Origin of the sequence: Rhizobium sp. BR 314, from assembly GCF_047445805.1 — a bacterium.
In the GTDB taxonomy this organism is placed as follows: domain Bacteria; phylum Pseudomonadota; class Alphaproteobacteria; order Rhizobiales; family Rhizobiaceae; genus Rhizobium; species Rhizobium lusitanum_B.
The window spans coordinates 1-56,949 of the sequence record NZ_JARWLA010000013.1 but is presented as its reverse complement, the minus strand read 5'-3'; the positions used below and the strand labels follow the sequence as shown (position 1 = coordinate 56,949).

Genomic DNA, 56,949 nt, shown 5'->3' with positions numbered 1-56,949 from the left:
TTGTGCCATCCCGAAATGTGAACTGTCCAAGCCCTGAAAGCGAGGTGCGAATTTGCTCGTCGCGATGGATGGGATCATCGACCGCAAGCGGGCCGCCCGCGCCCTTGACCTCTGTTTTAATCAACACCGCCTGGCCGACCGTCTCGGAAGCTTTCAAAGGCAATGGTGTGAGCAGAACGACGCTCAGCACAACGGTCGCGGCGTTACGTAGACACCACATCCCACCACCCTCCAAGATGACCTATGTTTTACCATAGGATACTCTTGAATGTCGCATCATCCATATTGAGTATAAACGGAACGGGTGGGTTGTTGCCGCGTTGCGACTGTGCGAGGATCTGATCTGTTCAACCTGGTATCGCCAAGCTTGGCAGGTGGTTACTCCTGCCTGCGAAGCAGGCCCGACCCACCGCAACCTATCGCCGATCCCTTAGTTCGGCTATTCTATGCCCCGCGTGACACACACTTCGTTCTCCCCGGCCAGACTGACCAAAGCCGAGGGACCTTCCATGCATACGACCGCGCAGCTAGATCGCCCCAAAAGTTGCAGAGGCCGTTGTCGACCGGCTTCATCTGGACGTGACCGAAGGGTCGGCGCCCTGTAGTGGCTCTGCTTGGTCTCATCCGGCCGTAGGCTTCCAAGCGGTGGGTATCGACTAGGCGTTTGTACCCGGCAGGCCGAAACTCTGCTGAAAGTAGCGCCTGAACGCGTGCATCGGACGGCTAAACTCGACGTTGGCACGCCAGGCCAAGCCAACATCCATTGGCGGAACCGGATCCTGAATATTCACGGTTTCGATCCGTCGTCCCTCCAGTGACCACGGGCGATGCACCATGTCCGAGAGGATGGCGACGCCAAGTCCGTTAGCGACCATGGACCTGACCGCTTCGATCGAACTGGTCCGCAATAGCACCCTTGGTTGATGAGGGCTTTGGCTCCAGTATCTCAGAGCGGAATGCGCCGCCTCATCTACCGTCAGCATGATATAGGGCTCTTCAGCGATTTCACGCAGGCCTATGCCATCGTGGCGTCGAAGCTCGTGCCCCGCTGGCAGCCAGAGGCGCCTGATCGAACTCAGGAGCGTCTCTGTTGTCAGCATTGGATTGAGGATGTTCGATGTCAGCAACACCGCTATATCATAGCGGTTGGTAAGAAGCCCCTCCTCGATTGCCTCGCGATTGACTTCGTAGAGCTGAATTTTCAGTTTCGGATAGAGCCGGCGGATGCGCTCTATATGCATCGGCAGGAAGTAGCCGATGACAGTATAGGTCGCGGCGACAACCAGTTCTCCCTCGATATCGCTGCTGACGAGATCGAGATGCGTCGCTTCGTCGACTTTTGCCAGAATTTCGTATGCATGTGACAGGAATTGGCGACCTGCGGTTGTCAGCTCCATCCCCTGGGGCGTGCGATTGAACAGCGATGCACCAACGGTCAACTCAAGGTCCTTGATCGCCGCTGTGATTGCCGATTGCGAGATCGAGAGGCTGACGGCCGCATGCGAAATCTGTCCGTATTCGGCTGTCGCGACGAAGTAGCGAAGCTGGCGCAGGCTCAGGCTCATATCATTCCTCCATCTGCTTATCGGGAAAACAGCGGTACCAAATCTGAATGCATGGATTGTAAACGCGTTGCTTCCCGATGTTTCCTTGCGCAGTTCTCTTATCTATTTGATTTTATGAAAGAGTTTTTGGCGTTTTTCTATGCGCTGGTATCAATTTATCAGATAATGACGCTTTGAAAATTGTATTTTTCAAATGCGAACTTTGCCTTTAGCGTTTTCCTATCGGTCCTCGGGAGGGACGTAACTGCGAGGGAAGGCATTTGAAGGAAGCTGTCGATATCAATTGCGACATGGGCGAGGCCTTCGGTCGATGGCGGATCGGCGATGCCCGGGACGAGGAGCTGATCCCGCTCATCAGTTCGGCCAACATTGCGGCAGGCTTTCACGCTGGCGATCCCAATCTCATGGATGAAACGGTCCGGATTGCCGCCGCTCATGGTGTCGCCGTCGGAGCCCATCCCGGCTACAACGATCTCCAGGGTTTCGGGCGGCGCAAAATCAACGGCACCAGCCGTGAGATCATCAATGATCTGATCTATCAGGTCGGTGCATTGCGCGAATTTGCCCGACGTTATGGCGTTCCGGTTCAGCATGTGAAGCCGCACGGCGCTCTCTATATGGAGCTTGCGGCGAACGCGGAGCTTTCACGGATTTTCATGCAGTACATGCGCACGGCAGCACCGAACACATTCGTCTTCTGCATGGATGGTTCGGCAACATGTCTTGCAGCGCAAGAGGCCGGCCAACCTGTCGTACGTGAATTCTACGCCGATAGGGATTATGGTGACACGGGCTGGATTGTCTTTACCCGAGACGTCGGGCGTCCCGATCCCAAAGCGATTGCCCGCAAGGTCGTAAGAGCCTGCACGGAGGGCGTCGTGCGAACCGCCAACGGCGTAGATATTCCGATCGCGTTCGATTCCATCTGTCTTCATTCCGATACTTTGGGCGCTCTCGATATCGTGCGTCACATGCGCGACGCTCTGGTTGCCGAGGGCATCAGAATTGCGCCAGTTTCTCAGACTTTGAACCACGATGCCGTGCGGAGGCCCCATGAGCAAACTTGAAATCAGATCACCCCTTCCGGGAACATTCTACCGGGCATCCTCTCCGGACACGCCGCCTTTCAAGGCTGACGGAGACGACGTCGCCGTAAGCGATACCATTGGCCTTATCGAGGTCATGAAGACCTTCCAGCAGATACCGGCTGGGCTCGCCGGCAGGAACATCACCTTCCTCGTTGACAATGAAGAGCCCGTCATGGCTGGTCAGATCATTGCGGAGGTGGACCCATGACGATCCGTTCGGTTCTCATTGCCAATCGCGGTGAAATTGCCGTCAGGATCATAAAAGCCGCCAAGGCGCTCGGCATCCGTACCGTGCAGGTCCATAGTGCAGCCGATGCCGATATGCTTGCAGTGAAGCTGGCGGACGAGGCGATCAATATCGGTTCTCCGGCGCCGAAGAAATCCTACCTGAACATAGAAGCGATCATCGCTGCTGCCCGTTCGGCCGGCGTCGACGCTGTCCATCCGGGCTATGGGTTTCTGTCCGAGAACGGAGATTTTGCCGACGCCGTCGAGGCGGCAGGCATGATCTTCATCGGGCCGAGCGGTGAGGCTATCCGGCTGCTCGGAGACAAGGTGGCGGCGCGCGCGATCGCCGCACGCGCCGGCGTGCCGACTGTGCCGGGAAGCGATGGCCGCATTGCCGGTATCGCCGCTGCCGAGGTGATTGCCGAGCGCACTGGTTTTCCTGCCATGATCAAGGCCGCAGCCGGTGGTGGTGGACGTGGAATTCGCATCGTGCAATCGCTGGCCGAACTCAGGGAGCAGTTTCTGCTCGCCTCGGCCGAGGCGGCGGCTGCTTTTGGCGATGGCGGCCTCTACATGGAGAAAGTCATCACCCGCGCCCGCCACATCGAGGTGCAGATCTTTGGCGATGGGCAGAATTTCGTACATTGCTTCGAGCGCGAATGCTCGCTCCAGCGCCGCCGTCAGAAGGTCTGGGAGGAGGCGCAGGCCTTCCTTCTGCCGGCTGACCTGCGTCAGCGGCTTTGCGCCAGCGCTGTCGCGCTTGCAGCCGAGGTCGGGTATCGTGGCGCGGGCACGGTCGAGTATCTCTACGATGAGGATAACGGCCAGTTCTACTTCATCGAAGTCAACACCCGCATACAGGTGGAACATCCGGTGACCGAAATGATCACCGGTATCGATCTGGTGCAAGAGATGTTCAAGGTGGCAGGCGGCGCTCCCCTGTCGCTGTCGCAGTCCGATATCCGGGTGAAGGGCCACGCCATCGAATGCCGGATCAATGCCGAGGACCCGGCCGAGGGCTTTTTGCCGGCGCCAGGCACAGTCACGTGGCTCTCCATTCCAGACGGCGAGGGCGTTCGGTTCGATACGATGCTGTATGCTGGCTATACCGTGCCGCCCTTTTACGATTCCCTCCTCGGCAAGCTGATCGTCTGGGCCGAGGATCGCATTACCTGCCTCGACAGGTTAGCTGCAGCTCTTTCCAATCTGACGATTGAAGGCTTGCCGACAACGATCCCGCTGCATCTGGCTCTCGCCCGCGACCCGTCGGTACGTAAGGGCGCGTTCCACACACGTTTTCTCGAACACTGGCTGGAGACCGAATTCACAGCGGTCGATGGCATTGCCTCGGAGGTTGCCTGATGCCAGCTCGCTTTACGTTCGGAGGGGACGAGCATCTCTTCGTCGAATGCAGTGACGAGATGTCGCTCGAAGCTTTCTTCAAGAGCCTATCGATGACCAAAGGCGTGCGCGAGAGCGTGATTAAGGGCATCACAGAAATCTGCCCTGCCAACGCCTCCTTCCAGATCAAGTTCGATCCGGATCTGATCAAGCCGGACGATCTCTTGCGCGAGATCAAGGCAATCGAGGGGGCAGCCGAAACGGCAGAGCCGGTCATTACGACCCGCATTGTCGAAATCCCGGTATTCTATAACGATCCATGGACACATGAGACTCTGATGCGTTTCCGCGAGCGGCATCAGGAGCCGACAGGCACCGATCTCGATTATGCGGCCAGGGTCAACGGCTATGGCACGGTTGAGGATTTCATATCGGCCCACTCCGGATCGCCGTGGTTCGTCTCCATGGTCGGCTTTGTCGCCGGGCTGCCGTTCATGTATCAGATGGTCGAGAGACAGCGACAGATCGAGGTACCGAAATATCTGCGCCCGCGAACGGACACGCCGCGGCTGACTGTGGGACATGGCGGCTGCTTCGGCTGCATCTATTCGGTGCGCGGCGCAGGCGGCTATCAGATGTTCGGCATCACCCCGATGCCGATCTTCGATCCCACGCAATCGACGAGTTACCTGCGTGAGTTCATGGTGTTCTTTCGCCCCGGCGACATCGTAAAATTCCGGCCGATCGACCGCGACGGTTACGACCAGGCGGTCGAGGATGTCGACAAGGGTCGTTTCGCACCGCCGATCCGTGAGGTCAGCTTTGATCTCACAAAATACCAGGCCGATATCGACGGCTACAACGCCAAGCTGGAGGCTGCCCTATATGGCCATTAAGGTTCTTCATCACGGCCTTTCCACCACGATTCAGGATCTCGGACGGCCCGGCTATTTCCATCTCGGCATCCCGGCCGGCGGCGCCATGGACAGATATGCCCTGCGGGCGGCAAATCTACTTGTCGGCAATGACGAGGGCGCCGCCGGGCTCGAAGCCGTCTTCATGGGGCCCCAGCTCGAATTTCAGCGTGATGCGTTGATCGCGGTGACCGGCGCCGACATGCCCGTCAAGATCGACGGTCAGCCCCAGCCGGGATGGACGGCACTCAGGGTCAAGGTGGGGCAGGTCGTAAGCTTTGACTTTCTCAAATCCGGGGCGCGGATTTGCATTGCCGTATCGGGCGGCATCGACGTCCCCGAAGCTCTGGGCAGCCGCTCTACCTATGTGATTGGCACGCTTGGCGGACTGAGCGGCAGGGCGGTCGCTGCCGGAGATGAGCTTCCTGTCGGTTCCGGTTCGATGGCAAGGGCAGGTCGGTCGGTTTCAGAAGAGCTGCGTCGCAAACCCGGGACGCCGGCCGAGCTCAGGGTGTTGCCGGGGCTCTATTGGGATCGGTTGACGGACGTCGCGAAGGCCAACTTTTTCGACGATCAATGGAAGGTGGCACCGGAAGCCGATCGCATGGGATATCGGTTCCGAGGCGGCCGCAAGCTTGAATTTGTTGACCGCAAACAGCCTTTCGGCGCAGGCTCCGACCCCTCTAATATCGTCGACAGCTGCTATCCCTATGGTTCGATCCAGGTGCCGGGTGGAACCGAGCCGATCATCCTGCATCGTGATGCTGTCTCCGGTGGCGGCTATTTCACGCTCGGAGCGGTGATCTCGGCCGATATGGATCTGATAGCGCAGTTGCAGCCACATACGCCAACACAGTTCGTGAAGGTCACGATGGATGAGGCGCTGGCGGCGCGCGCTGACAGGCAGGCGTTGCTTGCGCGCCTTCGTGCGGCCCTGGCTTAGAAGGGGCGGCAGATGATCGCCACCTCGAATCGAGGTTTCCTCGACGGATGGAACACGGTCGAGCCTGCCYAGGCCTCACTCAAGGACGCGGGTGAGATAGGCGGCCGTCGCCCCAGGCCCGGGAATGATGGCGACGATCTTCATTTGCGCGATTGTACGGTTGACGGAGGCCTCCAGATGGGTCTCCATCATCGCCGCGGCAGCCTTCACGGCACCCCGCAACAGCAGTTCGACGATCAGGCGCAACTCGGTGATGATAGCAAGGTCACCAGGCAGGCCGAGCCGCCTGAGCAGTCGTCCGGTCGCCGACACCGGCAGCAGGTTGTTACGGATGGATTCCCTCAGCCGTTCGTTCGGCGTCGCCAGAATGCAGATGTCGATGAAGTCCGCATGAATGGTTTCCTGCAGCGAAAGATCGTCGGCCGCTTCGCGGCGCTCCAGGTCGCAAAGGCGCAGAAACAGATCGTTCAGCCGTTCTCGATCGACCCGGCCGGCACCGGCAACCAGGGCCTGAGGTTCCAGCATTCCGCGCAGCCCGTAATGATCCTTGATCATCTGCGCCGTCAGCGGACCGGCGATCCAATGGGACGACTGGTTCTTGCGTACGAGACCGCGTTCGCGCAGGCGAGTCAATACGTCGCGCACGACGGTGCGGCTGACGTTGAAATGATCGGCAAGCTCGATCTCGATAATGCGATATTGGCCGAAGACGACACAGCCGGCGACATCTGCCTCGACGGTATTGTAGATGCGCTCCCAGGAGGAGCGGCTCTGCAGGGCCTCGTCGGCGTGGCGTGGAATGGTCAGGCCGAGCGTCTTGATATCGGTGCGGTTCGGTTCGATACCCCGGCCTGCAGGGCCGACAAGATAGCCGCGTCCGTCGAAACGATGGACCAAGCCTTCGCTTTCCAGCGTCTGCAGCGCCCTTTGCACGGGCGCGCGCGAAATCTGAAGGATATCGGCGATCGGCCCCTCGAGCAGCACCACGCCTTGCGGCAGCGTGTTGTCTTCGATGTTGCTGCGCAGAACATCCTCGGCGATCTCGTAGCGCTTTTGCGCATTGGGGCGCGCTCGGTCTTCGGTCATCTGATGCAATGGACTCACGTCGTTCTGATGCCTCACTCTTACGCGATTTGCCGCGCCAACAAAGCGCAAAAATAAATGACTATTGAATACAAAATATGTTTTAATTCGAAATTCTGATCGGTGATTTTGCGGAGCCCGTCAGCAATTGGATTGGGTCGGCGCCTGCTGCCGGGCTATCTACCAGCGGACATATCGCGGCTTTATCGCCTGCGAAACGCCATATTCGCGCCTATTTCGCACTCCCGACGCCCGCTGCCGGGACCCTCCTTGCCGCTAGTTCGAGTTTGGCTGATTGAAAGATTTCAGCTTTCAGAAAAAGTCTATTGAATACAAAAATCGTTTATGCAATGCTCTTTATATCAAGGCGCTCGTCAGAAGCGCCGTAGGTGGAACTCTTTGAAACGCCAGGGAACATCTCTTTGACGCGCATGTGATCATGTGCGAGCGCAGACCGACGGCTGATGTCTGGACCGATACGGTCCCGGCGATGACGGTGCTTTGCCTGGAGGATGGTCCTTGCCTGGAAACTGGTAGGAAATCGGTGTCGACCGTTCTTCAGCTCAGCCAAGTCACCAAGTCCTATGGCGCGTCAGCCGCGCTGGACAGGGTGGATTTCTCCTTGCCCAACAATGCCTATATCTCGCTGCTCGGGCCGAGCGGCTCCGGCAAGACGACGCTGCTGCGCGTTATTGCCGGCTTCGAAGAGCCGGATGCCGGGTCGATCCTCTTTCACGGCAAACGGCTCGATGGTGTGGAACCACATGATCGCGGTATCGGCTTCGTCTTTCAGAACTTCGCTCTGTTCCCGCATCTTTCCGTCGCCGAAAACGTTGCCTTTGGCCTGTGCAACCGCAAGGTCGATCCGGTGACGGATGCGCGTGTCCTGGCAAAGAGGGTTCAGGATATGCTGTCGCTGGTCGGCCTAAAGGGATTTGACGATCGCGCCGTCACGCAAATTTCCGGCGGTCAGCGCCAGCGCGTCGCCCTGGCACGTACGCTGGTCACTGAACCGAAAATGGTGTTGCTGGACGAGCCGCTCGGTGCGCTCGATGCCAATCTGCGCGGCCGTATGCGCAGCGAACTCAAGATCATCCGCGAGCGCTGCGGCGTGACGTTCCTGCATGTCACGGGCAGCGAAAGCGAAGCCTTGGCGATGGGAGATCTGGTGCTCGTGCTCGATCATGGCCGCATCGCACAGGCAGCCGCGTCCGATGTCATCTACAATCGGCCGGCGACGGCAGCGGTTGCCCGCTTTCTCAATTGCTACAACCTTTTCGCCGGCGATGTCGTCGAGGACGCTTTCGTCGGGCCATCCGGCCGTTTTCCCCTAAATGGATCGCGCAGGAATGCACCGCGCCCGGGCTATGCCATCCGCTACGATCGCGTTTCGATCCGTCCCCGCGACGCAGAGTTCACGGATGATGAGGTGCGCATCGAGGCTGATTTCATCGCTAGTGAATATTCCGGAGCGGCGGTCAATTCCTTCTTTGCGCTCGATGGTGGCCACGTCTTCGAAGTCGAATCCCATCTCAGCCACGCCCGTCCGCCGGCTTTTGTCGAGAAGGACCGCTATGCGCTGGTCTGGAAGAAGGAGGACGCCCTTGTCTTCGGTTGATGCAAGCCCCTCGAAACCGCGCGGACCGTCCAAGGAGAGCGAGATATGACCATGATCGCGACAAGTGAGGAAGCCGTGCAGGAAAGCCCAACGGTGCGCCGGAAGTCGAGCAAGACGCTCTGGCTGCTAGCGCCAGGCATGATCTGGATGGTGGCCTTCCTCGTCCTGCCGATCTTGATGATGGTCTATGTTTCCTTCTGGACGCAGACGACCTTCAAGATCGAGCCGACGCTGACATTGCAGAGCTGGATCACCTTCCTGACAAGCGCTACCTATCTCGGGGCGCTCTGGACGACCATCCGCATCTGGCTGCTGGTGCTGCTATCGACGCTCCTTGTCGGCTATCCGGCGGCGCTCTTCGTCGGGCTCCTTATCAAGAACAAGACGCTTCAGACCGTGCTGCTGGTGCTCTGTGTCATTCCGTTCTGGACGTCCTTCCTGATCCGTGTCCTTGCCTGGCGGCCGATGCTCGGCACCGAGGGTGCGATCAACATGATCCTGATGAAGTTCGGCATCGTGCATCACCCGATAGAAGTGCTGCTGTTTTCGGAGCTGTCCGTCATCATCGGCATGACGCAGATCTACTGCGTGTTCATGGTGGGGCCGATCGCCTTTATGATGGGCCGCATCGACGCTTCGGTGATCGAGGCGGCGCAGGATCTCGGTGCAGGTTTCTGGCGCATCTTCCGCACAATCATCCTGCCGCTTTCCATGCCGGGCGTGGTGGTGGGTGCCATCTTCGTCTCGGTTATGGTTCTCGGTGAGTTCGCAACGTCCGCCGCCCTGTCCGGCCGCAAGGTCAATCTGCTGGGCAATATCATCGTCACCCAGGTCGGTTCTCTGAAATGGGCCTTTGCCGCCGTCGCCGGCGTTGTCCTGACGATCATCATGGGCGCTGTTGTCGCCGCCCTGCTCAAGGTCGTCGACCTCAGAAAGGAGCTCTGATCATGAATGCTGGAGGCATCAAGCTCGGCCTGGGCGTCTATACGACCCTCTTTCTCATCTTTCTCTACGGACCGCTTGTCGTCCTGGCGATCCTGTCGTTCCAGACCGGCCCGGAGGGCGGTCCGCAATTTCCGATCATCGAATGGTCGACCTACTGGTACAGGCATCTCTTCGGCCTGACGCCGCCCTCGCGCATCGCGCCCCTACCGATCGACCAGGCGCTGATCCGCTCGCTTTTTCTGGCGCTGATGACCATGATCGTCTCGACCGTGCTCGGCGTCATGTCCGCGCAGGCCTTTCGCCGGAAGTTCCGTGGCTCTGGCGTGGCCTTCTATCTGATCGTTCTCGGCATGATGGTGCCGGGCGTGCTCGTCGGTCTCGGCATGGCCCTTGTCGCCAATACCTTCGGCATCGACCGCCATTGGTGGAGCACTGCCTTTGTCCTGCACGTCGTCTACACCTTCCCCTTCGCCTTCCTTGTCATGCTTGCGATCTTCAACCGGTTCGATCCGAGCATGGAGGAAGCCTCCTGGTCGCTCGGCGTTACCCCGGCACGTACCTTCCGCAAGGTCACGTTCCCGCTGATCTTTCCGGGCGTGCTTTCGGCCATGCTGTTTGCCTTCACGCTCTCCTATGACGAGTTTTCGCGCACCCTGTTTGCCTCAGGCCGCGAGCTGACTTTGCCGCTTGCGATTTACGGCACCTTCTCGGTCGAGGTGCATCCGAACGTCTTCGCCTTCGGAGTACTGACGACGCTGTTTTCCTTCGCGCTCCTCGGCACCTACGCGATCCTGATGGGTCTTTCGGTTCGCCGTGCCAAGCGTGTCCGCATCCAGGAGGACGCATGATGCCGCAGAGGCTTTCCGCCATCGTCACTGGCTCCGGCTCCGGTATCGGCCGCGCCATCGCGCTGCGCCTTGCGGCAGACGGCTATGCGGTTCTGGTCAACGATCTCTGCGGGCAACGGGCTGAGGCGGTTGCCTCCGATATCATCAAGGCGGGCGGTGCGGCGACCGCGATCGCCGGCGACGTCGCGCGGCCCGAGGACGTGGCGGTTATTCATGCCGCCGCGAAGACCTTGCACGGCGACGTCGCCCTTCTCGTCAACAATGCCGGCATCGCCCATCAGGCGGCATTCGAAAACCTTGAACTTGAGGATTTTGACCGGATGTTTGCCGTGCATGTCCGCGGCACCTTCCTGATGACCAAGGCCGTCATACCGTCGATGCTGGCGCTCGGCGAGGGCATCATCGTCAACGTCGCCTCCCAGCTCGGACAGATCGGCGGCATCGAGCTGGTTCATTACTCCGGTGCCAAGGCCGCGATCATCGGCATGACGAAGGCACTGGCTCGCGAGGTTTCGAGCCGCGGCGTGCGGGTCAATGCCGTGGCGCCGGGGCCGATCAATACGCCGCTGGTGCTCGGTCTTTCAGAAGAATGGCGCGAACGCAAGAAGCGCGAACTGCCGCTCGGCCGCTTCGGCGAGCCCGAAGAGGTGGCCGCAACCGTGGCTTTCCTGGCGTCGCCGGCAGCGAGCCTCTTCGTTGGCCAGACGCTCGGGCCGAATTCCGGCGATGTGATGCTCTGAAGGAGACACGCAAATGGACAGTTTAGAAAAGCGGGTGGTCATCGTCACGGGCGCAGGCATCGGTATCGGCCAGGCGACCGCGAGGGCTTTTGCAGCACTCGGCGACCATGTCGTCGTCACCGACATCCTCGAAAAAGAAGGCGAGCAGATCGTCCGCGACATTCTCATCGCCGGGGGCTCCGCGGAGTTTCGTCTCTACGACGTTCGCTCGACGGATGCCGCGAACAAGCTCGTTGCCAATGTCGAGGCGCGCCTCGGCAAGATTGACGTCATCGTCGCCAACGCCGGCATCGCCCATCGTACGCCGCTCAGTGAGCTTACTGACGACAAATGGGACCTGACAATGGATGTCGATCTGAAGGGTATCTTCAAGCTGGTGCGCGCCGCTGTGCCTGGCATGCGTGCCCGCAGATCGGGAAGCGTCGTCGCCCTCTCCTCGATCATGGGTGTCGCCTATGGATGGGACGAGCATGTCCATTACTCGGCGGCGAAATCCGGTGTCGTCGGGCTGGTGCGCGGGCTCGCCGTTGAGCTGGCGAAGGACGGAATCAGGGTCAACGCCATTGCGCCGGGCTATATCCGCACCGCCCAGCTTCTTTCGGAAGAAAATTCGCTCGGTCCTGCAGGCGCGGAAATGGCAGCCGAATTCATCCCGATGGGCCGGCTCGGCGAGCCGGAAGACATCGCCGACGTGATCGCATTCCTCGCGTCGAACAGCGCGAGATACATGACCGGTCAGGTTCTGGTCGTGGATGGTGGCCTCCTCGTGGGGCGGTACTGATCGGCAGCGGCTAGATAGCCGCGCGATGCAAGCAATGAAGCAGGCCCAACAAGGGCACAGGGAACAGCAATCAGCACTGGAGAACATGAGATGTCCAAAATGGAAATGAACAGACGCTCTCTCTTGAAGCACTCCGCCGGCGTCATGGCGCTCGCGATCGGCGGCGGCACGCCGTTCCTGTCGTCGCGCTCGGCATACGCGCAGGCCGCCGGTCTCGCCAAGGAACAGCTGCGCACGATCGGCCTTTCGGTCACGGTTCAGGAGCGTATCCTGGATGAATTCCGTAAGGCAAGCGGCGTCGGCCAGACTTCTGGTACCGCGGCGACCTTTCCGGATGCGCAGACCAAGATCCTTTCCGGTTCCAAGGACTATGATTGCTGGGAGATCATTGCCGAGCGGCTGCCGTCGATCGTCATGACCAACAATGTCGAGCCGATCCCGGCCGCCTCTCTGAAGAACTGGGCCAATATCCGCGATACGTTCACGACACCCTCCGCCAAATGGGACGCGAAGCAGCAGATCGTCGGCCAGATCTGGGCCGATGAGGCCAAGACGACGCTGAACATGGTGCCTGCGGTCTATAACTACGACTCCATCGGCTACAATCCCGATGTCCTGTCGGCCGAGGAAGCCAATACCTGGGCGGCCATCTTCGATCCGAAGTTCAAGGGCAAGTCCGGCCTCAATACCGATCCGCTGATCGCCTTCGGTCAGGCGATCATGGCGATGAATACGCTGGGACTTTCGAAGGTTAAGAACCCGGCCAACCCGACGACGGTCGAAATCGACGAGGCGGCAAAATTCCTCGTGTCGAAAAAGAAGGATGGGCAATTCCGCGCCCTGTGGGGCGATTTCGGCGAACTGGTCAACCTGATGGCGTCGGGCGAGATGGTCGTCTGCGATGCCTGGCAGCCGGCCGTCATGGCAGTCAAAGCGCAGGGCAAGGCCTGCAAATACGCCGTGCCGAAGGAGGGTTATCGCGGTTGGGCGATCGGCCCGTCGATGATCGCAGGCACGCAGAACAAGGAAGCCGTTATCGCCTATGCCGACTATTGGCTCTCCGGCGAGCCCGGCATCACTGTTTCCGAGCAGGGTTATTACTCACCCTCGACCAATATCGAAAAGGTCATGGCGCCACACAAATATGCTTTCTGGTACGAGGGTAAGCCGTGGGTCGGTGCCTCCGAGCGCGGCATCAAGGAAGGCGATCTGCGTGATGGTGGCTCGCTGGCGGAACGTGCCAAGAACGTCGCCTACTGGCATCAGTGGCCGGATGAATACGACCATCTCGTTCAGAAGTGGGATGAATTCCTCAATGCGTGATCTGGTGGCGTCCGCCACCCATTCCCAGCAATGCGGGGAGGCGATGTCCGCCTCCTCCTACACGCCCGGAGATCTCTCGTGACGTATGATTTGGAACTCATCAATGTCGGCAAGGTCTATGACAATGGCACGCCAGCCGTCATCGACTTCAATCTTTCGATCAGGAAGGGCGAGTTCATCGCCTTCCTCGGCCCATCGGGCTGCGGCAAGACGACGACGCTTCGCATGATCGCTGGCTTCGAAAGCATCTCCTCCGGCGATATGATGATCAAGGGTGCGCGCATGAACGATGTCAGGCCGCAGAGGCGGCCGACGTCCATGATTTTCCAGAATTATGCGCTGTTTCCTCATATGACCGTCCGACGGAATGTCGGATACGGTCTCGAGGTCAAGGGCATGGCAAAGGTCGAACGGGATGCGCGGGTCGACCGTATTCTGGCGACCCTTGGGTTGGAAGATATAGCCGAGCGCAAGCCGGACAAGCTCTCTGGCGGCCAGCGCCAGCGCATCGCGCTTGCCCGCGGCCTCGTGGTCGAGCCAGATTTGCTGCTTCTCGACGAGCCGCTGGGCGCGCTCGATGCCAATCTGCGCAAGGCGATCCAGAACGAGCTAAAGCTCCTTCAGAAGAGCCTCGGCGTGACCTTCGTCTTTGTCACTCATGCCCAGTCGGAGGCACTGGCGCTATCCGATCGGATTGTAGTGATGAACCAGGGCAGGGTAGAGCAGATCAGCCCGCCGCATCAACTCTACACACGCCCGAACACGCCATTCGTGGCGCAGTTCATCGGCCGCAACACTATCTTCGAAGGCGAAGTTGCCGGCACGAAGGCCGACAGCACATTCGTCTCCACATCCTTCGGCACTTTGTCGGGCTGCGCTAATGGTGGCCTTTCCAGCAGGGTCAACATCGTCATTCCTTCGGAGGCGATCGAGGTTCATCCGACAGGCGGCACGACGCGCGAAAATCTGACCGGAGCTTTCGGTGGCAACGTGGTCGGCGCCCGTGTCGAGCGTTTCGACGTGGTCGGACATATCTCGCAGATCGGCATCAGCCTGCCCGACGGCCGCGGCCTGGCACTGGAAGCGCACGTCGACAAATACCGGCCCGGCGCCTTTCCCGTGGGCGCCGAGGTCATGCTTACCTGGGATCCGGCCGACGCGACCGTCATCCCAGCTCACTGATCATAGAAAACGCGATTAGAGGAGGTCATCCCATGGCAAAGGAAATCTTGTGCAGTTTTGGCGTCGACGTCGATGCCGTCGCCGGCTGGCTCGGCTCATATGGCGGCGAGGATTCGCCCGACGATATTTCGAGAGGGCTCTTTGCCGGCGAAGTCGGTAGCCCGCGTCTGGTGAAGCTCTTCGAACGCTTCGGCATCAAGACGACTTGGTTCATTCCCGGCCACTCGATCGAGACCTTTCCCGAGCAGATGCAGGCGGTGGCCGATGCCGGCCATGAAATCGGCATCCATGGCTACAGCCACGAAAATCCGATCGCCATGACGCGCGAGCAAGAAACCGAGATTCTTGACAAATGCATTGCGCTGGTCACCAAGCTTTCCGGCAAGCGCCCGACCGGCTATGTCGCTCCGTGGTGGGAATTCTCCAATGTGACAAACGAGCTGCTTCTGGAGCGCGGTATCAAGTACGACCATTCGCTGATGCATAATGATTTCACGCCCTATTATGTGCGTGTCGGCGACAGTTGGACGAAGATCGACTATTCCCGCAGGCCGTCAGATTGGATGGTGCCGTTGAAGCGCGGCCAGGAAACCGATCTGATCGAAATTCCGGCATCCTGGTATCTCGACGATCTGCCGCCGATGATGTTCATCAAGAAATCCCCAAACAGCCACGGCTTCGTTAACCCGCACCATATCGAGCAGATGTGGCGTGACCAGTTCGATTGGGTCTATCGTGAAATGGACTACGCCGTCTTCCCGATCACCATCCATCCCGACGTCGCCGGCCGTCCTCAGGTGCTGATGATGCTGGAGCGGCTTTATGCACACATGATCAAGCATCCCGGCGTGAAGTTCGCCACCATGAATGAGATCGCCGACGATTTCGCTGCCCGCTTTCCGAGACAGAAATAGCGGGCTAGCTTGAAAGATCGGGAGCATCAATTCTTAAGGAGGCGGATGGCGATGTGTTCACTGTGCGGCGTGCTCGGCGGCAATGAGCATTGGACGGACGCTGTGGCGCGGCCAGGCGTGTTCACGCGCAACCACGCCAGCGTAGATCGGCGGCGTGAACGCGCCGAGCGGGTGCGCGCCGCTAATGAGATGCTCTCGGGCTTCGGTCTCGTCCTCAGCGACTGGCAAGGCGCGTCCTTCGTGCTATCGACACGCACGGGCAGGAGCGAGATCATCGAGGATCTCGGTCACCTCTGGCCTGCGGCCGAAGGTCTCGTTGGCCGGCCTTGCGATCCGCTCGACGATATCTTCATCGCCAGGATGGAGGCACGACATGTCGATTGAGACCAGCGGCTTTTTGCCGATCAACTTGCTGACAGGCTTCCTCGGCTCCGGCAAGACGACGCTACTCAAGCGCATTCTTGACGATCCCGCATTTGCCGATACCGCAGTGCTCATCAACGAATTCGGCGAGATCGGGCTTGACCACGATCTCGTCGAAAGTGTCGATGGCGAGATGGTGCTGCTACGTTCCGGATGCGTTTGCTGTACGGTGCGCGGGGAGCTTGCAGCAGCACTTAAAGAGCTTTATTCCCGACGCGAGTGCGGGTTGGTGCCGCCGTTCCGGCGTGTCGTCATCGAAAGCACGGGCCTTGCCGACCCATTTCCGGTTCTGTCGACCATCAAGGCGGATCCCGTGCTTCGGCATCATTTCTGCGCCGGCAATGTGATCACGACAGTCGACGCCGTGAACGGATCGCGCCAGCTCGACACCTATATCGAATCCAACAGGCAGGTAGCAGTCGCTGATCGGCTGATCATCACCAAGACCGATCTTGGCGCGGGCGCCGAGGAAGAGGCCCTTCGAGCTCGCCTTCGCGGATTGAATCCCGATGCCCCGATCCTGACTGCGGTCGATCTCGATCTCTCCTCGCTTGTCGCCGTTCGAGGCAGTCCCTTATTACGTGGCAGCCTGTCGCCAAGCGGCTTTTACTGCGAGGAGCCGATGCAACTCGTCTCGTCGGACGGAGCGCCGCACCATGCGGCCATTTCCTCGATTTCGCTTAGCATCGACAGGCCCGTCGACTGGACGGCGTTCGGGCTTTGGTTAACCATGCTGCTCAATCGGCATGGGGAGCGTCTGCTGCGGGTGAAGGGTATCCTCAACCTCAGGGGCGAGGAATGCCCCGTTGCCGTTCATGGTGTCCAGCATCTAGTGCATACACCTGTGCATATGGACCGCTGGCCTTCTGAGGACCGCAGCTCGCGCCTGGTCTTCATCCTGGATGGGCTCGACGGCGCATGCTTGAAACGTTCCTTCGAAGCTTTCACACTGGCGCACATGTCGCAGGTGCCGCCCGCTGCATACTTCCCGATCGTCGCTGCGCGTTGAAACAACCGGTATCCCCATGAACAAGCATCAACCCGTGACAAAAAACCTGGCTGTTCCCGCCTTGCATCTGGCCGGCCGGCCGCGGCTGCGCATTCTCGGCACGGCGATCTCGTTGCTGGAGGAGCTGCGCTTGCGAGCGCAGGAAGACCTCGACATCGACGTGACATTCGACAACAACGATTTCCTGACCACGCAGTATAAGGCTGCTCGCGAGCCTGAAACCTACGACGTCTACGATCAGTGCTTCCACAATCTCGATATCGTCTGGCATTGGCGTGCGATTCAGCCCATCGACACGCACCGCATCGTGCTTTGGGATGAGGTCAACGATCTGACGAAGACCGGCCATATCGGCCCCAATCCGCGAATGGGGCTTGGTGATGTTCCCGCGCGCAAGCTGTTTGTTCAGCCCAATCTAGCACTTGGCGATACACCGTCGCGCTTCATCTCGATGCTGCCGACCACGCATAACTTCGACAGTTTCGCCTATCGGACCGATTTGGCGCCGAACGGTGCCGGCATGCATACATGGGGCGCGCTTCTCGATGAGCGCTGGGCGGGCAGGGTAGCACTGGTGGACGAGCCGGCGATCGGCATCTTCGATGCGGCGCTTGCGGCTCAGGCCACAGGCCTCATGTCGTTCGATGATATTGGCAATATGTCGACCCAGGAAATCGATCAGTTGATCGATATTCTGGAAGAGCGCAAGAAGGCCGGCTTCTTCCGAGACTTCTGGAAAACCGCGGAGGACGCGGCGCGGCTGATGATCGCCGGCGAGACGAGCGTTCAGAGCATGTGGTCGCCTGGTATCGGTATCCTGAACTCGAGGGGTTCTCCCGTCGAGCAGGCCGTTCCAGCGGAAGGTTATCGTGCTTGGCATGGCGGCCTGTGCCTTTCGAAACACCTGAGCGGTCGACTGCTCGATGTTGCCTACGACTATTTGAACTGGTGGATTTCCGGTTGGCCAGGCGCCATGGTGGCAAGGCAGGGTTATTACATTTCGACGCCGCAACGCTCCCGCCAGTTCATGACTGAGCCCGAATGGGACTATTGGTATGAAGGTGTCGCAGCAAAGGAGGACCTGCCTGGCCCGGATGGCCAGGTCAGAATTACAAAGGGATCGACGCGCAGTGGTGGATCCTATTGGCAGCGCGCCAATTGCATTGCCGTTTGGAATACGACCATGGATGAGCACAATTATCTGGTTCGCCGCTGGATGCAACTTGTCGGTGGCAGGGGAGAGCAGGGCTAATGATCCAGAAATATCTTGGGAATTCCATCGCGCAGCTGTCTGTTCTCATTCAGTCAGGCAACCTCGACCCAATTGCATTGGTGGAGGAGAGCCTGGATGCAATCTTGTCTCACAAGGATCAGGCGATCTTTACGCGGGTCCTTGAGCAGCGTGCGAGGCAGGAAGCGGCGGCGTCCTCCAGGCGGCTTCGGGAGGGACGCTCGCGCGGGCTGTTGGATGGCATCCCCGTGGCCTGGAAGGATCTATTCGCCATCGCCGGCCTGCCGACGACAGCCGGATCGATCGTCCTTGCAGATGCTCAACCCGCTCAAGAGGACGCCGATGTCATCAAGGCGCTGAGCGCGGCCGGTATGATTTCTCTCGGGCGCGTCAATATGAGCGAATTTGCGTTTTCCGGGCTTGGTCTGAACCCACATTACGGGACGCCGCTCAATCCCCTGACTTGCGATGCCGCCCGCATTCCAGGCGGTTCGTCTTCCGGTTCTGCCGTTGCTGTCGCGGCAGGCCTAGTGCCCGTATCGATCGGCACGGATACTGGTGGCTCGGTGCGGATACCGTCGGCCTTCAATGGCCTTGTTGGATACAAGGCGAGCCGGGGACGGTATAGCATGCAAGGTGTGTTTCCCTTGGCGACGAGCCTCGACTCCCTTGGTCCGCTCTGCCGCAGCGTCCAAGATGCCATCTGGGTTGACGCCGCGATGCGTGGGCGCTTCACAGCCAACGTCCAACGTGCCGAACTTGCGGCGCTCTCCATCGTCGTGCCGACCAACATCGTCATGGACAATGCGGAGGATGGGGTGGTTGACGCTTTCGAAGCCGCGCTGGCCCGGTTGAGTGTCGCGGGCGTCAAGGTTCGACGGGCTTCTTTCCCGTCGTTCGAAAGGATCTTTCAGCTCATGGCCGAATACGGGGCGCTGGCAACGGCCGAAGCGTTTGCGCTGCATCACCGCCGTTTGGCCGGCCCAGAAGCCGAAGCCATGGATCGGCGTGTTGTCGCCCGGACCCGCCTTGGCGAGAAGATCACTTTGGTCGGCTACTTAGAAACGCTTAAAGCGCGTGAGCAATTGATCAAGGAGGCCGCTGAGTTGCTCGGACCGAACGAGTTTATTGCCTATCCGACAGTTGCCCATGTCGCACCCTTGCTTGCTCCGCTGGAGGCCGACGACGAGCTATTTGTAAAGATCAATGGCAGAACCCTGCGCAATACCCTGATCGGCAATTTTCTCGATTGGTGCGGTGTATCCCTACCTTGCGGCACGGGCGAGAGCGGTATGCCCGTCGGCTTCTTGCTGTCGGCATTAAAGAATGACGATGAGCGGCTGCTCGGGGGAGCGTCCGCGCTAGAGGAGATCGTCGCGGGTAGCACCTAGCGTCGCCGTGTCCCGGCCCGTTCCTTTCCACTTGTTTGACTGGATTTCCACCTTTCGATCCGTTTGGCGGTTTACGAGGGTGTCTGCTGGATCATTCGCGCTGATGGCCTCTTATGGAGGGAACGACGAAAAGATAGATGTTTCGAGGGAAGATGGGCCATGCAGCGCACAATCTGTGCAGTTTGGAGCCGTGAAATTAAGGTGACGTCCGCTCATGAGAGGCGGTCTAATGCACTTTTTTATTTCTTCGCTTCGGGCATGTTCAATCTGTATCGCGTATGGCTCCGCTCTCCGCCCCGGCTCATTGCTCCCTTCTCCACCATATTCCCGAGGTCGCATGTCGCAGTCGCGCGGGAGGTTCCTGTGATCGAAATATAGTTTTCGGCGCTCAACCCACCCTTGAAGTCTTCGATCCCTTCTCTGAGCATACAAGAGGCAACCTTGTGCTGGCGCTCATTGAACTCGCCTCGGAAACGGCCATAGAATTTTCCTTAGCCAATATAGAACGCGATGCGGGCAAAGGGTGGTTTGCTGCGCGTCCAATATGGTCGGGGAGAAATCGACAAGCCATCCAGCTTTCGTCATCAAGCCAAGCTTCAGCGTATGCAAAGCCGATATCGCCATGCTTACCTTGGGTGAATTGCCCGACAATGCGGCCACCCCACCAGACATTGAGAACCCTAACTGTCATTTTCTACGTTCACCAGGGGCCAGAATATCAATCGAACAACCCAGCGTTTGCAGAACCTGCAAAACCTTTCCTATCTGAGCTGTCGGCTTGCCGGCTTCGAGGTCCACAATGAACCTGAGGCCAACTCCAGAGACCCCGGCAAGCTCGTCCTGTCGCAAGTTTTGCTCCTTGCGTGCGCTGCGTACTAGGGCGCCGATATCGGCTGGACTTCTGATTTGTTTTGCCATCTTTATTTCCCGATCGGGAAAATCACCGGCGCCGAATCATCTGTGTCTGGAAAACTTCCGATCGGGAAATTCAAATAAAGTCGATGCGGTGCCGGGAAACCTCGGCCGATTGGGAGTTATGGCCCGCAAATTGGGAATGGCAGCGGTTTCTATCCTGCTGAGAGCCTTGCAGACTAAATCACAACATCGGAGTCCGATCCAGCTTCCCCCGATACGCTGGATGCCGGTGCGACACTATCGCGTCCACCATGGCCGACGGTTTTGATCCCGCCAGCAATAGCATCTTAGCCCTCTTCATTTCCAGGGTCTGATCGGCGGTCATCGGCTTCTGGCGCTGTTCGGTGGTCGAAGTCATGCGGATCTCGCCGAATTTCGCGGGCGATTGTTTGGTGTGGGTCAGCATCGCCTGATCGCCAAGCGCAAACCCGAAAAACATGACCAAGATGGCGACGCGCGCGCGTTTTGGTAGATGGGTGGCCAGAACGACGGCGCGGTTTCCATCAGCAGGAAGCCTGCCGCAATGACGGCAATTGAAAGGGCATAGCGATTGGGCTGAATGATAAAATTCATGAATCGAAACTCCAGACGGAAACGAAAATCAGTTCCGGTCGCGACCGCCTCCAGCATCGCTTCTGCCTGCTCGACCAGGTCGAACGCTTCCGCCAGCTCGGTCGAGGCCGTGCCGCTGGAATAATTGCCGGAGGCGGCACAATCGCTCGACGGTTCCGATTGGGAGATTTTCCGCAAGGTAATATTGCCGCTTCTCATGCCGGCGCTCCTCGCCGGCCTATCGCTGTTTTTCTCCCGCTGCCTCAGAGAGTTCGGCGGGATCATCTTCATTGCTGGCAACCGCCGGATGTCGACGGAGATCACCTCGCTGCTGATTTTCATTCGGCTGGAGGAATATGACTACGTGGCCGCTGCCGCTATTGCTTCCGTGCTGCTTTTCGCCGCTTTCGTTATGCTCGCGGCGACCAACCGGTCTATCAGCGCGGCCTGATTGCCATCGTGCCAATCCTGGCGGGGCTCCTCATTCTGGCACCGCTTGTTGTTATCGCTGTCGACGCATTTTCGAAGGATTTACAAGTATAAGCTGTTGCCATCTTTCATCCCGATACCGTTACCACCGTCATACTGACGGTGGTAACCGCGCTTATCGCCGTTCCAGTCAACACGGTCTTTGGCATCGCTGCGGTATGGGCGATCACCAAGTTCGATTTCTGGGGCAAGCGGCTTCTGCTTGTGGTGATCGAAGCACCATTCTCGGTGTCGCCGATCGTCGCGGGTGTTGCCGATCTTTTCGTGTATGGCCTGCAAGGCGTATTGGGTCCAATGCTCGAAGATCATGGGATCAAGATCCCCTTCGCCGTTCCGGGCATCATCCTTGCCGCGCTGTTTGTCACAGCGCCCTTTGTCGCGCGTGAATCGATCCCGTTGATGCAGGCACAGGGTCGCGATCTTGAAGAGGCTGCGCTTGAATCGACGAATGCGCGGCTCGCTTGGCAACAAGCCGAGTAACAGCACCGCAGCAGTCAGTGATCGCGCAGATCCGAGTTTTTCATCAGGATCCAGCCAACCTTCCCTTTCGCATGTGAATTTTTGATTTCCTATGGAACACCATTGCGGAAATCTCCGGTTAGTTGTTTCCGGCGGTCTACCAGAAAATCACTAAGCGCTCGCATCGTGCCCGGCATCTGGTCGTACGAGGGTACATAGAGGTAGAAACCTGGAAATGGTGGCACCAGGGCGTGGGCACTCTCACCGACCGTCCATCCGCCAAGTGCTTGCTATGGGCGCCATACCTACTGAAGCCCGCGAGATGACCTCAGTCTGAAGGACTATCCGCCGGGTTGATGTGACTGATCCATCCAATCGCTCGATCAGCAACTTCGCGACCGCTTCCCCAAGGGGATACACTGGTTGACTGACAACAGTAACCGGCGGGGAGGTCACTGCTGTCCAGTCGGCATCGTGGAAAGATATCAGAGACAAATCGCCCGGAATTGAAATACCCATCATCCGCGCGATCTTGAAGACTTCCAAACCAATCAGGCTGTCGGACGCGATGATAGCTGTCGGACGATCCGTCGCGCCAAGCATTTGCGCGGAAATCTGACGTGCTCGCTCAGGCGTCGAGGCTCCCATGTGGACCCATTGCTCCATTGGAGGAAGACCAGCTCTGCGACAGACCTCCAAGTAGCCTTCAATTCGCCTACGCACTGACCCTGTGTTGATGTCGCTGAGCTGCCGAAAGCGGTGGTCATTCGTGTCGCATGCCGTCAGATAGGCGATGTGGCGATGCCCAAGTTCGATCAACTGACGAGTGACACCTTCTGCGGCATGCCGATCGTCGACAATTGCTGTATCGACATCGAAACCGTCAATACCGCGGTCGAGGAGCGCCAGCGGCCGCCCGGAACGTGCAACATCGCGAAGATGCTCCACGTCGCTTTCCTTTGCGGGCGAAACGATCAACCCGTCGACGCGCTTAGCTAGCAGTGTTTTCACCGCTGCCTTCTCCGCCGACACGTCTTCTCCCGAGTTGGTGAGGATCACCGTGAAACCCGCTTGTCTTGCGACGTCCGTGATGCCCCGGACCGCAAGACTAAAAAATGGGTTTTCAATATCACCAACCACGACTCCAATGGTTCCAGAGCGGCCGGTTGTCATGCTGCGAGCTAGCTCGTTTGGTCGGTAATCCAAGGTCCGAGCAGCAGCAGTGACGGCCTCTCTTACTCGGTCGCTGACAGTTCCGTATCCGCCCAAAACCCGTGCCGCCGTGGCTTTGGAGACGCCGGCCTCGCGAGCGACGTCAGCAACGGTTGCAGAGGTTTTCCGGCGTGTCGTTGGGTCCATGAAAGCAGCTTTACAAGAGATATTGACGAGTTGCAAATGCGAAGATATCAATTGGTAAAACTACAAGAGACCGGTCTCATTTTAAAAAGAGACCGGTCTCGCAAAGAAAATGCGCTTGATACCAGCATGCGACTGCAGGGGCCGGACGCGCGCTTGCGCGACAGTCCGGATGGGACCACTGCGACTGAAAATCGCGAACGAAACCGCCAGAGGAGAATGATAAAATGAACCTACCCAGCCTGATTGATTTTCAACTTAATCGAATTCGCGCTGCCGTGATCGGCGTTGCGATAGGCCTCGCCACAGGTGCCGTATCTGCTCTAGCGGCCGAAAACCCATATAACCTCGTTGATCCGACCGTTATCAGCGTCGGGACGATGGGCGATTCCAAGCCCTACACCTTCACCACTGCAGACGGGAAGTTTACCGGCTTCGATATCGAGCTTTTCCTGAACGTTGCCTCGCGGATTGGTTTCCCCAAGGACAAGGTTACGTTTACCGGCCAAGAGTTCTCGGCGCTGTTGCCGTCGGTTGCAAACCAGCGATTTGATGTCGCCGTCGCTGCTATTGGAACCACCGAGGCACGTAAGAAGACAGTCGACTTCTCGGATGGCTATCTCGCCGGCTATCTTTCGGTTCTGACCTCGGATGCTTCTATCAAGGACGCGAATGGTCTGAAGGGAAAGCGTCTGGGCGTTGTTCAGGGCACGCTTCAGGAGGTTTATGCCACCAAGAATTTTGCCGGCACGGATCTCGTCAAGTTCCCCGACAATAATTCGGCCGTCGCGGCATTGAACAACGGTACTATCGATGCGCATTTCCTCGACTACGAAGCCGCAAAACAATACGGCGAGCGATATAAGTCTCTGAAAATTGCGGTCAACATTCCCTCGTTTGACGCCCCTGCGGGTTTCGTCGTCCACAAGGGCAACGACGCCTTTCGACTGGCGCTGAACAAGGCGCTCAACGAAGCGATGCAGGACGGCACCTGGAAGACGCTTTATGAGAAGTGGTTCCCCGGTTCGCCGATGCCCGATCAATATCTTCCCAAGAAGTAAGGCAACGCCGCCGCCCGGCGTGCCGGACGGCGGCAATAGACCGCCTGAGAGTTTCAAGGGGAATTGAATGGACTGGCTTGAGAACCTCCGTCGCAGCTTTCTTGACTGGGATGCGATGGCTGAAGTCTTGCCGAGCATGATCTCGGTCGGACTGAAAAATACATTGATCCTGGCAGCGGCTTCCACTGTGCTCGGCGTCATCATCGGGATGATACTGGCCGTGATGGGCATCTCGCAGTCTCGTTGGCTGCGTCTGCCGGCGCGTATGTATACCGACATCTTTCGCGGTTTGCCGGCGATTGTGACAATTCTCATCATTGGCCAAGGCTTTGCGCGCGTTGGACGCGAACTATTCGGTCCATCACCTTTTCCACTTGGGATCATCGCACTCAGCTTGATCGCAGGTGCTTATATCGGCGAAATCTTTCGGTCCGGCATTCAGAGTGTCGAGCGAGGCCAACTGGAAGCCTGCCGGGCGCTCAGCATGAGTTATGGGCAGGGGATGCGATTGATCATCATCCCGCAGGGGGTCCGGCGCGTTCTTCCAGCGCTCGTGAATCAGTTCATCGGCAACGTCAAGGATTCGAGCCTTGTCTATTTCCTTGGCCTTCTGGCGTCCGAGCGCGAAATCTTCCGTGTCGGCCAGGACCAGGCCGTCGTCACCGGAAACCTCTCGCCGCTCCTGTTGGCTGGCATTTTCTATCTGGTGATCACCGTTCCGCTGACGCACCTCGTCAATTACATCGATGCGCGTCTGCGCCTCGGCCGTCAGGGCCGTAGCAGCGGCACGACCAGCGGCCTTGTCGAGGTCGGCGAACTCGCCGCTGCATCTATCGATCCGGCAACCGGTGAGACCAAGGCTGTGCGCTTCAAGGGAGGCGCCGTGAAAATCCGCGATCTCAGTATGGCCTATGGCGACCTCGAAGTCCTGAAGGGCATCGACCTGGATATCGGGCGCGGTACGGTAACCTGCATCATCGGCCCTTCCGGCTCGGGCAAGTCGACATTGCTGCGTTGCCTCAACCGTCTTGTGGAGCCGAAGCGGGGCGACATCGCGCTCGATGGCGAAAGCATCCTGTTGATGAAGCCGGAGAGCCTTCGCCGTCGCGTCGGCATGGTGTTCCAGCACTTCAACCTGTTTCCAGATCATACCGCGCTGGAAAACGTCATGCTCTCACTGACGAAGATCAAAAGGATGCCAAAGCGCGAAGCCCGCCGCATCGCCGAGGCTCGCCTGGCGGAGGTGGGCCTTGCCGGACGCCAGGATCACCGCCCCGCCGGTCTCTCTGGCGGCCAGCAGCAGCGTGTCGCTATCGCCCGCGCCCTCGCCATGGACCCAGAAGTTGTCCTCTTCGACGAGGTGACAAGCGCGCTCGATCCGGAACTGGTCAAGGGCGTACTTGATCTGATGGCCAATCTCGGGCGCCAAGGCATGACCATGGCGGTGGTAACCCACGAGATGGGCTTTGCCCGCAAGGTTGCCGACCAGGTCGTCTTCATGGACGAGGGCCGCATTGTCGAGGTCGGCCCACCGGATCAGATCTTCGACAATCCGCAAAGTGATCGGCTGAAGCGCTTCCTCGCGGAGGTCCTGTGATTGGAGAGAACCGCGACATGACACGAACAATTAGATGGGGCGTGCTTGGCTGCGCCGGGATCGCTATCAATGCGGTGATCCCCGCAATCCAGTCAAGCAAGCTCGGTCGTGTTACGGCCATCGCCTCCCGCGACCTCAACAAGGCTAAGGAAACCGCAGCCGCATCGCATATCCCCATGGCCTATGGAAGCTATGAGGAGCTGCTCGCAGATCCGAACATCGATGCGATCTACAATCCGCTGCCGAACCACCTCCATGTGCCGCTGACATGTCTAGCCCTGGAGCATGGCAAACCGGTTCTCTGCGAAAAGCCGATCGCGCTGAATTCGCAGGAGGCTGAGGAGCTTTCGGTGGTTGAGAAAAGAACCGGCTTACCCGTTGCCGAAGCCTTCATGGTTCGCCACCATCCTCAGTGGAAGATGGCACGCTCGCTCGTCGAGACGGGGCATCTCGGCGAGGTCCGGGTGATTCAGACTATATTTTCCTATTACCTTGATGACCCGAATAATGTGCGCAATCAGGCGTCGATCGGTGGCGGGGCGCTTCTCGATGTCGGCTGCTACACGGTCAACATCGCCCGTTTTCTGTTCGGTGCGGAGCCTTTGAGGGCCATCGCCGCGATCGAACGCGACCCGGCCTTTGAGACCGATCGGCTGACGAGCGGCCTCATGGAGTTTCCCGGTGGTCGGCAGCTCATCTTTACATGTGCGACGCAGCTTGCGCTGACACAGAAGCTTACCATTCTCGGCACGCGGGGCCGCATGGAGCTCGAGATTCCATTCAACGCGCCTTCGGACGCACAAACGACCATCATCATCGACAATGGCGAGGATCTCGCAGGCAGCGGGCGTGAGGAAATCGTCATCGACGCGGTTGACCAATACCGTGAGCAGGTGGATGCGTTTGCCGCGACCATTCTAACCGGAGCACCGCTCGTTGCAGACCTTAACGATGCGATCGCCAACATGAGAGCGCTCGATGCTCTCTTGCGCTCAACGACGACCGGCCGTTGGGAAGCTCCTTGAACGATCATCTTCGACAAACTGGAAAGGCACGTTCATGAACGACAACATCATCACCTCGGCCGTCATTCTCGGCGCAGGCATTTTCGGGGTTTCGACCGGCGTGCAACTGGCCCGGCGCGGCGTCCAGGTCACGATTATCAACGATGGCCCGCCCGCAAATGGCGCTTCCGGCCGGTCGTTGTCCTGGCTTAACTCGGCGCGCATGCGGTCGAAACCCTATCATCTCCTGCGCGTCGCAGGCATTGACCGGTATCGGACGCTGGCGGCACGCAACCCCGACGTGGAATGGTTGCGCTTCGATGGCGGCTTGACCTGGGACGCCGAGGACGAGGGCAACGACATAGCACGCGTCTTCGATTACGAGGTCTCGATTGGCTATGATGCTCAGCATATCGAGCCCGGCAAGGTTGCGGTCACGACGCCAGGCGTCGATGCCGATGCCGTGACCTCGTCCGGAGCGATCTTCAATCCAGGTGAGGGATGGGTCGATCTGCCTAGGCTCATTGGCCATCTGCTGCAGGAATTTGCCGAACTCGGCGGCCGGATGGTCACGGATGAGGGCAAGGGGAGAATTCTTGTCGAAGGTGGTCGCGCCGTCGGGATCGAGACCGCGAAGGGCAAGCGCTATGAGGCCGATGCCGTGCTCCTCGCCACCGGTCCTGAAGTGCCGAAAATGGCGGCCGAGGTCGGCCAGACGATCGGCGATGACACGCCGATCGCGCTTTTGGTGCAGACCAAGCCTCTTGGCCACCCTTTGACCGCCGTGCTGAACACGCCGCGTGTTGCTGTTCGCCCAGCACCAGGGGGGGCTTTATCAATCGACGCCGATTGGGCCGCCGACCAGGGTGTGAAGGTCAAGCCGGATGGGACATATCAGGTCGACCGCTCGGTAGTCGAGGCGCTGCTGGACGAGGCCTCGAAAGTGCTAGACGGCAATCCTAAGATTGACGTTGCCTCGATCGGTATTGGCGGAAAGCCGATTCCGGGCGACGGCGAGCCTGTGCTTGGTGCGCTGAAAGCGATCCCGAGCTATTACGTCGCCTTCAGCCATAGCGGCGCGACACTCGGTCTGATTGTCGGTGAGTTGCTTGCCTACGAGATCGCGACCGGAAAAGAGCATCCGATGCTTGCAACATTCCGCCCAGAGCGATTCACTCAGGGACGTTGATCGAGGCCACGATCACCGGCGGAACCCGCTGGGCTCGGGCCTTGTGCGGCGACCTCTAAACCCAACGGTTCGCCGCATTTATCGCACCGGCTAACATCGCGCGCTTGCGATAAGCGCCTGCTCTTCATGTTGATGGACACAGGGCAACTAGCCGGGTCGGACACTAGGCAGGGCTGCTTTCGGGCCAAAACCGAACACGACCAGCACGCGACGGAAACGGAAGCGGTTTCCTAGCGTCCAACAATGGGGCGAAAGCCTGGCCGCAGGTGCGCCAGATGATCGCGTAACGCCAGTTAGCGGACGGTCCACAGGATCATACGGTCGAACGTGCGATCGCCGAGCCATTTGCGAATGTTGATCAGCATACTGGCGAATTTGCCGGCCACGTACCGGGTCTTGGGTTGGCTGGCCTTTACGGCCTTGGAAACCACGTCTGCGATGACCCGAGGGGAGGAGCCGCCGCTGTTCTTGTAACTGTCGCCGGTGGCCTTGGCTATGTTCTTCGCCATGCGGGCGTAAGCGGTATTGCCCGAGAACTTCATCATCGGACCTTCAAGCACATTGCCGAATTCGGTTTGGATGATGCCGGGCTCAACGACCACGACATCTATGCCGAACTGTTGCAACTCAAGGCGAAGGCAGTCCGACAAGCCCTCCAGGGCATGCTTCGAAGCGTGATACCAGGCACCGAGCGGCGTATAGATTTTTCCGCCCATTGACGTAATGTTGATAATCTTGCCGGCGCGCTTTTCGCGCATGTAAGGCACCAGATCCTTGATCAATGCGCCCGCGCCGAACAGGTTCACGTCGAACTGATGGCGGGCCTCGTCCAGAGGCACGTCTTCGACCGCTCCATAAAGTCCGAAACCTGCGTTGTTGATCAGCACGTCGATGCCGACGAACTTCTCGGTGATCTCGGCCAGTGCGGATTTTCGGCTCGCCTCGTCAGCGACATCCAGTGCGACGGGATAAGCACCGAGCGCCTTTAGATCGTTCATCTGTTCTACCCGGCGGGCGGCAACGATGACGGTCAGCCCGTCCTTGATCAATTGCTTTGCGATAACCTTGCCCATGCCTGAGGATGCGCCGGTGACGAGAGCGGTCTTCCGTGCGTTTGCCATGATCTTCTCCAATCGATATGGGCGTCGTGCCCGTTGTTCCTTGGAGATCAATCTGGCGTATTGAGCGAATCATTTCAAAATCGCTTCGTGCCAACAATCTATCAAAGCGCGCCAATCGACTATCTTCCGGCAGAAATACAAATCGGGCGCCAGAACCCGATCCCGGTCCTGAGTGACTTTCTCAGTGCGCCACTATGCGCCGCGCCTCCGCCGGGGTCATGCCTGTCCATGACTGGAAGGCGCGATAGAACGAGTTTGGCTCGCGGTAGGCCAAGAGATAGGAGATTTCCTCAACGTTCAGTCCATCTTCTCTGAGATAATGTTTTGCCAGTTCCGCGCGGGTTGCTGCCAGAACCGTCTGAAAGGTCTCGCCTTCTTCCTTCAACTGTCGTTGCAGGGTGCGCTTCGACATGGCGAGCCGCCGGCACATTGCCTCGATACTAGCCTCACCCGAGGGAAGCATGGCATGCAGAACCCGCTTCGCGCGCAGGACAACGGGCGTATCGGTTTCAAGGGATTCCATGTCCCGGCGCAGTTTCTTTTCAAACTCGGGCCAGGATTCCTCGTTTTCAGTGATCAGCGGGAGATCGGCATCGTCCGTTCGTAAGGAGAGGCGCGCTCCGCCACCAAGCTCCGGGTCGCAACCCAGGAAATCCAAAACGCCCTTATCCAAATTGGTCAACACGGGCAGTTGGGCGTGCGCTGGGGTAATAAATTCAGCGGTGTAACAGCGGGCAGATTCTAAGAGGTAGAGCGCCTCAAACCAAACCAGTTGCGGCGGAGCTGGAACGGCAGGATCCACCGACCCGATCTCTATATGCAGCCCGGTGTCGTCCTCGGAAATGGTCAGTTTCATCGGGCCCATCAGCGGCTTGAACACGGACAGACGTTGGAATCCTGTGCGCACGTCTGGCGAACACGAAAAAGAGAACATTGTCGGTGTGAACGGCGCGTGGGCAAAGAGCCTGCTGAGATAGAGCGGGAGGTCGGAACGGTTTGCTTCAATCTCTATGGCGTTCCAGAGAGCGAACACTTGGTTGGGCGTTAGCCCCTTGCCCTCATTTTGAAGAATATCACGGGGAAGTCCGGCCCGGCGCACGGTCCGGTCGGCGGAGATTTTTAGCAGCTTGGCTACTTGGATTATGGATTTGCCCACGGGATAAAGCCGGCCCGACATGATCGTCCCTCCGATTGGCTGGTAACGCACCTTTACCTGCACATAGACACCGAATTGTGCCAGAGCCCAAGAGCACGTTGGCACATTCTGATAGTGTTTTGGCGCTCAGGGAGAGTGCAAGTGGGAAGTATCGGCATTCAGCCCAGTTTTGTAGTCCGCTGCAGAACGAGGCAGCAGACTGATCAGACCTGCTATCGGCAGAAATTCCATATCCCCACGTCTACTCGCCTCGTGAGCATCGACCAGGCTGTCCACTCGGCGTTGCTGACGCTTGTCTCATTTCGTCGGCCGGGTTCGCGCCGTCAGTTTATTTCCGTCGGGATCACGAAGAAACGCGACGAACGACCCGTTCGGTCGCTCCACGGGCGGGCTTTCGATCGCTGTGCCGCCATGCGCTGTACCGGCGGCATGCCAGGCTAGAACATCGTCTTGACTCGCAGCGGCGATACCGATCGTCCCGCCGTTGGCTGCGGTCGCCGGCTTGCCGTCGATAGGCTTCGTGATCATCAGCCGGCCGCCCTCGTGGGCATAGATCAGTCTGCCTCTCACATCCATCTCGCCGGGCTTGCCGCCCAATGCAACGAAGGTGGCGTCATAGAAGCTTCTGGCCCTCTCCAAATCGTTGCTTCCAATCATGACGTGGGTAAACATGCTTCATCTCCAGTAAAGTACGCAATGGCATCCATCCCAGGGCAAGGTAACCTAGACATCGGTCAGTCGCCAAACTCCCGTTTGAATCGGCATTTATTTTTGGACTTTTGTACGTCGCAGAATAGGGTGTTTTGCGTCTGCCCTATTGCCCGATCTTGGCGCAACGAGGCCGAATGCATCTTTATACTGTGTCGAGCCTTGCCCCAGAATTCAGTGGAAACCTTGAGTTGAATGGGGCGAGCTCGGTATGGGGACACCCTTGAGATATTTGCCCCTTCTGCAATCAAGCCGGGGAGCCGGACCTTTCACTAGGTGCAGATTGGTGTTGAACCTGAACTGGCCAAATGTGTCTCAGAAGGAGGCCGTGCTCAAAATTGGCGCCAGGGTGTCGAGCAAGGCGGCCGGCGATACAGGCGGACCTCCGATTTCCCACGAATTCTGAAACTCGGCTATTTCGATCCCAATGAAGTCATGCTCTGCGATGACCTCGCAGCAGGCGCGCAAATCGTCCAGGGAAAGGCCTCCTTCATTCTTGTAGTCGGTCGGGACAATGCCCGGCTCCAAGACGTCGCAATCCAAATGAACGTAGACCGGGCGGCTGGCGATCGCAGCTCTCAGCTTGGTCGCAAGGTCCGATCCCGGCTTGATATGCGGGACGCTGTGCTGCTCAATTAACTCCAGCTCGTAGGGATCAAGATCTCGTTGACCGACGAGAATGACTTGGCTCAGGTTCAATCCCGCTCCAAGCCCGGATTCCCAAAGCCCAAGCGGTCCTGCCAAGGCAAGTCCGCCGAGATATCCAGTGGTGCTAGCTTCCGGTGGGTTTAAATCCCCGTGTGCATCGAACCAGACGACACACGCCGATGAATGATGCTTGGCGACGGCAGGAAGCGTTGCAAGAGAGACAGCGCAGCGGCTTGTGGCGGCGATCGATGCGGCACCTCGAGCAAGGACTTCATCAAATCGAGACCTCACTTCCTTGAGCGCGGGAAGTGCCGCATCCAATTCCTGGCGCCATCCGATGTTAAGAGCTGGTTCCGGATTTCCGAGCACGGTCGGAGAAATACCGGTTCTCCGTTCCAACTCTTTGCCAATTGCCGCGGCACCTGGCATTGCTAGATCGTTATGGTCTCCGGCGCGTCCCTGGAACACCGTGTATTCTGCTTTTCTGGTCATAGCCTCCCCCAATGCATCGCCATAGCTGAGGCGTGTAGCTGAATATCGTGATGAGTGCGAGGTTGGTCATTCCAATCCGTGTGGCCGCATCCCGCATCGATACTCGCTGCCACTGCGTAAAAGCTGTTTTTTTGTTGAGATTTCACCCCTCCCCAACTTTGCATGTCATAGTGGCGCTACCTGGATGTCGATATCGCAAATTCTTAAATCGGTTCTCAGACTAAAGTAACCGGGAGGTCCAATTGGCTATATGATTGGCGACGGTCCCGAAATGCTCCGCAGCGGACAGTCCGGAGAGAGCTTTTCTCGGCCGAAAGTCGTGATCTCCATCCTCCAGCCAGAGAATTTCGATCATTTCGGAAAGTTTGTAGCCAGAGACCTCGTCGCGTGATCCAAACAGATCACGCGTGCCCTGGCAGATGAGGGTAGGTGTCTTCACTTCTACGAGATGATCAGTCCGCAAACTTTCCGGTTTTCCAATTGGATGAAATGGGTAGCCGAGGCAGAGCAGTCCGGAGATCTTTCCAGTATCGCGGAGGTCGTCCGCGATCATGCTGGCCACACGTCCGCCCATGGACTTTCCTGCGATCACGAGGGTCCCTTGTGACCTGAGTTCATTGATCACGGCTTCGTATTCCTGCTTGAGGAGTTCGGCGCGTGGGGGCGGTGGCCGCTTTCCGGTGGACCGCCGCTCCGACATGTAGCGAAACTCGAACCGGACGATCCGTAGCCCTTTTTCGGAAAGCGCTTTGGACATGTTCTCCATCCATGTCGTGTCCATTGCCCCGCCCGCACCGTGAGCGAGAACGATTGTGATCTTGGCGTCTTCAGGGCCGGTGACGAGAAAATCGTAGGGCATTCAGGTTTCTCTGGGTTCGTGGGGCCACTGTCATACCAAGCCGAGATCAGTTGCAGAAGAGCCGGTGGCAAGTCTTGATATTCACGAAACGATCTGCACAACAACGGAGGGCGTTCGGCGTGACCAGCGGAAGGAGTGCGTCACTTCGTTAACGCTCGGCTGGGTTCACGTTTGACGGTGCATTTTTGCGGTATGGTATCGTGGACCGACTTATTCCCACAGTGCCGTCGACCTTTAGGTGTCAGAGCATTGCCTCCCATCGGCTCCGTTTGGAAGGCCATGCCAACACAAATATTCAATTTATTGGCGGCAAGAGAGCCATCTGGCTATAAATCACTATTTTCGGTACTCGGCGGTGTCCGCGCCAACTCTACGGCATCCCGAGAGAGCCACTGGTGGGCAGAAATCGCAGCACGCAATTCGGGAAGCGTACGATTTCCCTCTCTGTACAAAGTGATTACGGCGGCTGCAGCGATTTCATACTCCGGGATGTTCCGGTCAATGCCCGTTATATCTCGCCACTCTTCGAGTGCCTGGCTGATAATATCGAGTTCAACAGAACCGAATGTCGCATTCACAAAGTTTCTCATTGTCTCTCCCGAAAACAGGCGGCAGAGAGATGGGAACCGGCGCGGCCAATTTCAAAGGGATCGCCACGACTGCGTGGATGTAATCAAATATTTACCATGACTTGCGACTTTGCCACGCCATGCAGTTGATTACCCGGCAATCGGGCAGGTATTGGTTTTGCGTAACCTGCCCGATATCGCACAGCCAGCTTCCATCGACACCTGGTTTTTCCGGTATGTTGTTCAATGTCACAACGCTTTGACCCGAATGTGGTTGTGCGACATTAGACATGCTTGCGATATGGACCGAGTTATCAGCGTTGATAAACGGATATCATTCGCCTCCAATGACACGGGCGGCGTCGCCTGCCACATTTCAAGCTCAGAGGAGCGGCGCTTAGACTGTGTGGGTGAGGTCTGCTCGTCGCTATCGTCTTTCCCCGGCATTCCTGGAGGCGTCACAGTCTATGGGCGAACGACATTTGCGATGCTGGCAACCAAGGTTGCAAACATCGCAAGAGGCACTGTCTTGGCTGTGATCAATTGACATGATGATCCATCATGTGCCGACGGCTTACGCGTTGGTGGCTGCCAGCACCGGGTAGTCGGTATATCCGGTCGCATTTCCGCCGAAGAACGTGGCTTGATCCGCCTGGTTCATCGCGGCATTGGCCTTGAGGCGATCGATAAAGTCCGGGTTTGCTAGGACAAGTTGGCCATAAGCTTCAAGATCGGCGAGATTTGCTGCAATATCAGCACCAATCTGCTGGCGAATGCGGCCTGGTCTGTTGACGATCAGCGGCTGGTGCCAGAGCTTCCTGATGTCTGCGAGGAGCGCGTCGTTTCCGGCATGCATGATATGAAGATAGGCAAGGTTCATTCTGCCGAGCTCATGTACCAGGTGGCGGTAGAGGTCTGGGCCTTCTACACCCTCGTCGATCCCCCACATGGCAATGCCGGGCGATAGGCGAATTGCCGTGCGTGCGGCGCCGATTTCCTCAGCGATCGCTGTTGCGACTTCGATTGCAAATCGCGCGCGGTTTTCGAGCGTGCCTCCATAGTCATCCGTACGCTTGTTGGCACTTGGTGCGAGGAATTGATGGACGAGATATCCATTTGCGCCATGGATTTCGATACCATCTGCTCCCGCCTCGATCGCGCGGCGTGCGGCCAGGCGGAAGTCTGCAACGGTCTGGCGAATATCGCCGGTCGTCAGGGCGCGAGGAGCCGGGATATCCTGCATGCCAGACATTGTAAACATTGGAACGCCCGGCGCGATTGCAGAAGGTGCAACACCCGGACGATGATGTGGCGTATTGTCGGGGTGAGACATTCGACCAGCATGCATCAATTGGAAGAAGATGTGGCCGCCATTCGCATGGACGGCCGAAGTGACCTTGCGCCATCCCTCGACATGGGCGTCCGTATAGATGCCGGGCGTCGTCAGATAGCCTTGCCCATCGTCCGAGGGCTGGGTGCCCTCCGTGACTATCAAGCCGAGACCTGCGCGTTGAGAATAATATTCGGCGGCAAGGTCGGCCGGTGTGCCATCCACATTTGCACGCGACCGGGTCATGGGAGCCATAACAAGGCGATTCCCAAGTTTCATGCGACCGACGCTAACGGGTGTGAAGATATTGCTCATCTCAGTGTTCCTTCTGACTGATGCAGCAGATATGAGATTGCGTGATGTGCGGGATAACCCTAGGCTAGTGGAAATGATTATCCATTACCTGGAGCAATTCATTGGATTACCTGAACGACATGGCGCTCTTCGTCGAAGTGGTGAAGACGCGCAGCTTTCGCCGCGCCGCCGAGGCTCTTGGCATGCCAAATTCTACTTTGTCGCGCCGAATCGGCCTCTTGGAGGAAGGGATCGGGCTCAGACTCCTCAATCGAACGACCCGCAAGATCGAGCTCACTGAAGCCGGCCAGATCTATTTTGAGCGCTGTAGCCGCGTCGTCGAGGATGCCCGGATCGCCTATGAGGAGTTGGGCACGATGGTTGCACAGCCCAAGGGAACGCTCAGGGTGTCGTCGCCCGTTGACTTCACGTCGACCTATATTGCTCCGCTTCTTCCGGAATTTGCCGATCTCTATCCGGGTATCAGCTTCGATCTTGATCTGACGCCACGCAATGTCGATCTCATCGGCGAGCCTTTCGACCTGGCGATCCGGATGAGAGCACCGGAAAATCCTGGTCTGATCAGCCGCGTGATTGCCCGCGTCCACGCGCAGTTTTACGCGGCTCCGTCCTATCTTGACGAAAATGGTTTTCCCGAACACCCACGGGAACTCGAACGGCATCAATGTCTGAGCATGCCAACAATGCCGACTTGGTCAGCTCGATCGGGAACCGAGTTAGTCAGTCCAACGGTTCAGGGTCGCTTCCGGGTCAACAGCGTATCCATGATCCGCCAACTGGCAATCCTTGGCATGGGAGTGGCGTTCGTTCCGGAACGGATCGTTGCGGAAGATCTAAAATCCGGAAGATTGCGGCGAATTCTACCGCAATGGCAAGGCGAGGCTCAGGCGATCCATGCCGTGACCGAAACTCGGCTCGTGCCCGCCAAAACTCACTACTTCATCGAGTTCCTAAAGGAGAAGCTGCGCGAGATTTGACGGGAATGGAGCAGATTTCAACCTGACTTTCCTCTGATTTGTACTGAGATTGGGTAGGCTGCATAGGAAATGCCCATTCAGTCAGGCACTTCCTTGATGAGCGGACATCTCCTGATCAATTCTCCCACGGGCGCCATCCAGACATGACGATGCCCGTCCAGACGATCCATCAAACCGTCCTCCCGTAAGCAACGCATTACTGATGTATCGCGATTAGAGAAAACATTGGCGCAGGCTCCATACGCAAACGATCCGTTCAGCCATGATCTTGCTGCATTAAGGCGCCTGGAGTCCATGCCGTCGGTTTCGTGGGATTTCGACCCAGATTAGAATTCCGCGCTAACCCGCTCGGATGGATTAACAGCTTGAAGAGCCCGATAGTTCAAGTAGGCGCCGGGTCATCATCAAACGCAAATCTGGATTGAACCTTCACTCAAATCAACATCAACGATTCACTCCGATCCTGAGTCAAGACCGCGCTCACCCGTCGAGCAAGAGCGCCTCGTTCTCAAACTTCCGCATGACCGACGCAACAAAAGCCTTTGCTGCAGGCGAGACCTGGCGATGGCTGGGGTAAACGACACACATGCTCTGATCGCGGCGCTTGTATTGGGGTAGAACCGGTACCAGTCTGCCCGCCGTGATGTCAGCGACCGTGATCGTCCCAGGCAGCAACGCAATGCCCAGTCCAGCGATAGCGGCCGAATGGAGAGCGCGCGTGGTGCTGGCGGCGAAAGGTCCCGCGATCTCCACCTGCTCTTCGACGTCATCCAGCCCCTGTAGTCGCCACATGGCATGACCCGATTGGCGCGGCACGGTCAGGCAGTGGTGGCGTGCGAGTTCTGCAAGCGTCTGGGGCGAGCCGTGACGGTTGAGATAGTCGGGGCTGGCGAAAAGCCCGATGGGCGCTATCGGCAATCGGTGGGCGATGTAACCGGATCCATCGCCAGAGCCGCCTCGGAAGGCGACGTCGATCCGGTCGGCGATCAAGTCCGCCACTGCGTCCTCAAGCAGGAATTCGAAGCGGATTTCCGGGTATGTTTGCAGGAAGCCAGCGACCATCTCCGGCGTATAGAAGTCCAGGAAGTTCGCGGTCGAGGCCACGCGCAAAAGGCCGCTCGGCACTTTTCTTCCGCGTGCAAGATCCTGGCTCGCCTGTTGCAGGTCGTCAATCGATGTCGCGCAACGCTCATGGAATTCACGCCCCGCATCGGTGAGTGTCAACTTGCGGGTGGAGCGCTGCATCAGGCGCGCGCCGATCTGGTCCTCAAGCTCCCGAATTCGCCTGCTCACGGTATTGGGTGGAATGCCGAGCCGCCGGCCAGCTTCGGAGAAGCTGCCGCAGCGAACGACCTGCACGAAAAGCGCTATATCATTGAAATCAAACATATTTGATACGATTGCTCGCATTTTTGGACAAGTAAGATTTGATATTACCAACTAATCAACCAATCACAATGCCGCTATCCCATATTTGCAACCAACCAATGGGACCGTGTCATGAACAACCTCCTCCTTCTCTCCGGGCGCATCCTGCTCTCGATCCTATTCCTCGTCTCGGGCGCTGAAAAATTCGGCGAACTGGCTCCAATGCTTGTCGGGCTTCTTGGCCAGATGGGCCTGCCGCTGCCCCTGCTGTTGACCTATCTGATGGGCATTTGCGAAATCGTCGGCGCCATCGCCCTCATTCTCGGCTTCCAAACCCGCGCCGTCGGCATCTTACTTGCAGTCTGGTGCGTCCTGACCGGCGTTGTCGCTCATCTCGGCGCACCGGTGGACTTGATGAAAAACCTCGCGATCGCGGGCGGCCTCGTCATCCTTGCCGCCGCGTCACCGGGTTCGATCGCCCTAGGCTCCGTCCGACCAAAGCGCACCAGCCCTGCTGCGATGGTCTCGTCAAACGCCATGCTCGACAACTGACGCACGCCCGTCGGGGTGATCCTCCCGGCCGTCAACCATCTTCCTTCTCCCTCCTGTTACGATTGGAAACCCAATGAACACCCAGATCATTCCCCGCATCGGCATCATCCTCGGCTCTACCCGTGAGGGGCGCTTCGGCGACAAGCCCGCGCGCTGGATCAGCGACATTGCCGACAAACGCACGGATCTCGAATTCGAATTGCTCGACCTGCGGAATTATCCGTTGCCGTTTTTCGAAGAGCAATTGTCACCGATCTATGCGCCGCCGCAAAATCCGATCGCGCAGCGTTGGGCGGCAAAGCTCGCAACCCTCGACGGTTTCGTCGTCGTCACACCCGAATACAACCACAGCGCCAGCGCTGTGCTCAAGAACGCCCTCGACTACGCCTACAAGGAGTTCAACCGCAAGCCCATTGGCTTCGTAGGCTACGGTGGCGTCGGTGCGGCGCGCTCGATCGAACATCTGAGAATGGTCGCTGTCGAGCTTCAGATGGCGCCGGTGCGTGCCGCCGTGCACATGGGCATGGTCGAGTTTCTCGGGGTCTGGCAGCAGGGCAAGAGCTTCGAGGACTTTCCGCATCTCGAGCAATCGGCGGCCGCCATGCTCGACGACATGGCGTGGTGGGCCCGTGCACTGAAAGCCGCGCGCGACGCCTAAGGCCGTCTCACCAAAAGCAGCGAACATGGCGTTGGCGACGCCGTGAAGCCTCACATTCAATCCCCAAGGGCTTCGTGCCCGATCTTGGAGAATTACGATGATCAACTATCCCGCAAAATCGACTTACCGAAATTTCCTCGCAGCAACGATGGCGAGCCTGCTCCTGGGAGTCGGGGCCACCGGTGCGTCGCTCCTGACGGCTGTTCCCGTCGGGGCGGCGGCCGCCAGCAAGGACGAGGGGATCCGCCCGTTCGGCTTCCATGCCTCGGCTGAGGCGCTGGCTGACCTCAAGCGGCGGATCAAGGCGACGCGCTGGCCGAGCCAGGAACTGGTCGACGACGACACGCAGGGCGTTCGCCTCGCCACCATGAAGAAGCTCGCCGACTATTGGGCAAACCGCTATGACTGGCGCAAGGCAGAGGCCAACATCAACAAATATCCGCAGTTCGTCACCACCATCGACGGCGTCGACATTCACTTCATTCATGTGAAGTCGAAGCATGAAAACGCCCTGCCTGTCATCATCACCCACGGCTGGCCGGGGTCGATCGTCGAGCAATTGAAGATCATCGACCGGTTGACCGATCCGACCAAATATGGCGGCAGGGCTGAGGACGCCTTCGATGTCGTCATCCCCTCGCTGCCAGGCTACGGCTTTTCCGGCAAACCCACGGAACTCGGCTGGGATCCGCAGCATGTCGCCCGCGCGTGGACAGTGTTGATGGAACGGCTCGGCTATAAGCGCTATGTCGCCCAGGGTGGTGACTGGGGCGACGCCGTCAACGAGCAGTTCGCGCTGCAGAAGCCGGCCGGATTGCTCGGCATCCACACCAACATGCCCGGCACGCTTCCCGACAACATCTCGGCCGCGCTCAACGGCACCGGTCCGGCGCCGACCGACCTGAGCGGTGACGAACTCTACGCGTGGAAGCAGCTCGACTTCTTCTACAAGAACCGCGTCGGCTATGCGCTGGAGATGGGCGCGCGGCCGCAGACCCTCTACGGCCTCGACGATTCCCCCATCGCGCTCGCCGCCTGGATGATCGACCACGATCCGCAGAGCCAGAAGTTGATCAACCGCGTGTTCGACGGCGGCAGCGAAGGTCTGTCCAGGGACGATATTCTCGACAACATCACGCTCTATTGGCTGACAGGCACCGGGCTGTCATCAGGGCGGCTCTTCTGGGAAAGCAAACTCGCGTTCTTCGCCCCTAAGGGCGTGGCCATCCCGGTCGCGGTCAGCGCTTTTCCAGACGAGATCTATACCGCGCCGGAAAGCTGGTCGCGCAAGGCCTTCCCCAATCTGATCTTCTACAAGCGCCACGAAAAGGGCGGCCACTTCGCAGCCTGGGAACAGCCCCAGGCCCTTGTCGAGGATATTCGCGACAGCTTCAGGTCGCTGCGATGACAGTCGGGTGGCGGGCGGCCTCTGTCGCTCGCCACAGGCACACCGCGCCATCCTGGCCGGTAACAACGGGACCGGGGACTAACTCGGCCCCTTGCTGACGTTCACCCCACCCGACTGATGAGATCGCCGCCTGTCTGGCGGCGTCGATCAAACTCGAACCGATTCATTGAGGAGAAGCAGAACATGTCAAGAAATCTATCCGCAGCGCGTCCAATGCCGACGCTCGTAGAACGCAAGATATACAGCCAGACCCGCGGCTCGCAGCGGGGGCCGATCACCCGGCTCATGAGCCCATCGGATCTGGGCCAGTATCTCAAGCCGTTCGTTTTTCTCGATGCGGTCGACGCGCCGTCGTCGATCACGAGCAGCGACAATCTTCATCCCCATTCGGGCATCGCTACGGTCACGGTGCTCACGGAAGGCAACCTTCGTTTCGATATGGGCAAATGGGGCACCGGACGGCTCGACTATGGCGGCGTGGAATGGATGCGCGCCGGCAGCGGGATCTGGCATGGCGGTGAATACCGTCCAGACAGTGCGTCGCATTTCAAAGGCTTCCAGCTTTGGGTGGCGCTGCCGGCAGCGCTCGAGGCAAGCGCGCCTGAATGGCAGTTCCTCGAGGCGCCTAATATTCCTGAGATCGGACCGGCGCGGCTGATCGTCGGCGCCTACCAGGATAAGATGAGCCCCGTGCGTGCTTTCGCTGGGATCAACTATCTCCTGGTTACACTCGCTCCAGGCGAGGCCTGGGCGTACGAGACACCGTCTGGTCATGAGGTCGGCTGGCTCAGCGTGTCGCATGGCAGCCTGTCAGCAGGCGGCGAGATCCTGGCCGGAGACATGGTTGCGTTCGATCGTAGCGATGCAGCGATACAGATTCAGGCCGGCCCCGACGGCGCGACCTTCGTTCTCGGCTCTGCGCTCCCGCATCCGCATGACCTCGTTCAGGGCTACTACTCCGTTCATACCTCCGAAGAGGCGTTGAAAGCCGGTGAGGCCCGTATCGCCGATGTTCGCAGTCTCTATGTCAAGGATTAGCAAGCGGCGCCGGACGATCTTCGCAAGTCGACCGGCAGAGAATGATCCAGGGAGCGTTGGCGATCCCTGGAATTGCACGTTCGATTGGCACGTCGATTGCCGACGTCATCCCCACCCATATCGGCGGTCAACTCATAGCCCAAGGCGTTACGGTCTCACGAGCCAGTGTCTCAGGCAGTTTGAACCAGGTCCGGACCAGCACAGCCATTCCAAGAGCTACCATCGTTAGGAAGATGGCATCGCCGTCTCACTGCCAGAGTAGTGATCCTGTAAGACGGCCTGAGAGAGCCCTTACCTGTCGACACCGATCCCCTGCGCGAGGCGAAGGAAAAGCATCATCTCTATGTTTTGCGCCAATGGCTCGAGCAAGGAGGCGACCACGAACAACGTCACTCCGGCCCAAATCGGTCATTCCATCGAGGACAAGCCGATGTATGCCATTGAAAAATTTGGTTGAGAGGAGGTGTGTAACAACAGGGTCTGCGGTCCAGACCCCTTCAAGAGCAGCAAATGGGCGTTAAACACCAGCTCACGTCCTCCTATGTCGGAACTCGCGCGGTGAACTCTGGTACTTCTTCCGGAATGCCGTCGCGAGATGAGCGGAGTCGGAAAATCCCGTTTCGTGGGCGATGGCGGTGATGGAGAGTACACTGTTGTCAAGCAGGAAGCGAACATAGCGCAGCCGCGTTTCCAAAATGAAATGCTTCGGTGTCATGCCGATATGCGCCTGAAAAAGCCGTGTGAACTGACGCAACGACACGCCGATGGTGGTCGCGATGTGCTCGGGAGAGACATCTCTGCCCTTGCGGCTCTCGACGAGCACGATCGCCCGCTGGACCCTGGCGTCCTCGACATGCCGAAAAGAGGACGCACGCTCATGGTCGAAGCTGCTCATGTTCTTGTGATCGCTCAGGGAGAGCTGGTAGACGGCTTTCGCCGCGCGGTCGGGACCACAATGTTTTCGGATCAACTCGGTCATCAATGACAGAACCGACACGCCACCCGGAACGGTGATGCGTCCGTCGTCGATGAGGAAGTCATCGCGTGTGGAGAAGGGTTGACGCGGGAACGCCATCCGGAAATCCTCCGCATGAAACGGATGAATGGCCGCCTTGCGCCCTACAAGCAGACCTTCCTGGGCAAGCACGAAGGACCCCGTGCAGGCGCCAATGATGGGAACCCCTGCGGACGCAGCGACGCGGATATAGTCTCTGTGTGCCGTTGGCGCGGTATGGAGTTGCGGGAGCAGGCCGCCGATGACAACGACATAATCGAAATCAGTAGGGTTGATGTAGGGCGCGTCTGCCTGCACACGAATACCGCAACTTGCAACGGCCTCGTAGCCTGCGTTGCCCATGATGGACCAGCGACAGTGGATCGGGCGGGAATTGTCGGCAAAATCTGCCGCGTGGCGCAGGGGTTCCACCATGCCCGTCAACGACATCATTGGAAAGGTAGGCCACAGGAGAATGCCGACGGAAACGTCCGGTTTGCGGTCACGTGCGCCAAGGAGCCGCTCCGCCCAGAGGCTGTCCAGCCAATAAATACTGTCGGCATCCTTCTGCGGGATCACGCGATTCTCCTCACCGGCAGCCTGACATAAAAGTGTCATTTTTTCAAAGAGAAAGTCCGTTTTTTCAAATTCAGCCAAGCCCTTCGATGACACAATGTCCCCCGTTGAAAGCAACATCCGGTCGGCCAATCGACCGGTTCGGGGAACAAACAACTTCAAGGATTGAACAAATGGGACTTTCTCTTTCGAGAAGGCTGCTGGTGTGCGCGCTGCTGGCAGGCGGGAGCTTTTCGGTATTTTCTTCCGCGGCACAAGCTTTCGAACTTGCCGAACAGGGCAGGCTGACGGTCGCCTTCACCGGCGACATGCCAGGCTCCGGCTGGCAGGACAGCAAACTGATCGGCTATGACGGTGAGATCATGCAGAAGGTCGCGGAGAAGCTCGGCCTTCAGGTAAAGCCGGCGCTGATGGAGTGGTCGGGCACGATCGCCTCCGTCGAGGCGGGCCGCGTCGATGTCATGCTTGGCACGATGGGCTGGACGCAGAAGCGCGCGCAGATCATGAGTCTTTCCGAACCGATCCATTACTTCAAGAACGGCATCATGCAGTCTTCGAAGACAAACTGGGACAAGCTCTCAGATCTCGAAGGCAAGAAGGTCGGCACTATCACCGGTTTTTCATTCGTGCCGGAATTGAAGAAGATCGCGGGGCTGCAACTCTCGCTCTACGACACATCTGATGCCGCCGTGCGCGATCTGATCGCGGGCCGCATCGACGCCGTCATCGGCGATCCGCCGGTCGTGTCCTATGCGATCAAGCAGAATCCCGACTGGAACATGCACTTCCTCGCGTTTACCGACCGCAATCCTGAGTTCCCGTTGCTGTCTGGCCTCGGGCAGGTGGTTTACGGTTTCAACAAGAAGAACGACGATTTGCGCCAGAAGGTGGACGCCATCCTCCTGGAGATGTGGAAGTCCTGCGAGATGAAGGCAATCGGCGAGCGCTACGGCCTTTCCGCCGATGTCTGGTACACGCCAATCGGCGAGAACTTTAGAGCGGGTGTTGACCGTCCAACGGATTACAAGCTGCCGTCTTGTGCTGCCGGCGGTTGATTTTTGAAGGGGCGGCTGCAGCTTTGCCGCCGCCCGCCAGCAGTTCACTCAAACAAAAAAACAAAGGGGAATGCCATGAATCCGCTGCTCAGCGTGACAGGGCTCACCAAGAGCTACGGCGCAGTCGAGGTTCTGAAAGGGATCGACTTCGACGTGGCCGCTGGCGAGAAGATCGCCCTGATCGGCCCGTCCGGGTCGGGAAAGTCGACTTGCCTGAGGTGTCTCAATTTTCTCGAAAAGCCGAGTGGCGGCGCGATCCACCTCGACGGCGAGCGGATTGGGGTTCGCCTCGGTCGGCCGATGAGCGACAGGCAGCTTGCGCCCCAGCGGGCCGAGATGGGCATGGTCTTCCAGCTCTTCAATCTCTGGCCACATCTCTCCGTCACCGAAAACGTTGCGATCGCGGCGCGAAAGGTACGCGGCCTTTCCGCAAAGGAGGCGCGGGATCTGGCGCGCGACATGCTGGCGAAGGTGCACATGACCCATCGCGCCGATGCCTCGCCGCTTGAGTTATCCGGCGGCCAGCAGCAGCGTGTGGCTATTGCCCGGGCGCTGGCCCAGAAGCCCAAGCTCATGCTGTTTGACGAGCCGACCTCAGCACTTGATCCTGAACTGGTGCATGAGGTGCTCAAGGTTATGGAGGAACTCGCAGCCGAAGGGCGTACCATGCTGATCGTCACGCATGAAATCGCGTTCGCCCGGGATATCGCCGACCGCGTGCTATTTCTCGATAGCGGACGGATCGTCGAGCAGGGGCCGGCGCGAGAGCTGATTTCCGCTCCGCGAGAACCGAGGACCCAGGCATTCCTCCGGCAAATTCGGCATTGAGGGGCGTATCGTGACTGAACTATCAACTTTCACCGTGATACTCAGGGGGCTGTTTGCAGGTGTGGGCGTCACAATCGCCGTCACGCTAGCCTCGCTTCTCGTTGGTGTTTCTCTCGGCTTCCTTCTTGCGCTTCTGCGACAGTTCGGGAAGCGCCGCGCGTTGCACACGCTCATCGATGCCTATTGCGAGATCATGCGTAACATTCCCGCGCTGACCCATCTCTTCATCCTTTATTTCGGATTGGCCAGCATTGGATTTCGACTCTCATCGATCACTGCAGCGATCCTCGGCCTTGGGCTGATTGGTGGCGCCGTCACCTGCGACCTTTTCCGTGCCGGCTTTACGGCCTTGCCGAAAGGACAGGCTGAAGCGGCAATGGCCGTGGGTTTCACGCCGTATCAGACGATCGTCGATATCCTTACGCCGCAGGCCATGCGCATCGCTCTGCCGTCGCTAGGGAACTACGCGGTACAGCTTCTCAAGGATACATCCATCGTCTCCGCGATCGCCGCGCCGGAGATCATGTTCTACGCGCGCTCGCTAGTGACATCCTCGTTCCAGACGACGCTGATCTATGCCACGGTCGCCATACTCTATCTCGTGCTCGCCTTGCCGCTAATGCAAGCGATCCGTCTGCTTGAAACACGCTACGGAAGGCTGAAGACATGAGCAGTTTCATCCAACCTTATTTGGACTATGGCGGCGAATGGTTGCCGCTTCTCTTGGACGCAACAGGCAAGACGGCACTACTTTCGATTTCGGCCTTTGTCCTGTCACTGATCTTCGGAGTGCTTTTGGCGCTTTGCCGCATGACGCGGTGGCGTATGCTCGAACGTGGCGTGGCGTTTTACATTACAACCGCTCGAGGCGTGCCGCTTCTGGCCATCCTGTTTCTTCTCTATTTCGGGTTGCCGGGTGTCGGTGTTACGTTCGGCGCCTTCACGGCCGCCATGCTCGGGCTGGCGCTTGTTTTCGCCGCGCAGGTGGCGGAATTGTTCCGCGCCGGCTTGCTGGCCATTCCGCCAGGCCAGCGTGAAGCAGCGCTCGCCGTTGGCTTCACTCCCTATCAGAGTTTTACATTCATAGTGCTGCCGCAGGTGGTACGCATCAGTATCGCTCCCCTCATTGTCACTTTCGTCTCGCTTCTAAAGGATTCTTCCCTCGCATCGCTGATCACGGTGAACGAACTGGTGCTGGCGGGCCGTGCCATGGCGACCGAGTACTTCTTGCCGCTTCAAATCTATCTGGCGGTGGGTGTCTGCTACTTCCTGATTGCCTGGCCGTTTTCACTCCTTGCCAAGCGTCTGACCCCTCCTGCTGCCCACTAGTTCCAACCGGAAGACAAGACTATGACGACTATCAGACAGGACGGCAGCAAAGAGCGCCGGCCGGTAATCCTCATGACGCCTGACACCGAGAGCCTGGCTGGTGCGCCGACGGAAACGATCTATGCGGTGCGGGCGAACTATGCCCAGGCTATCGGCGATGCGGGCGGCATGCCGCTGATCCTGCCCTATGAAATGCAAACACTCGCGGCAGCTCTGGACCTTGCCGACGGCGTGTTGATTACCGGTACGCTCCCCGGGGTGGAAGCAAGCCCCGACAGACGTTCCTTCGAGCTGGCGCTCATCGAGCATGCGATTCGTTCCGGCAAGCCAGTTCTGGGCATTTGCCATGGTATGCAACTGATTGGCGAATGGCTCGGCGGCACATTCAACAAAGGCCTTCCCGCGGGAGGTGACGAAACCGTCGAACATTTGCCGAGCGCTGTGCCGGACCGGTTCGCCCATCGCATTCATGTGGAGGCGGCTAGTGTTCTCGACGCGGCGCTCGGCACTCGCGAAATCCTGGTGAACAGTTTGCACCGTCACGCCCTGACGGGAACGGGCCGCTTCCGTGTCGTTGCGCGAGCGCCTGACGGGGTCATTGAGGCATTCGAAGGGGAAACGAAAGGTTTTTGCCTCGGCATTCAATGGCATCCGGAGTATCGTCTGAGCGAGTTCGACCGGTCGATCTTCCGAATTTTCGTGGAGGAGAGCGCGAATGACGCGCTGCAAAGGAAAGCGACAGGCACGTCTTTGTTGGTACGCGATCGCCTTGCGGCGCTCGGATTTCCCTTGCCAGATGTCTCGGTACCGCCCGGCGCGTTTGTCGGCGCAATCCTGACTGACAACACTGTGACGGTTTCCGGCCAGGTGCCATTGAAGAACGGCGCCGTTCTAAAAAGAGGGCATCTGGGTGACGTCATCTCCGTTGAGGAAGGGCGCGAATGTGCTCGATGGGCACTTCTAAACGCGCTCGCACAGCTGGAGCGCATCGCCGGCGGGCTTGACCGGATCAAGGGGTTCGTGCGGCTCGCGGGCTATGTGGCTGCAACTGCCGATTTCACGGAGCATGGCGCGGTCGTCGACGGGGCGTCGGAGTTGCTGCGCGAAGCCTTTCCGGGATGTTGGCCGCACGCGCGTATTGCAATCGGTGTTGGTTCATTGCCGCGCGGCGTGCCCGTGGAAGTCGAGCTGACGGCAATTTTGGCTGATTTGGAGAACTGACGCTATGCATATCGCTGTTGTCGGGGCTGGTGCCGTCGGCGTCGCATCCGCCTATCTGCTGTCACGAGCTGGCCATCGCGTCACGCTGATCGATGCGCAAGAGGAACCCGGAAGGGGGGCAAGCGCGGGCAACGCAGCTCAGCTGTCCTGGGCTTACGGCGATGCGATGGCTTCGCCGGCCTTGCTGAAGCATCTCCCGGCGATCCTCGCCGGGCGGGATCCAGCGTTTCGCATCCGTCTGCGGCTTGATCCCGACTTCCTTCTTTGGGGTCTGCGCTTTCTAGCCAACATGTCTGCGCAACGTTGGTGGAGCAATACGCAGGATATATTGCGGCTGGCGGCGGAATCTCGGCAGGAAATGGCTTTGTTGTTGGCGGAGGCAGATATCACCTTCGACTACCGCGTCGCCGGCAAGCTGCATCTTTATCCAAACATCGCAAATCTTTCGGCCGCGAGGCCGGCTGTCGAGCGCAAAAAGGCGATGGGCATCGATCAGCGTATGCTGTCACGCTTGGAAGCCGAGGCCGTCGAGCCGGCCTTGAAAGCTTACCAGGGTGAAATCGCGGGCGCCGTCTATACACCCGATGATGCGCTCGGTGATGCCGCGATCTTCTGCCGACAGCTTACAGATTTTGCCGTACGGACGTATGGCGTATCGACAGCGTTTGGAAACACCGTCGCTGGCTTCGAGCAACATCGAGGGCGACTTTCGGCTGTCCGATTTACTGATCGCGCACCATTGGCGGTCGATGCTGCTGTTGTCACTGCCGGACCGCAGATCCGGAGCCTTGCCACCTCGCTGCGGGAAGCGCGGGAGATCCAACCCGTCTCCGGCTATTCCCTTACAGTGCCGTGGTGCAGGGGGGCGCCTCTGGTCAGCCTGACAGATGTGAAACGCAAACTCGCCTTTGCAGCGATCGGCAATCGGTTCCGGGTTGCTGGTCTTGCCGATCTCGGTCTGCCCGGTGCCGGCTTCGCGCCGGATCGCTTTGCTGTTTTGCGAGAAGCGGCGAACACGGTGCTGCCCGGTTGCTTCGGGCAAGCGGAAAGCGAACAGTGTTGGGCTGGCGAACGACCGATGACCCCGTCATCCCGCCCTCGCATCGCGCCCTCGCGAAATATCCGAGGCATCTATATTAATGCTGGACATGGCATGCTCGGATGGACGCTTGCACTCGGCAGTGCGCGCAGGCTCGTTGAGCTGATTGCGTGAGCTGCTCTTAGGGTTCCGTCGCAGAGCGCCGACCGGCAGGCAGAAGACACTTGAACTCAAGTGGAGCAGTATCGGACAGACCTTGCTGCGGTCGATGACGCCGTCCCTAGGTCCGCCAGTCGCACGGATGCATGTCCCTGACGGATATGAAAGCGGGTTCATATCCCCCGAAACCAGCGTCCACGATCACCGTCGAAGCCACCTCCGACATGATGGAATGGGAGTAGACACCGCCACGTGTAAATCGGCCTGAGGTCACGATCCCAGTAAGCACAGCAAGCAATTGTTTTAGCTGCGACATGGGGGCTCACTCCTCGATGTCAATTTGCAGCCTAATACCTGCCACCGTGCCGCCTGTTGGATCCGCATCCAGATGCTCGACTTACCGTCACAACACCCAATAGGAGCCGTATGCGATAGTGCCGCACGTACGGATTCGACCGGCGTTGCGCCTTGCAAGTGCGTTGAAGTCAGCCGTCTGAAATGACGGCCGCGGCAAAGCCTAGCGAGCAGCCGCGTACCAAGTCTTGCGTGGCGTCCGGTAACGGCCGTTGCGAAGCGTAGACAGGGAGGTGGTAGGCCGGAACAGCAGTGAACGGGAAGATAGCCCCGAAATCGATCGTGATTGGAGTAGCCGACCCCATCCCCGTTGGGGGAAGGCGGAATCGAAGGCCGCGTTTACGCGAGTGGTCTGAGGTACTCCCGGGATTCGTACCGCCAGCATGCAACCAAAGGCATTGACGTGAACAAGGGAGATCCATCCGGCTCAAGCGTAAGCTTGAAGGACCCGCCAAGCCGATGAGGTGAGAAGGGACTGATGGTCGGGTGGAAGTCAGACTGACTGATAGTACTCCGAGGTCGGGAGAGCCGGCCACATGGGGAAGCGGTCAGCGGTAGTTGAAGTGTTCTTGGGCAACATGGGCTCCATCCAACGGGAGACGAGGCCTTTCATGCAATGGAAAGATAAAGCTGACCATGGAAACAGAACTTGAACGCATAGCAGCAACAGCTCGGTGTGAGCCGAAGCTCCGCTTTGAGATGCGGCTCCTATACCGGGCGCTGCGAGCACTTGCGGTGCTGTGAAACAACTGCCGAAGAGCGTGGTGCGGGAAATCCGCACGCCACGATCTGTGTGAATCGGGGGCGGGTGATCGCCTCCGGTGACCCGGTGGCGAAGGGTAACCATCGTTCCCACCAGGACCCCTAGAGGCAGAAAAGGCTGAGCAGATTCTGTCGAGTTGGCGCAGCCATTCCGGCATTGACCCTGGCCAACCCGCCACCGAAATTCAATTCCCTTCCGTTAAAATGTCGAAAGTGGTCACGATTTCGAATTAACCGCGACTATAATACTAAAATCGCGCGACCTCTGTGCGTAAGGCGGTCAAGAACGCCTCAGCGCCAGCGCTCAGCGTTCTGTGCCTCAACTTGAAGACTGCCGTCGGAAATTCCCATGCCGGTAACTCGAGCGGGATCGGCTTCAAGAGCGTGCGCCAAGGTTGGAATGCGAGCACGGAGCCCGGAACCAAGGTCAGGAAGCGCTGACCGGCGAGTAACCCGGCCCGCAGGTTTAGAGAATTGCTCAAAATGCGGTTCGCGGGAGGCGAAAGTCCTTCAGCGCCGCAAGCCTTCATGAAGGGTGAGCTTGCATCGAGTTCAAATGGCGAGATGATCCAGGGTTCATCAATCAGATCACGCAGCCGGAGCTTGCGTCGCGCTGCCCATGGATTTCCAGCTCCCGCCACGATGACGAGCCGCTCATGGTATAGGCCTTCGACTTCGATATCGGCCTCAAGCGTCCCTCGAACAAGCCGGGTTACGGCCAACTCTCCCCGCCGCTCGCCAAGATAAGCTGGAAGTGTGATCGGGGTGATCGCCTCCATGTGGAATTGTAGCTTCGGATACTGTCGGGACACCCGTTCGATCGCTGCGGGAACAAGGCCTGCCGCCCAGATTTCGCTGGCGGCAAACCGTACTTCACCGGTCCCGGGTTTCGCAATCTCCTGAACAGCTTCGACACTACGGCGCAACTCGTCGAAGACCGCTTGGGCGTGTTTCGCTAGCGCGACCCCGTATCCGGTCAGCTCGCTACCTCTAGACAGGCGATCGAACAACGGCACGCCAAGTATGCGTTCGAGACCAGCGATGGTGCGTGAGACGACTGGGCGCGATATTGCTAGGCGCTCCGCAGCTTTCGCCATATTGAGTTCTGCCGCGACCACCAGAAAGACATGCAAATCACGTGGTGACAAACGCCGCCCGATGCGATCGGGCCAATCCATGAGATGTACCATTGAGGCTACGTCTATGTAACAAAAGAGAGCTTCAGGCTACTCCTCCGATCTACTATCATCCAGTGCAAATGCACGAGAAAGGTAGGAAGACATGAAGAAATCGATCGTATCCGCGCTGATGATTGCAGCAGGACTCGTTGTGTCACCTGCCGTTGCAGATGAGATTACTGTCTTCAGCACGCCATCTTTGAAACCTGTCTTGTCTCAACTTGGCCCCAAATTTGAAGAGACCACCGGCCACAAACTCAAGATCAATTACGAGGCCGTTACGGTGCTGAAGCGCGAAATAGATGGCGGCGCACCGTTCGATGTCGCACTCCTTTTGCCCGCAACGATCGACGAGCTTATTGTGGCAGGCAAAGCTGCGAGCGCCTCACGAACCGATCTTGCTACGGCTCTTGTCGGCGTTGCCATCCGCCAGGGACTTCCCAAACCCGACCTCGGTTCCCCGGACGCGTTTCGGCAATACCTGTTGTCCGCGAACTCCGCCGCATATGGTGCTGACAGCGCCAGCGGGAAATATTTTCTCGGCCTGATCGACCGCCTCGGCATAGGCCCGCAGATGCAGCCGAAGCTCCGGACTGTCAGCGGAAATCCAGTCGAGGCTGTGGCACGCGGAGAAGCCGATCTCACGGTGATTACCGTGCCCAATATAGTCACAATTGAAACCGTGGAATTTGCGGGCGTGCTGCCAGCCTCTCTTCAGAACGTGACCACCTACACCGCAGCCCTTTCCACAGCTGCCAAGAAGCCCGAAGCCGCCGACGCTTTCATCCGCTATTTGAACTCAACCGATGCCACAGCCGGATTTGTCGCCAACGGGCTGCAACGCCCGATACCGAAGTGATTTGAGGAAGCATGTGCTCGCCGTTTGTGCACTGCCCTTCATACTCGGTCTGAGCTGCGCAGTGCGGCGATCGCAGATCAGGCGACAGCAGGCAAGGTGAGGGCAAAGCATCGGTTACCCATTTCCGGTGGAAAAATCTCAATTTATGAAACGGAGTAGACCAAGGCAATCAGCTCGCCCACTGAATTGAAAGCTACTGCCGCAATCTCACAGCGGTGGCCTGAAAACACTTACCTGTTGCCGATGAATCCGCAATGTCTCGACAGCGCCAGAGCGGGCGCAAGCGAGTCTCGACGGTTCGTCTTGACGCAGTCACCTGGCTTTCTCGGGATCAGCGACGGAGCGACAACCATGCAGTCATGGCCCAGCGACGTGATGAGCCGGCGGAGGCCGTAACCCGTGGGGCCGGCCTCGTAGCAGAAATGTACGTGATCAAACTTTGCGGTTATCCGCTGGATAATGCGGCGCATGCTGGCATCTGATGCCTCAACCTCACCGACATAACGGATCGCTCCGCTCCGGCCAGTTTCAGCAATTGCAATTGCGTTCTTCAGCTTGGCAACATCGATTCCGACAAAAGCTTCTCTATAATCTGCCACGGCTCGTCCTATCCGAGCAACCCTTGGAAGACCATTGTAGGGCGAGCCACCTCAGACACGAAAAAGGTCATACGGCTTACGGTGATCAGATCCAAACAGCAGTTAACCGGGGTCGGCGCAAGCGCACTCATGTCGAGCGAAATGAAATTTGACCTTCATGAAGCAAGTAAGTGAGCCTTGTGTCACGCTAGCAGAGATGAAAATGGTATCTGTCGCATGGGCGAACCGGTAAGAGGTCGGTCAAGCCGAACCGCCCAAAATTGCTCGCCGATTGAATATAGCTCGCGCAAGAAATGGTCTTCTTGCGCTCTCGTCGACATCCGCGAAGAAATCCATATTAAGCGGCGTTCGGTTCGTCGGTTGGAAATACTCGACCGGCATCAAAAGGAAGCCGGAGAGGGGCTGAGGTGTCATCAGGCTGGCATTGGCGATCACGCGGCACCGGATTTCCCAACCGCCGTCTGGTTCCGACAGCAGCAGGACGGCGCCGCGTTGCCAACAGAGCGGTGCAACATTTCGAGGCGCTCCAGAGCGCCAGGCGAAACAGGCCGTCATTGCCGAGAATGATCTCGTCATTTCGCAGCGACGTGAATTCGGGCCAGTTTAGCGGCGAGGCGGCTGCGATCCGGATCGTATCGGCTCGCTCCGTGGCTTATCTCCCGCAAGCAGATGCCAAATACCCTTGTGAATGGTCACCGAGCCTTGTGGTCGTTTGAATGTGTCGTGTTCCATGGCGTTAGAATTGCGCCATTCGCGATCGCAAGACCAATATTGATTCCGTTATGATCCTGACGGTCGCCTTAAGGATCGCGACGATAAAAAGGGCAAGTGTGCCAGACACAGTAGGTCGATGAGGAAGCCCTTTGCTCGAACAGCCCATCCCGGGAACCGCAATAGCGCCGCGCTTCAGCGCAGCGGAATCCAGAGCGGATTTTTCCAGGCCCTTAACGCATCCAGGAAAACCTGGAGTTTCGCCGGCACGAAACGTCTGGACGGATAGATCGCATGCACGAAGATCTCCGGAGAGGACCAATCCGGCAGCAAGCGGATGAGATCGCCGCTCGCGATCTGCTTGTCGCAATAAGTGGAAGGCAGAAGCCCGATGCCATGGCTGCGATAGGTGAAGGCGCTGACGGCCTGGAAATCGTGGGCCGATAAACCGCCGGAGACATGCACCCTTACCGTCTCGCCGTTGCCGACGAGATCCCATTCGGCTTCATTGTTGCGTCCATTCAACAGAACGCATCGATGATGACGCAGTTCATCAGGATGAGAGGGCGTTTCGCGCCCGTTGAGATAATCGGGGGTGCAAACAAGATAGCGCACGCTTTTGCCGAGGCGCTGGGCGACAAGCGTCGAATCCTGCAGTTCTCCGAAGCGGATCGCGACATCGACATTGTCGGCGATCAGGTCGATGAAGGCGTTGGTGATGGAGAGATCGACTTCGATGCGGGGGTAGGCCCACATGAAGGAAGAAACGAGGTCGTAAAAGGGCGCCTGTCCAAAGATGACGGGTGCGGAAATCTTCAACGGGCCTTCGGGCTGCTTCTGGGTTCGAGTGAGCACGTTTTGCGCGTCGTAAAGGGATTTGAGCGGTTCGTCGCATTGATCGAGATAGGCGCGCCCTTGAGCCGTGAGGCTGAGCCGGCGTGTGGTCCTTTGCAGGAGCGTGACACCGAGCTGGTCCTCGAGCGCGCTCACCCGACGGCTGACCGTCGAGACGGGCATTGCAAGCGCATGAGCGGCGCGACTGAAGCTTTGAAGCTGCGCTACCTTCGCGAAAATCGCAATGTCGTTCAGATCGATCATGCGATCATTTTATCACTGATGGAAAATAGATTTCAAATATTTTCATCTAATCAAAGAACGCGACTCTCATCACATTCTCACCATGCAAGCGAAACGACCGGATCCCGATCGGGCTAGCATCGCAGCCAGAGCAACGGATGCGCTTTAACGTGAACGGAGAATGGCAATGTCCAAATCGAAGACAATCGTGATTACCGGCGCCTCGCAAGGCATTGGTGCCGGCCTCGTCAATACCTTCCTGAGCCGCGACTACAACGTGGTCGCAACGTCGCGCAACGTGACCCGCTCCAGTGAAATTCCTGTTTCGGACCGGTTGGCGCGCGTGGATGGCGATATCGCAGATCCTGCAACCGCGACGACGGTTTTCGAGACGGCTCTTTCGCGGTTCGGCAGGATCGACGCCCTTGTCAACAATGCCGGCATCTTCTTTGCCAAGCCCTTTATCGATTATACGGTGGAGGACTATCGCAGGCTCGCCGCCACCAACATCGAAGGCTTTCTTCATCTGACGCAGTTGGTCGTGCGCCGGATGGTCGAACAGAAGAACGGCGGCAGCATCGTCAGCATCACCACGCCGCTGGTCAGCCACCCGATTGCGGGTATGCCCGTCTCGGTCGCGATGATCACCAAGGGGGGTATCGAAGCGGCTTCCAAGAACATCGCAATGGAATATGCAAGAGAGGGGATCCGCGTGAACACCGTGGCACCGGGTGTCGTCGACACACCACTTCACAAGGATAATCCCAAGGACTTTCTGAAAACGCTGTCTCCGATGAACAGCATTTCGACCACCCAGGAGATTGTCGACGCCGTCGTCTTTCTCACCGAGGCGCCACGTATCACCGGGGAGGTGCTGCACGTCGACGGCGGCGCACATCTGGGCAAATGGTGAGCGACAATGTTGCGCAAGCCGCTGGCGCAGAACAGCGGCTCAAGGGACTCGGCATCGCCCTGCCACCTCCGCCAACCCCATTTGGCGCCTATGTGGAGGCTGTCCGGATCGGCAAGCTGCTCTTTTTGAGCGGCATGCTGCCGGTGATCGACCGTAAGCCGCAGTTTCTTGGTCGCCTGGGCGGGGAGCTCTCGGTAGAGGAAGGTCGCAAGGCGGCGGAACTCGCTGCACTAAGCGCACTTTCCGCCGTTCGGGACCATCTCGGCTCGCTCGACAGGGTCACTGCTGTCGCGAAGCTGGGTGTCTACATCGCCGCTGATGGGGATTTCCGTGATCATCCGAAAGTCGCCGATGGTGCCTCCGAGGTCCTTCTAAGGGTGTTCGGACGAGAGATGCTCTCGGGTCGCGTCGTCCTCGGCGTGGCGAGCCTGCCCCTCGGTCTACCCGTCGAGGTCGAGCTTGTGCTCGAGGTCGCGGAATAACGTCGCCGCCGGCCAGGCCCATCCGGCTCGGCCGGCGTATCCGTTGGCGGCGCGGTGGCCAACTTGGCTCCTGGTGTTCGATTATCGCTGTGACCGGTCGAGATTGAACGGAGAGCGGTTGATCTGGACGGATATGTGCTCGACGAGATCGTCCAGGCGCGCCGCAGCACCAAGGCGGCCAAGCGCCTGCTGAGGCGACTTCTGAGGAAGCAGGCATGCCGCCAAAGCGTATGATCACAGACAAATTGCGCTCCTATGGGGCGGCCAAACGCCAGGTCAAGCCGAACGTGGAACACCGCTCGCATAAAGGCTTGAGCAACCGGGCAGGGAATTCTCACCTGCCGTTCCGAAAACGGGAGCGAACGCGACAGGGTTTCCGGTCGGTCGGTGCATTGCAACATTTCGCGTCGATCTTCTCCGCCGTCCGAAACCTCTTCGTCCCAGACCAACCGCTCCGCAGCACAAATTCGAACCCATCGACGCCAGGCCATGGCCACGTGGGAAGCCGTAAGTGCACGGTCTGCCTGAAAACCCGGGGTCGGCCTCAAGCGGCCAAATTTCAAACAACGCCATCACACGCAATCAGGAACAATCGACATTTTCCTTCGGCTCCGGCGTGGAGAGGGTGGAATATCCGGCCTCGGCTAGCGGTAGACCTAGACGTCGCTTCGTGGGCAGGTCGGGGTTTGCGAGGGCCGCGCGACCAAAGCCTGCAATTCGGTTTTGCCATTGCCGATAATCCCTGTGTGGGCTCTCGCGGTCAGCCTGCCGTCACCGACGGCAAAATGGAACGCCCGACCCGACACAATCTAGCGAAGAGCTTGAGCCTATCCCATCAAGTTGCGCAGAGCGTTGCGCTGCAGCCACTCCATTCGACGCAACGAAATGCTGCACTCTGACCGTTTCGAGGAGATCGTTCATTACCGAGCGCAGTGGTGGCCAGGGGAACTCGTTGCAGCCTGGCGCTGATATTCCGATGGTCAGAACGGCATGCAGCTTGGCGATCACACCTTCGATGGACCTCGCAGGCAAGTCCCATAATTCCGCGGCCAGGGCGAGTTCGCGATCACCGGCCAGGTGCTCGGCTTTCCGTGCTTTGGAATATCCAAGGACCTTATCTTCGGCCTTCCAGCGGCTGAGTTTTGCCGACAGGTCTCCTCTGGCCTTTTCGCGTGCTGCAGCGTTCTCCGGGCCATCGAGCCAGGATTCGATATCTGCATAACTCTGGATGGTGACTGGTGTCGGCTTGCCGGGGACGCTAACCTCTATTTTCGGAAAGCCGACGGCCTCGACCAATTGCGTCTCCAGACGTTGCTGCTGATGGCAGCGCAGGCGGAATTCCCGATGAGCGTCGTTCCATTCCAACCACTTTGCATGCGCCGGATCGATACCGGCGCTGCTGTTTTGGTGCTTCTGCCCTCGCAT

The 56,949-nt window shown here is 58.6% G+C and carries 54 protein-coding genes and 5 pseudogenes (1 of these 59 only partly in view); 38 read left to right on the top strand and 21 right to left on the bottom strand.

Annotated features, from left to right (window positions below; all coding sequences use genetic code 11):
• Together QD461_RS17745 and QD461_RS17740 are read right to left on the bottom strand one after the other, a co-directional pair.
• Positions 1–220, bottom strand: the 5' portion of a protein-coding gene (locus QD461_RS17745; RefSeq protein WP_414088925.1) for a FecR domain-containing protein. It extends 707 nt beyond the left edge of the window; only the first 220 of its 927 coding nucleotides appear in the window; the start codon lies at positions 218–220; its stop codon lies off the left edge, out of view.
• Positions 221–656: 436 nt separating this feature from the next.
• Positions 657–1,565 (bottom strand): LysR family transcriptional regulator, encoded by a 909-nt coding sequence (locus tag QD461_RS17740; RefSeq protein ID WP_414088924.1) that lies wholly within the window; start codon positions 1,563–1,565, stop codon positions 657–659.
• 260 nt (positions 1,566–1,825) lie between these two features.
• Between QD461_RS17740 and QD461_RS17735 the strand changes: the two genes are divergently transcribed.
• The 5 genes from QD461_RS17735 to QD461_RS17715 are packed head-to-tail and all read left to right on the top strand — an operon-like array spanning position 1,826 to position 6,079.
• Complete coding sequence (locus QD461_RS17735; protein WP_414088923.1) at positions 1,826–2,632, top strand: 5-oxoprolinase subunit PxpA; 807 nt, start codon at positions 1,826–1,828, stop codon at positions 2,630–2,632.
• Positions 2,619–2,861, top strand: a complete 243-nt coding sequence (locus QD461_RS17730) for an acetyl-CoA carboxylase (protein ID WP_414088922.1) — start codon at positions 2,619–2,621, stop codon at positions 2,859–2,861. The genes QD461_RS17735 and QD461_RS17730 overlap by 14 nt, the downstream gene beginning before the upstream one ends.
• Positions 2,858–4,243, top strand: coding sequence for an acetyl-CoA carboxylase biotin carboxylase subunit (locus QD461_RS17725; protein WP_414088921.1), 1,386 nt, complete (start codon positions 2,858–2,860; stop codon positions 4,241–4,243). The genes QD461_RS17730 and QD461_RS17725 overlap by 4 nt, the downstream gene beginning before the upstream one ends.
• A complete protein-coding gene (locus QD461_RS17720) occupies positions 4,243–5,118 on the top strand; it encodes a 5-oxoprolinase subunit B family protein (RefSeq protein ID WP_414088920.1) in 876 nt (291 codons plus the stop codon). Before QD461_RS17725 ends, QD461_RS17720 begins: the two co-directional genes overlap by 1 nt.
• Positions 5,108–6,079 (top strand): biotin-dependent carboxyltransferase family protein, encoded by a 972-nt coding sequence (locus tag QD461_RS17715; protein WP_414088919.1) that lies wholly within the window; start codon positions 5,108–5,110, stop codon positions 6,077–6,079. The genes QD461_RS17720 and QD461_RS17715 overlap by 11 nt, the downstream gene beginning before the upstream one ends.
• 75 nt (positions 6,080–6,154) lie before the next feature.
• Here the strand turns inward: QD461_RS17715 and QD461_RS17710 are convergent, their stop codons facing one another.
• Positions 6,155–7,165 carry a GntR family transcriptional regulator gene (locus tag QD461_RS17710; RefSeq protein WP_414089022.1) on the bottom strand — a complete coding sequence of 337 codons (1,011 nt, stop codon included), beginning with the start codon at positions 7,163–7,165 and terminating at the stop codon, positions 6,155–6,157.
• Positions 7,166–7,706: 541 nt separating this feature from the next.
• On the opposite strand from QD461_RS17710, the gene QD461_RS17705 reads away from it, so the two are divergent.
• The 12 genes from QD461_RS17705 to QD461_RS17650 all read left to right on the top strand — a co-directional run bounded on the left by QD461_RS17705 (position 7,707) and on the right by QD461_RS17650 (position 19,567).
• Entirely contained in the window at positions 7,707–8,780 is a 1,074-nt protein-coding gene (locus QD461_RS17705; protein ID WP_414089021.1) for an ABC transporter ATP-binding protein, read from the top strand.
• Positions 8,781–8,825: 45 nt separating this feature from the next.
• Entirely contained in the window at positions 8,826–9,725 is a 900-nt protein-coding gene (locus QD461_RS17700; protein WP_414088918.1) for an ABC transporter permease, read from the top strand.
• A 2-nt stretch (positions 9,726–9,727) separates the two neighbouring features.
• Positions 9,728–10,573, top strand: a complete 846-nt coding sequence (locus tag QD461_RS17695) for an ABC transporter permease (protein WP_414088917.1) — start codon at positions 9,728–9,730, stop codon at positions 10,571–10,573.
• Positions 10,570–11,313 (top strand): SDR family NAD(P)-dependent oxidoreductase, encoded by a 744-nt coding sequence (locus QD461_RS17690; RefSeq protein WP_414088916.1) that lies wholly within the window; start codon positions 10,570–10,572, stop codon positions 11,311–11,313. The genes QD461_RS17695 and QD461_RS17690 overlap by 4 nt, the downstream gene beginning before the upstream one ends.
• Before the next feature lie 13 nt (positions 11,314–11,326).
• Positions 11,327–12,094 carry an SDR family NAD(P)-dependent oxidoreductase gene (locus QD461_RS17685; protein ID WP_414088915.1) on the top strand — a complete coding sequence of 256 codons (768 nt, stop codon included), beginning with the start codon at positions 11,327–11,329 and terminating at the stop codon, positions 12,092–12,094.
• 90 nt (positions 12,095–12,184) lie between these two features.
• On the top strand, positions 12,185–13,417 hold the full coding sequence (locus QD461_RS17680) for an ABC transporter substrate-binding protein (protein WP_414088914.1): 1,233 nt from the start codon (positions 12,185–12,187) through the stop codon (positions 13,415–13,417).
• Between the two features lie 78 nt (positions 13,418–13,495).
• Positions 13,496–14,599: an ABC transporter ATP-binding protein gene (locus tag QD461_RS17675; RefSeq protein WP_414088913.1), complete on the top strand. Its 1,104-nt coding sequence runs from the start codon at positions 13,496–13,498 to the stop codon at positions 14,597–14,599.
• Between the two features lie 32 nt (positions 14,600–14,631).
• Positions 14,632–15,513: a polysaccharide deacetylase family protein gene (locus tag QD461_RS17670; RefSeq protein ID WP_414088912.1), complete on the top strand. Its 882-nt coding sequence runs from the start codon at positions 14,632–14,634 to the stop codon at positions 15,511–15,513.
• Positions 15,514–15,564: 51 nt separating this feature from the next.
• Positions 15,565–15,897 (top strand): hypothetical protein, encoded by a 333-nt coding sequence (locus tag QD461_RS17665; RefSeq protein WP_414088911.1) that lies wholly within the window; start codon positions 15,565–15,567, stop codon positions 15,895–15,897.
• A complete protein-coding gene (locus QD461_RS17660; protein WP_414088910.1) occupies positions 15,887–16,945 on the top strand; it encodes a CobW family GTP-binding protein in 1,059 nt (352 codons plus the stop codon). Before QD461_RS17665 ends, QD461_RS17660 begins: the two co-directional genes overlap by 11 nt.
• A 16-nt stretch (positions 16,946–16,961) precedes the next feature.
• Complete coding sequence (locus QD461_RS17655) at positions 16,962–18,197, top strand: ABC transporter substrate-binding protein (RefSeq protein ID WP_414088909.1); 1,236 nt, start codon at positions 16,962–16,964, stop codon at positions 18,195–18,197.
• Positions 18,197–19,567, top strand: a complete 1,371-nt coding sequence (locus QD461_RS17650) for an amidase (RefSeq protein ID WP_414088908.1) — start codon at positions 18,197–18,199, stop codon at positions 19,565–19,567. Before QD461_RS17655 ends, QD461_RS17650 begins: the two co-directional genes overlap by 1 nt.
• Positions 19,568–20,143: 576 nt before the next feature.
• Here QD461_RS17650 and QD461_RS17645 read toward each other — a convergent pair.
• The 4 genes and pseudogenes from QD461_RS17645 to QD461_RS17630 all read right to left on the bottom strand — a co-directional run.
• Positions 20,144–20,258: pseudogene (locus QD461_RS17645) on the bottom strand (HipA N-terminal domain-containing protein); the annotation flags it as partial.
• The gene (locus QD461_RS17640) at positions 20,255–20,485 is read right to left on the bottom strand and encodes a helix-turn-helix transcriptional regulator (RefSeq protein WP_414088907.1); all 231 of its coding nucleotides are present in this window, start codon (positions 20,483–20,485) and stop codon (positions 20,255–20,257) included. The pseudogene QD461_RS17645 and the gene QD461_RS17640, both read right to left, overlap by 4 nt.
• Positions 20,486–20,663: 178 nt before the next feature.
• Positions 20,664–20,888: a hypothetical protein gene (locus QD461_RS17635; RefSeq protein WP_414088906.1), complete on the bottom strand. Its 225-nt coding sequence runs from the start codon at positions 20,886–20,888 to the stop codon at positions 20,664–20,666.
• Positions 20,882–21,112 (bottom strand): hypothetical protein, encoded by a 231-nt coding sequence (locus QD461_RS17630; RefSeq protein WP_414088905.1) that lies wholly within the window; start codon positions 21,110–21,112, stop codon positions 20,882–20,884. Before QD461_RS17630 ends, QD461_RS17635 begins: the two co-directional genes overlap by 7 nt.
• Positions 21,113–21,179: 67 nt before the next feature.
• Here QD461_RS17630 and QD461_RS17625 point away from each other — a divergent pair.
• Positions 21,180–21,485: pseudogene (locus QD461_RS17625) on the top strand (ABC transporter permease subunit); the annotation flags it as partial.
• Positions 21,482–21,958: pseudogene (locus QD461_RS17620) on the top strand (sulfate ABC transporter permease subunit CysW); the annotation flags it as partial. The pseudogenes QD461_RS17625 and QD461_RS17620, both read left to right, overlap by 4 nt.
• 285 nt (positions 21,959–22,243) lie before the next feature.
• Here the strand turns inward: QD461_RS17620 and QD461_RS17615 are convergent.
• Complete coding sequence (locus QD461_RS17615) at positions 22,244–23,341, bottom strand: LacI family DNA-binding transcriptional regulator (RefSeq protein WP_414089020.1); 1,098 nt, start codon at positions 23,339–23,341, stop codon at positions 22,244–22,246.
• Between the two features lie 224 nt (positions 23,342–23,565).
• Here QD461_RS17615 and QD461_RS17610 point away from each other — a divergent pair, with 224 nt between their 5' ends.
• The 4 genes from QD461_RS17610 (at position 23,566) to QD461_RS17595 (ending at position 28,189) form a co-directional block, all read left to right on the top strand.
• On the top strand, positions 23,566–24,399 hold the full coding sequence (locus QD461_RS17610) for an ABC transporter substrate-binding protein (RefSeq protein WP_414088904.1): 834 nt from the start codon (positions 23,566–23,568) through the stop codon (positions 24,397–24,399).
• A 67-nt stretch (positions 24,400–24,466) separates the two neighbouring features.
• On the top strand, positions 24,467–25,996 hold the full coding sequence (locus QD461_RS17605) for an amino acid ABC transporter permease/ATP-binding protein (RefSeq protein ID WP_414088903.1): 1,530 nt from the start codon (positions 24,467–24,469) through the stop codon (positions 25,994–25,996).
• A gap of 17 nt (positions 25,997–26,013) precedes the next feature.
• Positions 26,014–27,021 (top strand): Gfo/Idh/MocA family protein, encoded by a 1,008-nt coding sequence (locus tag QD461_RS17600; protein ID WP_414088902.1) that lies wholly within the window; start codon positions 26,014–26,016, stop codon positions 27,019–27,021.
• 34 nt (positions 27,022–27,055) lie between these two features.
• A complete protein-coding gene (locus tag QD461_RS17595) occupies positions 27,056–28,189 on the top strand; it encodes an NAD(P)/FAD-dependent oxidoreductase (RefSeq protein ID WP_414088901.1) in 1,134 nt (377 codons plus the stop codon).
• A gap of 293 nt (positions 28,190–28,482) precedes the next feature.
• Here the strand turns inward: QD461_RS17595 and QD461_RS17590 are convergent, their stop codons facing one another.
• The 7 genes from QD461_RS17590 to QD461_RS17560 form a co-directional block, all read right to left on the bottom strand.
• The gene (locus tag QD461_RS17590) at positions 28,483–29,310 is read right to left on the bottom strand and encodes an oxidoreductase (protein WP_414088900.1); all 828 of its coding nucleotides are present in this window, start codon (positions 29,308–29,310) and stop codon (positions 28,483–28,485) included.
• 181 nt (positions 29,311–29,491) lie between these two features.
• Positions 29,492–30,487 carry a helix-turn-helix domain-containing protein gene (locus tag QD461_RS17585; RefSeq protein WP_414088899.1) on the bottom strand — a complete coding sequence of 332 codons (996 nt, stop codon included), beginning with the start codon at positions 30,485–30,487 and terminating at the stop codon, positions 29,492–29,494.
• Between the two features lie 276 nt (positions 30,488–30,763).
• Complete coding sequence (locus tag QD461_RS17580) at positions 30,764–31,138, bottom strand: VOC family protein (protein WP_414088898.1); 375 nt, start codon at positions 31,136–31,138, stop codon at positions 30,764–30,766.
• A 351-nt stretch (positions 31,139–31,489) separates the two neighbouring features.
• A complete protein-coding gene (locus tag QD461_RS17575) occupies positions 31,490–32,314 on the bottom strand; it encodes an arginase family protein (RefSeq protein WP_414088897.1) in 825 nt (274 codons plus the stop codon).
• A gap of 220 nt (positions 32,315–32,534) precedes the next feature.
• The gene (locus tag QD461_RS17570; protein WP_414088896.1) at positions 32,535–33,173 is read right to left on the bottom strand and encodes an alpha/beta fold hydrolase; all 639 of its coding nucleotides are present in this window, start codon (positions 33,171–33,173) and stop codon (positions 32,535–32,537) included.
• Between the two features lie 326 nt (positions 33,174–33,499).
• A complete protein-coding gene (locus QD461_RS17565; protein WP_414088895.1) occupies positions 33,500–33,763 on the bottom strand; it encodes a hypothetical protein in 264 nt (87 codons plus the stop codon).
• A gap of 553 nt (positions 33,764–34,316) precedes the next feature.
• Positions 34,317–35,387 carry an alkene reductase gene (locus QD461_RS17560; RefSeq protein WP_414088894.1) on the bottom strand — a complete coding sequence of 357 codons (1,071 nt, stop codon included), beginning with the start codon at positions 35,385–35,387 and terminating at the stop codon, positions 34,317–34,319.
• A gap of 101 nt (positions 35,388–35,488) precedes the next feature.
• Here QD461_RS17560 and QD461_RS17555 point away from each other — a divergent pair, with 101 nt between their 5' ends.
• Positions 35,489–36,364: a LysR family transcriptional regulator gene (locus QD461_RS17555; protein ID WP_414088893.1), complete on the top strand. Its 876-nt coding sequence runs from the start codon at positions 35,489–35,491 to the stop codon at positions 36,362–36,364.
• 480 nt (positions 36,365–36,844) lie between these two features.
• Here the strand turns inward: QD461_RS17555 and QD461_RS17550 are convergent, their stop codons facing one another.
• Positions 36,845–37,753: a LysR family transcriptional regulator gene (locus QD461_RS17550; RefSeq protein WP_414088892.1), complete on the bottom strand. Its 909-nt coding sequence runs from the start codon at positions 37,751–37,753 to the stop codon at positions 36,845–36,847.
• Between the two features lie 111 nt (positions 37,754–37,864).
• Here QD461_RS17550 and QD461_RS17545 point away from each other — a divergent pair, with 111 nt between their 5' ends.
• From QD461_RS17545 to QD461_RS17530, 4 genes are all read left to right on the top strand, one after another.
• On the top strand, positions 37,865–38,284 hold the full coding sequence (locus QD461_RS17545; protein ID WP_414088891.1) for a DoxX family protein: 420 nt from the start codon (positions 37,865–37,867) through the stop codon (positions 38,282–38,284).
• Between the two features lie 73 nt (positions 38,285–38,357).
• Complete coding sequence (locus QD461_RS17540; RefSeq protein ID WP_414088890.1) at positions 38,358–38,942, top strand: NADPH-dependent FMN reductase; 585 nt, start codon at positions 38,358–38,360, stop codon at positions 38,940–38,942.
• A 97-nt stretch (positions 38,943–39,039) separates the two neighbouring features.
• Entirely contained in the window at positions 39,040–40,350 is a 1,311-nt protein-coding gene (locus QD461_RS17535; RefSeq protein ID WP_414088889.1) for an epoxide hydrolase family protein, read from the top strand.
• A 183-nt stretch (positions 40,351–40,533) separates the two neighbouring features.
• Positions 40,534–41,388: a pirin family protein gene (locus QD461_RS17530; RefSeq protein WP_414088888.1), complete on the top strand. Its 855-nt coding sequence runs from the start codon at positions 40,534–40,536 to the stop codon at positions 41,386–41,388.
• Between the two features lie 529 nt (positions 41,389–41,917).
• Here the strand turns inward: QD461_RS17530 and QD461_RS17525 are convergent.
• Positions 41,918–43,090 (bottom strand): GlxA family transcriptional regulator, encoded by a 1,173-nt coding sequence (locus QD461_RS17525; RefSeq protein WP_414088887.1) that lies wholly within the window; start codon positions 43,088–43,090, stop codon positions 41,918–41,920.
• 41 nt (positions 43,091–43,131) lie between these two features.
• On the opposite strand from QD461_RS17525, the gene QD461_RS17520 reads away from it, so the two are divergent.
• From QD461_RS17520 to QD461_RS17495, 6 genes are all read left to right on the top strand, one after another.
• Complete coding sequence (locus QD461_RS17520) at positions 43,132–44,013, top strand: ABC transporter substrate-binding protein (RefSeq protein ID WP_414088886.1); 882 nt, start codon at positions 43,132–43,134, stop codon at positions 44,011–44,013.
• Positions 44,014–44,088: 75 nt separating this feature from the next.
• Entirely contained in the window at positions 44,089–44,841 is a 753-nt protein-coding gene (locus tag QD461_RS17515) for an amino acid ABC transporter ATP-binding protein (protein ID WP_414088885.1), read from the top strand.
• Between the two features lie 10 nt (positions 44,842–44,851).
• On the top strand, positions 44,852–45,511 hold the full coding sequence (locus QD461_RS17510) for an amino acid ABC transporter permease (protein WP_414088884.1): 660 nt from the start codon (positions 44,852–44,854) through the stop codon (positions 45,509–45,511).
• Positions 45,508–46,170: an amino acid ABC transporter permease gene (locus QD461_RS17505; RefSeq protein WP_414088883.1), complete on the top strand. Its 663-nt coding sequence runs from the start codon at positions 45,508–45,510 to the stop codon at positions 46,168–46,170. The genes QD461_RS17510 and QD461_RS17505 overlap by 4 nt, the downstream gene beginning before the upstream one ends.
• 21 nt (positions 46,171–46,191) lie before the next feature.
• Complete coding sequence (locus tag QD461_RS17500; RefSeq protein WP_414088882.1) at positions 46,192–47,391, top strand: Atu1372/SO_1960 family protein; 1,200 nt, start codon at positions 46,192–46,194, stop codon at positions 47,389–47,391.
• A gap of 4 nt (positions 47,392–47,395) precedes the next feature.
• Complete coding sequence (locus QD461_RS17495) at positions 47,396–48,604, top strand: FAD-dependent oxidoreductase (RefSeq protein WP_414088881.1); 1,209 nt, start codon at positions 47,396–47,398, stop codon at positions 48,602–48,604.
• A gap of 1,349 nt (positions 48,605–49,953) precedes the next feature.
• On the opposite strand, the gene QD461_RS17490 is transcribed toward QD461_RS17495, so the two are convergent.
• Complete coding sequence (locus QD461_RS17490; RefSeq protein WP_414088880.1) at positions 49,954–50,883, bottom strand: LysR family transcriptional regulator; 930 nt, start codon at positions 50,881–50,883, stop codon at positions 49,954–49,956.
• A gap of 103 nt (positions 50,884–50,986) precedes the next feature.
• Between QD461_RS17490 and QD461_RS17485 the strand changes: the two genes are divergently transcribed.
• On the top strand, positions 50,987–51,742 hold the full coding sequence (locus tag QD461_RS17485) for a molybdate ABC transporter substrate-binding protein (RefSeq protein WP_414088879.1): 756 nt from the start codon (positions 50,987–50,989) through the stop codon (positions 51,740–51,742).
• A 284-nt stretch (positions 51,743–52,026) separates the two neighbouring features.
• Here QD461_RS17485 and QD461_RS17480 read toward each other — a convergent pair.
• Positions 52,027–52,341, bottom strand: a pseudogene (locus QD461_RS17480) (IS110 family transposase); the annotation flags it as partial.
• Positions 52,342–53,247: 906 nt separating this feature from the next.
• Positions 53,248–54,150: a LysR substrate-binding domain-containing protein gene (locus tag QD461_RS17475; RefSeq protein WP_414088878.1), complete on the bottom strand. Its 903-nt coding sequence runs from the start codon at positions 54,148–54,150 to the stop codon at positions 53,248–53,250.
• Positions 54,151–54,316: 166 nt separating this feature from the next.
• Between QD461_RS17475 and QD461_RS17470 the strand changes: the two genes are divergently transcribed.
• From QD461_RS17470 to QD461_RS17460, 3 genes and pseudogenes are all read left to right on the top strand, one after another.
• On the top strand, positions 54,317–55,042 hold the full coding sequence (locus tag QD461_RS17470) for an SDR family NAD(P)-dependent oxidoreductase (RefSeq protein ID WP_414088877.1): 726 nt from the start codon (positions 54,317–54,319) through the stop codon (positions 55,040–55,042).
• The gene (locus QD461_RS17465) at positions 55,036–55,524 is read left to right on the top strand and encodes a RidA family protein (RefSeq protein WP_414088876.1); all 489 of its coding nucleotides are present in this window, start codon (positions 55,036–55,038) and stop codon (positions 55,522–55,524) included. Before QD461_RS17470 ends, QD461_RS17465 begins: the two co-directional genes overlap by 7 nt.
• A gap of 111 nt (positions 55,525–55,635) precedes the next feature.
• Positions 55,636–56,052 (top strand): annotated as a pseudogene (locus tag QD461_RS17460) (DDE-type integrase/transposase/recombinase); the annotation flags it as partial.
• A 243-nt stretch (positions 56,053–56,295) separates the two neighbouring features.
• On the opposite strand, the gene QD461_RS17455 reads toward QD461_RS17460, so the two are convergent.
• The coding region (locus tag QD461_RS17455; RefSeq protein ID WP_414088875.1) for a hypothetical protein at positions 56,296–56,949 on the bottom strand (654 nt) is incomplete at its 5' end.

Coding starts and splice junctions, on each gene's coding strand:
- QD461_RS17740 (WP_414088924.1), bottom strand. CDS start 1,565: ATGAGCCTGAGCCTGCGCCAGCTTCGCTACTTCGTCGCGACAGCCGAA.
- QD461_RS17730 (WP_414088922.1), top strand. CDS start 2,619: ATGAGCAAACTTGAAATCAGATCACCCCTTCCGGGAACATTCTACCGG.
- QD461_RS17725 (WP_414088921.1), top strand. CDS start 2,858: ATGACGATCCGTTCGGTTCTCATTGCCAATCGCGGTGAAATTGCCGTC.
- QD461_RS17720 (WP_414088920.1), top strand. CDS start 4,243: ATGCCAGCTCGCTTTACGTTCGGAGGGGACGAGCATCTCTTCGTCGAA.
- QD461_RS17715 (WP_414088919.1), top strand. CDS start 5,108: ATGGCCATTAAGGTTCTTCATCACGGCCTTTCCACCACGATTCAGGAT.
- QD461_RS17710 (WP_414089022.1), bottom strand. CDS start 7,165: ATGACCGAAGACCGAGCGCGCCCCAATGCGCAAAAGCGCTACGAGATC.
- QD461_RS17700 (WP_414088918.1), top strand. CDS start 8,826: ATGACCATGATCGCGACAAGTGAGGAAGCCGTGCAGGAAAGCCCAACG.
- QD461_RS17695 (WP_414088917.1), top strand. CDS start 9,728: ATGAATGCTGGAGGCATCAAGCTCGGCCTGGGCGTCTATACGACCCTC.
- QD461_RS17690 (WP_414088916.1), top strand. CDS start 10,570: ATGATGCCGCAGAGGCTTTCCGCCATCGTCACTGGCTCCGGCTCCGGT.
- QD461_RS17685 (WP_414088915.1), top strand. CDS start 11,327: ATGGACAGTTTAGAAAAGCGGGTGGTCATCGTCACGGGCGCAGGCATC.
- QD461_RS17680 (WP_414088914.1), top strand. CDS start 12,185: ATGTCCAAAATGGAAATGAACAGACGCTCTCTCTTGAAGCACTCCGCC.
- QD461_RS17670 (WP_414088912.1), top strand. CDS start 14,632: ATGGCAAAGGAAATCTTGTGCAGTTTTGGCGTCGACGTCGATGCCGTC.
- QD461_RS17665 (WP_414088911.1), top strand. CDS start 15,565: ATGTGTTCACTGTGCGGCGTGCTCGGCGGCAATGAGCATTGGACGGAC.
- QD461_RS17660 (WP_414088910.1), top strand. CDS start 15,887: ATGTCGATTGAGACCAGCGGCTTTTTGCCGATCAACTTGCTGACAGGC.
- QD461_RS17655 (WP_414088909.1), top strand. CDS start 16,962: ATGAACAAGCATCAACCCGTGACAAAAAACCTGGCTGTTCCCGCCTTG.
- QD461_RS17650 (WP_414088908.1), top strand. CDS start 18,197: ATGATCCAGAAATATCTTGGGAATTCCATCGCGCAGCTGTCTGTTCTC.
- QD461_RS17640 (WP_414088907.1), bottom strand. CDS start 20,485: ATGGCAAAACAAATCAGAAGTCCAGCCGATATCGGCGCCCTAGTACGC.
- QD461_RS17635 (WP_414088906.1), bottom strand. CDS start 20,888: ATGCTGACCCACACCAAACAATCGCCCGCGAAATTCGGCGAGATCCGC.
- QD461_RS17630 (WP_414088905.1), bottom strand. CDS start 21,112: ATGCTGGAGGCGGTCGCGACCGGAACTGATTTTCGTTTCCGTCTGGAG.
- QD461_RS17615 (WP_414089020.1), bottom strand. CDS start 23,341: ATGGACCCAACGACACGCCGGAAAACCTCTGCAACCGTTGCTGACGTC.
- QD461_RS17610 (WP_414088904.1), top strand. CDS start 23,566: ATGAACCTACCCAGCCTGATTGATTTTCAACTTAATCGAATTCGCGCT.
- QD461_RS17605 (WP_414088903.1), top strand. CDS start 24,467: ATGGACTGGCTTGAGAACCTCCGTCGCAGCTTTCTTGACTGGGATGCG.
- QD461_RS17600 (WP_414088902.1), top strand. CDS start 26,014: ATGACACGAACAATTAGATGGGGCGTGCTTGGCTGCGCCGGGATCGCT.
- QD461_RS17595 (WP_414088901.1), top strand. CDS start 27,056: ATGAACGACAACATCATCACCTCGGCCGTCATTCTCGGCGCAGGCATT.
- QD461_RS17590 (WP_414088900.1), bottom strand. CDS start 29,310: ATGGCAAACGCACGGAAGACCGCTCTCGTCACCGGCGCATCCTCAGGC.
- QD461_RS17585 (WP_414088899.1), bottom strand. CDS start 30,487: ATGTCGGGCCGGCTTTATCCCGTGGGCAAATCCATAATCCAAGTAGCC.
- QD461_RS17580 (WP_414088898.1), bottom strand. CDS start 31,138: ATGTTTACCCACGTCATGATTGGAAGCAACGATTTGGAGAGGGCCAGA.
- QD461_RS17575 (WP_414088897.1), bottom strand. CDS start 32,314: ATGACCAGAAAAGCAGAATACACGGTGTTCCAGGGACGCGCCGGAGAC.
- QD461_RS17570 (WP_414088896.1), bottom strand. CDS start 33,173: ATGCCCTACGATTTTCTCGTCACCGGCCCTGAAGACGCCAAGATCACA.
- QD461_RS17565 (WP_414088895.1), bottom strand. CDS start 33,763: ATGAGAAACTTTGTGAATGCGACATTCGGTTCTGTTGAACTCGATATT.
- QD461_RS17560 (WP_414088894.1), bottom strand. CDS start 35,387: ATGAGCAATATCTTCACACCCGTTAGCGTCGGTCGCATGAAACTTGGG.
- QD461_RS17550 (WP_414088892.1), bottom strand. CDS start 37,753: ATGTTTGATTTCAATGATATAGCGCTTTTCGTGCAGGTCGTTCGCTGC.
- QD461_RS17545 (WP_414088891.1), top strand. CDS start 37,865: ATGAACAACCTCCTCCTTCTCTCCGGGCGCATCCTGCTCTCGATCCTA.
- QD461_RS17540 (WP_414088890.1), top strand. CDS start 38,358: ATGAACACCCAGATCATTCCCCGCATCGGCATCATCCTCGGCTCTACC.
- QD461_RS17535 (WP_414088889.1), top strand. CDS start 39,040: ATGATCAACTATCCCGCAAAATCGACTTACCGAAATTTCCTCGCAGCA.
- QD461_RS17530 (WP_414088888.1), top strand. CDS start 40,534: ATGTCAAGAAATCTATCCGCAGCGCGTCCAATGCCGACGCTCGTAGAA.
- QD461_RS17520 (WP_414088886.1), top strand. CDS start 43,132: ATGGGACTTTCTCTTTCGAGAAGGCTGCTGGTGTGCGCGCTGCTGGCA.
- QD461_RS17515 (WP_414088885.1), top strand. CDS start 44,089: ATGAATCCGCTGCTCAGCGTGACAGGGCTCACCAAGAGCTACGGCGCA.
- QD461_RS17505 (WP_414088883.1), top strand. CDS start 45,508: ATGAGCAGTTTCATCCAACCTTATTTGGACTATGGCGGCGAATGGTTG.
- QD461_RS17500 (WP_414088882.1), top strand. CDS start 46,192: ATGACGACTATCAGACAGGACGGCAGCAAAGAGCGCCGGCCGGTAATC.
- QD461_RS17495 (WP_414088881.1), top strand. CDS start 47,396: ATGCATATCGCTGTTGTCGGGGCTGGTGCCGTCGGCGTCGCATCCGCC.
- QD461_RS17490 (WP_414088880.1), bottom strand. CDS start 50,883: ATGGATTGGCCCGATCGCATCGGGCGGCGTTTGTCACCACGTGATTTG.
- QD461_RS17485 (WP_414088879.1), top strand. CDS start 50,987: ATGAAGAAATCGATCGTATCCGCGCTGATGATTGCAGCAGGACTCGTT.
- QD461_RS17475 (WP_414088878.1), bottom strand. CDS start 54,150: ATGATCGATCTGAACGACATTGCGATTTTCGCGAAGGTAGCGCAGCTT.
- QD461_RS17470 (WP_414088877.1), top strand. CDS start 54,317: ATGTCCAAATCGAAGACAATCGTGATTACCGGCGCCTCGCAAGGCATT.
- QD461_RS17465 (WP_414088876.1), top strand. CDS start 55,036: ATGGTGAGCGACAATGTTGCGCAAGCCGCTGGCGCAGAACAGCGGCTC.